Below are 57,671 nucleotides of genomic sequence, written 5' to 3' on the forward strand. Positions count from 1 at the left end.
AAGCTGTTCATCGATGACACTGCCGGTATCAGCCCGTCGGAAATGCGTGCGCGGACCCGGCGTCTGGTGCGTGAACACGGCGACGTCGGCCTGATCATGATCGACTACCTGCAACTGATGCAGATCCCCGGTTCCAGCGGTGACAACCGTACCAACGAAATTTCCGAGATCTCGCGATCCCTGAAAGCGCTGGCCAAGGAATTCAACTGCCCGGTGGTGGCGCTGTCGCAGCTCAACCGCTCCCTGGAACAACGTCCGAACAAGCGTCCAGTGAACTCCGACTTGCGGGAATCCGGAGCGATCGAGCAGGACGCCGACGTGATCATGTTCGTGTATCGCGACGAGGTGTATCACCCCGAAACCGAGCACAAGGGCATCGCCGAAATCATCATCGGCAAGCAGCGTAACGGCCCGATCGGTTTTATCCGCCTGGCGTTTATCGGCAAGTACACCCGCTTCGAAAACCTCGCACCGGGCAGCTACAACTTCGACGACGACGAGTAAAGGCTGGCCGAATCCCGTCGGCCAGCACTCACCTCATTCAGTTACGAACGGGTGCCAGCGGCGTTTTCATCACTGCCGCTGGCCGTGTATTGCGCCAGTTCCTCGCGGCTCAGTTTGTCGATCAGGGCCGCCTCTTCAATCATCCACTCAGCCTGCATCGCTTTCGATTGGGCGTCGTAATCGGCGAACGACAATTCTTTTGCCTCAAATGACGCGTCGAGAGCCGCCTGCCGGTCCTGAAACGGCTGACGCTGAGTTTCGAAGGTTTCCTGATATTTATGGGTCAGGTATTTTTGCCAGAACTCCCTCGACACCAATGCCTGAAACTCCTCGACTGAATTATCCCGCGCAATGACCGTTTGATAAGCGTTTTCCAATTGCGTTTTGGAGACGCCGGCGAGATGCGAGAACCCCATTTTTTCCGGTTGCCCAGGCAACTGCAGGCGGTCTTTCAGGCCGTGGCGATAGAACAGCCTGATTTCGATTTCTTCCGGCACATGTGGCGGTGGCAGGTGCGCGGCCTCATGGGACGTTCTGGCCGCGGCAATTGCTGCTTCGCGTTGCGCGATGTCCGCCGAGGCGACTTTGTCGACCTCGTGCAAGCGGAACAAGGCCCTGGACAGCTTGAACAGTTCAGGCCCCTGAGTCTTGTCGCTGGCTCGGGCTACAGCGTTGTGCATCATTGATATGACTTCGAGGTTGGTAAAGGTAAACGCCGCCCGATCACAGCAGGCCGCTTCGCCTGCGCGATCGAACACGTCGTTGCGCAAGCGTTCGGACTGCGGCGTGTTTTCGGTGATGCTGTCGATCAGTCTCCAGACTCGTCCCTGAAGTTCGTGGTGACCGGTGGAGGTGTCCAGCAGGCGTTCCAGCGTGTTGAACAAACCGTCCGAGCGCGGTTGGTCGCGCAGGGTTTGCCATTGACGCCTGCGATCAGCCACTTGATTGTCGGAGAATCCCGCTGTCCAGCGCTTCATCGGATCATTCCTGATCCAGCGCAAGGGCGCAGGACGTACGATGGCTGTACTGATGATGTTCCTTGCGCCTGTCAGCGGTGTTCCGGCTGCTCTCAGGCGATTTTGGTATTGAAGCAGGCGGGCGTCTGTCGCGTCCGACAGTGGATTGTTCGAAATGTCGGTGATGTTGTTGATGCGCACCGTGTTGGCCAATTGATCATTCGGCGGCGCGATGACAGCGTCGGGAATTTCCGTGATGCGGTTGCTGTTCAGTTCGATGGTATCCAGCCGCGGCTGATGGATGAGGCCAGAGGGAAAGGTGTCGATCCCTGTGTGGGCCAGACTGACAGACCGCAGGTCGACGATCTGGCTCATATCCGGGACGATGCCCAGTTGCCGGTTTCCCTGCAGCTCCAAGGCTCGCAAGGTGGTGCGGCTTGCTAGAACGCGGGCAGTGTCGGCGGTGAGGGTGATGTGATTTCTTTCCAGAGACAGTCGCGTCAGGCCATGCATTTCGCCAATGGCCGGGGGGAGTTCGCGCAGTTGATTTAGTCCCAGATCCAGCCAGCGTATGTGGCGAAAGCGCGTCAGGAAACCCTCCGGAGACGTGCTCAGGTGCATATTGACGAGTTTGAGTGAGCCGACGTGAGTGAAGTCGACGTCTATGTCCGGCAGGCTTGGCAGCCGCAGATTGCTGAGATCGAGTTCCAGGCCGATGGGAGTACCGTCATGGGCGTGAGCTTGCGGCCCCTCTCTTCTCCAGCAACTGATGATCTTGTTGCTGGCCGTGACCCGATCTGCCCGGGTCTGCGCATTGAGCGCCAGCTGGTCGGCGCGAATATACCCGCCCAGATTGCCCCCTCCGGAAAAAACCCAATCGTCGAGCTGGCGTTTCAGTACTTTGAATTCTCGTTCGAGACTGCGCACCTTGATAACTACGGTGTCCGCGTCGAGGCTCCACAGGTATTCCCTGCACTGCTTCATGTTCTTGCCTGGAAACAGCCGTTGGTAACGCTGCGCAACGGAGTTGTCGCTATCGAAGTTGGTGTGAGTCAGCAGCTCGGGAGCGACTGTGCTGACGCGCCGCCAAAAGTCATCGAACTTCTTCCCGTAACCGGCTGCAAAGCGGTTGCCATCGAGTTGGGTCGCGGCGTTGACCCGGGCGATCGCCAACAGTTGCTCCGCGGGTGGATCAAGGAAGGTCGACGGTACTTCCTTCAAGCGATTGTTGCTTAGATCCACAATGATCAGATCGGGCTTGTCCTGCAATCCGCTCGGCCACTGCTCGATGCCTGTGTTATTGAGCAGCACCTGCCTCAGCCTGGACATACCGCTGAAATCCGGCGTCGAACCGAGGGCCGGATTGTTGCCCAGGTTGATCGCCTCGAGCTGGCTCAGGGTACTGAATATCGCCGCGCTGTCCTTCGTCAATTGCAGACGATTATTGACCAGATCCAGGTTGACCAGGTTATGCATGGCAGAGATGGGGGCGGGCAGAGCTTCAAGCCCGCAATGATTGATCACCAAGCGTTCCAGATTGGGGAAAGCGGACAGGAAAATGTCGGCGTCGCCCGACCAGGCAGCGGTGTTGATAAACAGCGATTTGACATGACTGAAGTCGGCATTGAGCGGCGGCAGTGGCGCTTTGTTCAACGACAGCCTCAGCGTGTGCGTTGAATCCAGCCAACAGGCTCTGGTGATATCCGCGACACGGCGCGCCTGGATTCTGGCCGGTGTGTCTGCGCCTGACGAGTCGGCCTTGCTGCCGTTGACGTAGCTGTCAAGCTGAGCCTCCAGCAAGTCCAGCGCTGCGACTCGTCGTGCCAGTTGCGCTTTGCCGTCTTCATCCAGAGCGAGGAGAAACGCGCGCAACTGCTTTGGGTCTTTATTGGGGTAGACCCGCTGCGCGCTGGCTGTCTCGGGCATGTCGCTGGGGAGTCTGAATGCATCGGCGGCGGCGTTGTTGCCCAGCTCCGGTTGATCGGTTGCCACGCGTTGCCAAAACCCTTCAAGTTTTGTCCAGTAGCCGGGCGGGAACGGATTGCTCTCTAACAGTGTGACGATGTTGATTCGGGCGAGCGCTTCGAACTGATCGGCTGGCGGATTGAGGTTCGCCTCTGGGACCGCGGTCAGACGGTTGTTGCGCAAGTCCAGATGCGTCAGCCGGGTCTGGCTGAGCAGACCTGCTGGCCACTGATCCAATTGTGCGTTGCTCAGGTTCAGCGTCTTGAGGTTTGGCATCCCGGAGAAATCAGGTGGTTTACCCAATGGGTTACCTGACAGGTCGAGGTGCTTGAGATTGCCCAGCGAGCTCAGTTCTGCCGCTGCTCGTTCATCAAGGGCGATACGGTTCGTACTCAGGTCCAGGCTGTGCAGGTTGGGCATCTGTGCAATGGCTGTCGGCACGGCACTTAGGGTTGATCCGCTGATATGCAGACCTTCCAGACCGGAGAAGTTGCCGAGCAATGTACTGGCGGAGTCTGACCAGGTGACCGATTGCAATGTCAGGTGGCGAACATGGCTGAAATCCGCTTTCAGCGCCGGCAGTGGGCCGTTCCCGGCTTCGAGCCAGAGAATGTCGCCGCTCTGATGACGCCAGCAGCGCTTGAGATTTTGGGCGATCTGCTGCGCGTGGCTGGGCGAAACACTGGGGGGCGACACGCTGACGGATTGCCGCAGCCAGGCATCCAGTTCGATCTTGAGGGATTTGTAGGCGTTTTCGCGATGGCTCAAACCGCCGGTGACATCATCTCCCAAGGACTCGATAAAGCGGCCGAGTTCTTCATCGGTGTGGTCCGGAAACAGTTTTTTTGCGCGCGATTGCGGACTGCGTAACCGGTTGAGCGCCTTAGACAGCCAGTCCCGTATTCCGGGGCCGGCAGAAGCATCTGTGCTATCGCTGCGCTTCATTCCTCCGGCCCCGGCCACGGTGGTCCCCACCCAGCCTTGTATGGCGTCGAAAACGATCGGTTCCGACCGGCCCGGGCGAGTCGCGACATACACGTTGGCGCTGTCGCTGGCGACGGGGTCGTCGCTGCGTACGATGCGCATCACGTTGGCCAGTGGGGTCGAGGCGTCCGGGTCGTGTAGAACCTGATAGGCATGGTTGTCGATCAACGCATACAGTTTGCCGTCGAGGCGATGGAGCCCATCGCTGTCGGGGTCTAAGTGGTTGAAAGCGAGCGGTGTGCGAAACGGTGCCAGACGGGTATCGCTCAGGGGAAAGGTGATCGGTTCGAAGTCGTCCAGCCTGTGCCACCGCCCACTGTCTGGATCGCGCAGCAGAGCGGGGCCGGAAGGCTTCGATTCGCTGGACAGCCTCGCCCGGAACAGACCGCTGTCGGCATCCTTGGCGACTTGCACGGTCCCGACATCGACCACGTCGACATAGGGGCGTCCTTTGTAGATCCTGAAACCCTCGGCATTCGCCGCCGGCAAGCCAACAGGTGCCATGACCCGGTAGTGCTCCAGCGGCGGATCGACAGGGCGCGCCGTTTCGGCGGGTGACGGGGAAGGGTGAACAGTGACCGTGGGCACCGGCGTAATCGCATCGAGGTCAGCGTCGTCCGTCGGCCGGAAGGTGCGTGGCGGCGGACCGATCTCGCTGAAGGTTTCAAAGCCCGGACGCACTGTCGTATCGGCGCGCGCAGGGGGCACGTCTGGCGAGGGTGTGGGTCGAACGTGTGTGTCGTTGGAGGGGGTGCCTTTGCCAGGCAATTTGATTGGCATTTCGTACTTTCCTTGTAGTCGCCAGCAACTCTCGCAGACCGGAGTTGCTGGCGTATTCGGCGTCATTGCCTGATTGGAGGTGTTAGCGGATCGCCGCTGTCGCGTCGCTGGCCAGAGCAAAAATCTTCCGTGCGGTCTTGCCATCGAAGGTCTGGCGCCAGATCGCGACATGCGGCAGGCCGGCCTGTTCGTCGCGGCGCTGGGACTCGATGCCGCGCCTGCTCTGTTCGAGGGTTTTCAGATGGCTGCCCCTGATGGTGAAATTCAGCGGCTCGCTGTCGTGTTTGTCGTAGTGAAAGTGCGCTTCCCATAACGGCGCATTGTCGGTGTGATCGCGGATCGAATAGACGTCGAGAAACGACTTGTCCCGGCCTTTGCCCAGCTGTTTGCGATCAACCGTTTTGACGGCACTCAGCTCAGCGTGATCGATCAGATAATTCAGCCGCAAAATGTCCAGCACGTCCTTGTTCTTGTACATCCGCACCAGCACGCTTTGGCCGTGTGCGGACAATGTGTCTGCGGCCGTTTGCAGGCGTTCGGCCAAGTTCTGGATCTCGGCATCCCCGGCCGCGCTTTCGAGGTTTTGCAGGCGGCGTGCCTGCTCGTTGAGCGGGTCGATGGCTTTTTCCAGGTCTTCAAGAATTTCCGTCGGATTGTCTTTAGCGGCTTCTCTGGCCCGCGCTTCGGCACTGTGCTTTTCAACATCAACCAATAAACGATTGGCCTCGGCGATCAGTTCCGGTCGCGGAGTGCTGACAATGGGCGGACGAACAGGCAGCCATTCACCGTGCCTTTTCTCGTATCGCTCGGCCGGGCCATTTGGTCTGAGCGGGTTGGAGACCTTGATGATGGTGCTGCCATCCGTGGCGGTTTCCGTCTCGCCGACGAGGATTCTCGAAGTGCCGTGCCGGCGGGTGCTGAACACTTTTCTCGGCGCTGCCGGGCGGGCTGTCGCGCTGTCGCCTGGTTGTTGTGGAAGGAAGTTGATGTCGATGTCTTGATCCCGGCTGGGGAGCTCGGCATTGCGATCAAACGTAGCCAGGAGCTCGTTCAGTCGTGTTTCGATTCTGCTCTCGATGGGGTCCGTCAGAGCGAGGATTTCTCTGGCGTACTCGGCTTTGACATGGTCTGCCGACAACCAGGCTTCAAAGCGGCCTCTGTCTCCTCGCAGGTGATCAAGGGTCAGCATCAACGCCAGCGGTTGCGTGCCTGCCGGTATGTTTTCCAGGTCGCCGGAGAACAGATCGATGGAGGAGAGCGAAGGCATGGTCGCGTTTGGCGAGTGGTCCGGTGTGCCCGCAAACAGGTGTACGTACAGACTCAACTTGTTGAAGTTGACACGCTCGGCCGTGGGCACTTCCTGGCTGAGTTCTTCAAGTCTGGGGGCCGCCCCGGGGGCCGCTTTTCTGATCTGCCCCATCACCGCATCCCGATCCTCCAGAAGCTTCAGTTTCTTGTTCAGGTGAGTGATCATCTTTTTGCAGGTTTCGGCGTTCAGCGTCTCGAACATCGGCGAGACCCGCAAATCCATCAGCGCCATGAGCCGGTTCAGGTAACTCACTCGATCGAGCCGGAAGGTGTGCAGTTCCTCCTTGAATGCGCCGCCGGCCTTTAGATGAACCATCCAGTCCTTGTTGTCGACGAGTGACTGGACGAAGTCCGTCTGCTTTTTGATGTGCTTGAGCAAATGGACTTCAATGGCGATCAAGGCTGCCGTCTGCGCTGAGCTGGCAGTGGGCAAAGCGCGTGCCTGACTGTAGAGGCTGTTATACCGGGCAGCTGACTCGACAAGTTCCTTGTGAACTGCAGCGAAGGGTGCATAGCGCTGCAACAGAATCGCCAGGTTTGCTTGAACCCTGTCCCCACGACGCATGCCCCCCATCAATCCAGTGGCAACAAATGCCCAGCTGTTTTGCGCGTCACGCGTGATGGCTCGTGATTCGCCGCTACGGCTGGCGTGATAGATATTTTCGCTGTCATTTGCCACGGGGTCTTTGGCGTTGACGATGCGCCATACCTTCTGCACTGGCGTAGATGCATCCGTATCGAGCATGACCTGATACGCATGGCCGTGGATAACCGTGTAGCGTTTGCCATCGTGTCGAAACAAGCCGTCGCCGTCGGGTGCGCTCGTGCTGAAATCCAGATCCGAGCGAAAGACATGCAGGTCGGGATCGGTCAGCGGCACGGTAGTAATTTGGCGATCATCGACGGCATGCCAAAGTCCGCTGTCGGCGTGGCGCAGCAGCATTGGACCGGAAGGCAGTCGCTCGCTGGCCAGTCTGGCCCGATACAGGCCCATGTCAGCGTCCACTGCGACCAGCACGATGCCGCCATCGACCATGTCGACATAGCGGCGGCCCTTGTGCGTTCTGAATCCGCTGGCGTCGACAGCAGGCAACGATGCCGACGCAGCCATTCGATAATGTTCGATCGGCTGCTGCACGGATACCTGGTTTTCAGCGTGAGGCGTTGCCGGTTGAATCTTGATGGGCGGGGCCGGGCTGATGGTGTCCGGGTCGTTATCCGAGCCTGTTTTACCCGGCCGCGCCGGCTCTGCGCCCCGGCTTGAGCCGACGCTGATCGTGCTGTCGAGGTGCGGCGTCGGTGTCTCCGGTGTTTGATTCGGACGCGTATGGACGTCGACCGAAACGGTGCCTTTGACGGGCGTTTTTGTAGCCATGGTTATCATCCTTGAATGGTTGTCCCCGGGTGTTGGCCCAGAGACAGGCGTCGTTGGGCTTCCTGCCTTCGGACAAGTTTGCTTGTTCAGTCGCGCTCCTGGTTCAGGTGGCCAGTTCGAAGATTCTCTGAGCGGTTCTGCTGTCGATATCCTCACGCCAGATTTTCACGTGCGTGCGTCCGGCCTGTTCGTCCCTGCGCTGGGACGACGTACCAAGCCTGTTTTGCTGGCGAGTCTTGAGGTGACCGCGCTTTGCCTGAAAGTCCGCTAAAGGGCTGTCCTTCTGTGCGTAGTGGAAGTGCGCGTACCACAGCACCGTGCCGGACTGACTGTCGTTCAGCGTGTAGACGTCGAGAAATTCCTTTTTGTTGCCCTTGCCCAGCGGTATCCGGCTCTGCGTGCGAGTGGCGCTCAGATGCCCGTGGCGGATCAGATACGCCACGCGGTCGTTGCTCAGGTAGTCGGGGTCTTTGTAGAGCCGCACACGAATGTTTTCACCCTCCTGGAGCAGGCGCTGACTGTCGTGGTGCAGGCGTTGCACCAGCGCGGAGATGTCACTGGCGGCGGGATTTGGCGCTTGTTCGATTTGCCGGGCGAGATCGTCCAGTTCGTCGGCCCGGCCAGTCAGAAATTCGACGATACCGCTGGCGTTGCGTTTGGCCTTCTCATCGCGCCATGCGCTATTCAAATGCGCTTCGGATTGTTCCAGGTGCTGCCGCGCCTGAGCAGTCAGCGTCGACAGGTTTCTTTCTTGCCAGGCCATCTGCCGACGCCATTCGCCCTCCCGGCGTTCGTAGGTTTGCAGGACCTCTGTCGGGTCATGCGGGTTCATCACATCGATCAAGTCTTCACCCGCCGCCGTACGACGTGGCCGTCCGACCCGGATCTTGTAGATCCCGTGGTGCTTGCTGCGGAACATTTTTCTCGGTGCCGCCGCTTGCGGGCTCTGGCCCTGTGCCGGGATGAAATCGAAATCGATCGGTTGTTCGTGGGGTGGCAGCGCGGGAGTGGTTTCCTGCTCCTGATGGTAGCGATCCAGATGCTGTTCCAGCGTGTGCTCGAAATGTTCTATGGCTTCGATGATTTCACTGCGTGAGCTGGCGTGTTGCAGGCCGGGGGGCAGTGGCAGATTTTCGTACGAGGCTTTGACGGCCGACGTCTGATCCAGCAAGTCACTGAGCACTGAAATACGCGCATGCTGGGGAATTTCCTTGAGCGCACGAAAGGCAAAGGTCACTTCACCGAAACAGAACGCAAGGTATCTGGCACTGGCATTGCTGATATCGACAGACGCATCCGCATCGACGAACAGGCGGCTTTTGGCGTAGATCCAGAAGGCAACATTTTCGTGCAGATCGATCGGATCGTAGACCGTGCCTTGCAAGTCCTCTGGGGACAGGCGCCACTTGTGCAAGAGTTCATCGGCGATTTCCTGACGCTTTTTGAGGATCTCCAGTTTGTTCGACAAATGGGCTGCCACGGCCGCATGGTCGGCAACCGGGCCGCCGAAAATCGGCCCGTCCAGCAACTTTCGCGAATCGCTGGCGATCATCAGCTGGTTGTAGGTCAGCATGCGCCCCTTTTGCAGCACGATGATCTTTTCCCGGTAAGCGACACGCCCCAGGATCGAGACGATGCGTTCCTTTTCGTCGGTGTGCAGGTCGAGGGTTTTTTCCAGTAGCGCCAGCTCCCGCCGATGATGTTCTTCGAGGCGCTCCAAATGGGCGCGCTCACCTTCTTTGCCCTTCAACGCTTGCCAGTGGTGGTGCAACTGCTCTCCCGTGGTCATGGCCTGATTGAATTGCAGTTCCAGCGTCTGTAACTCGAACGTCAGGTCAGCCGCGCGCAGGGCATCGGCCTGATTCGCTCGTCGACGCATGCCTGCAGTGCCGCCCACCAGCGTCCCCACCCAGCCGCGCTGCTCATCAAAGACAATCGGCTCGGATCTTCCCGCGCGTGTGCCGACGTAAACGTTGGCAGGGTCGGCAGCCACGGGGTCTTCGGGGCGAACGATGCGCATGACCGGCAATGCTGGCGAGGAGGCGTCAAGGTCATGCAGCGCCTGGTAACTCTGATCGCCGATCACTGCGTAGAGTTTGCCGCCGTAACGATACAGTCGGTCCCGGCCGACCTGGACGCCGGTAAAGTCCAGATCGGTCGCAAAATCTTGCAGACGCGTGTCGGACAAGGGGAAGGTGATGCTTTTGCCGTCCTCCAGCGGATGCCAGAGCCCGCTCTCGCGGTCACGCATCAGCAGCGGCCCGGCAGGCGTCAGCTCGCTCGCCAGCCGGGCCCGGTAGAGACCCGATGGCGTATCCGTGACGACCTGCACAATGCCGCCGTTCGGTACATCCACGTAACGACGGCCCTTGAAGGTTCTGACGCCGTGCACATCGGGCGCCGGCAGGGACGCGGGCGCACTGATCCGGTACTGTTCAAGCGAAGGTTCCCGGGCTGACGGACGGATGGACGGAGCCGGGGCCGATGGGGTGATCCTGATCGACGGTGCCGGCCGGATCGCTTCCAGATCGGCGCCTGTCGTGAGGGGGCCCGGCACGCGTACCGTGCCGGCCGACAGGGGAATCGTCGGATGCGGCACTTGGCCGCCCCTCGGGCTGCCGGGGCGTGGATGAACATCAACGGTGGTAGTGCCCCTGATGGGCGATTTCGGTGACATTTCTTCATCCTTGAAGGGTTGTCACATCAGCCGGCACAGGTGCCTGACTGATGAATGTTGGGTTAGAACGATATTTTTCTGCCTGTTACGTGTTGTCGGGCATGCGCGACGCCGGTTGTAAGAGAAACCGACCATTGCCGTCGGAATTGGTCAAAATTTGTGCTATATTCCGCGCCCGCGATTTTTCACTTCAACACCGGTCGTCGACATGCAAGCAGCCAAGCCGTTATTTGACTATCCAAAATATTGGGCCGAATGTTTCGGGCCAGCGCCATTCCTGCCGATGAGCAGGGAGGAGATGGATCAGCTTGGCTGGGATTCGTGCGACATCATCATTGTTACCGGTGATGCCTACGTCGATCACCCGTCGTTCGGCATGGCGATCATCGGCCGGCTGCTGGAGTCGCAAGGCTTCCGCGTCGGGATCATCGCGCAGCCGAACTGGCAGTCCAAAGACGACTTCATGAAGCTCGGCGAGCCGAACCTGTTCTTCGGCGTTGCAGCGGGCAACATGGACTCGATGATCAACCGCTACACCGCGGACAAGAAAATCCGTTCCGACGACGCCTACACGCCGGGCGGCATGGCCGGCAAGCGTCCGGATCGCGCGAGCCTGGTCTACAGCCAGCGCTGCAAGGAAGCGTACAAGCACGTGCCGATCGTCCTTGGCGGCATCGAAGCTTCCCTGCGCCGCATCGCCCACTACGATTACTGGCAGGATCGTGTGCGTAACTCGATCCTGATCGACGCCAGCGCCGACATCCTGCTGTACGGCAACGCCGAACGCGCCATTGTCGAAGTCGCCCAGCGTCTGTCCTACGGTCACAAGATCGAAGACATCACCGACGTGCGCGGCACCGCGTTCATTCGTCGCGATACGCCGAAAGACTGGTACGAAGTCGATTCCACGCGCATCGATCGTCCGGGCAAGGTCGACAAGATCATCAACCCGTACGTGAACACCCAGGACACCCAGGCCTGCGCCATCGAGCAGGAAAAGGGACCGGTTGAAGATCCGCAGGAAGCCAAGGTCGTACAGATCCTGGCCAGCCCGCGCATGACCCGCGACAAGACCGTGATTCGTCTGCCATCGGTTGAAAAGGTCCGTGGCGACGCCGTTCTGTATGCCCACGCCAACCGCGTGCTGCACCTGGAAACCAACCCGGGCAACGCCCGTGCGCTGGTGCAGAAGCATGGCGAAGTCGACGTCTGGTTCAACCCGCCGCCGATTCCGATGACCACTGAAGAAATGGACTACGTGTTCGGCATGCCTTACGCGCGCGTTCCGCATCCGGCGTATGGCAAGGAGAAGATCCCGGCCTACGACATGATCCGTTTCTCGGTGAACATCATGCGTGGCTGCTTCGGTGGCTGCACCTTCTGCTCGATCACCGAGCACGAAGGCCGGATCATCCAGAACCGTTCCGAAGAGTCGATCATTCGCGAAATCGAAGAGATCCGCGACAAGGTGCCGGGCTTCACCGGCGTCATTTCCGACCTCGGCGGCCCGACTGCGAACATGTACCGCATCGCCTGCAAAACACCGGAAATCGAATCGGCGTGCCGCAAGCCGTCCTGCGTGTTCCCGGGCATCTGCCCGAACCTGAATACCGACCATTCGTCGCTGATTCAGCTGTACCGCAGCGCCCGTGCGTTGCCGGGTGTGAAGAAGATTCTGATCGCCTCCGGCCTGCGTTACGACCTCGCGGTCGAATCGCCGGAGTACGTCAAAGAGCTGGTGACCCACCACGTCGGTGGTTACCTGAAGATCGCCCCGGAACATACCGAGGAAGGTCCGCTCAACCAGATGATGAAACCGGGCATTGGCAGCTATGACAAGTTCAAGCGCATGTTCGAGAAGTACACCAAGGAAGCGGGCAAGGAGCAGTACCTGATTCCGTACTTCATCGCCGCCCACCCGGGCACCACCGACGAAGACATGATGAACCTCGCGCTGTGGCTCAAGGGCAACGGCTTCCGCGCTGACCAGGTGCAGGCGTTCTACCCGTCGCCGATGGCCACCGCCACCGCGATGTACCACTCGGGCAAGAACCCGCTGCGCAAGGTCACTTACAAGAGTGATGGCGTTACTATCGTCAAGAGCGAAGAGCAGCGTCGTCTGCACAAGGCGTTCTTGCGTTATCACGACCCGAAGGGCTGGCCGATGCTGCGTGAAGCGCTGATCCGCATGGGCCGTGGTGACCTGATCGGTTCGGGCAAGGATCAGTTGATCCCGACGCACCAGCCGGCTACCGACAGCTACCAGAGCGCCCGTCGCAAGAACTCGACGCCGGCCGGCAGCCATAAAGTGGCGAAGGAAGGCAAAGAGAAGACCACCAAGATCCTCACTCAGCACACTGGTTTGCCGCCACGTGCCAGTGATGGTGGTAATCCTTGGGACAAGCGTGAACAGGCCAAGGCCGCGGCGTTTGCCCGCAACCAGCAGGCGGCGAAAGAGCGCAAGGACGCCGCGAAAGGCAAAGGGCCGAAGCCGACACGCAAGCCGGTGGTACCGCGCTAAACATCGCTTGAGCTGAACAGAACGCCAACCTTCGGGTTGGCGTTTTGCATTGCAGGGGCTGGATATTGGGTTGTCCGCAAGATCCATCCCCCTCACCCCAACCCTCTCCCCCATGGGGGGCGAGGGGGAAGGGAGCAGATCTCCATGCTTCTCAAAATCCGAGTTCGACTCAGGACTTTCACGTCGGCGTATCTCCAAGATCCAACGCGGTCTGTCCCCTCTTTCCCAGCGGATGAGTGGGAAGGGAGCAGATCTCCATGCTTCTCAAAATCCGAGTTCGACTCAGGACTTTCACTTCGGCGTATCTCCAACAGCCACCCCGGTCAGTCCCCTTTTCCCCAGCGGACGAGGGGGAAGGGAGCAGATCTCCATGCTTCTCAAAATCCGAGTTCGACTCAGGACTTTCACGTCGGCGTATCTCCAACATCCAACGCGGTCAGTCCCCTCTCCCTCCGGGAGAGGGCTAGGGTGAGGGGCTCTTCGCAACATTTACGTGCAATGAGCCCAAACCATTTCCCCGCATCGCCCGATTTTGGTGCTGTACTGCCCTAAGCATTCCGGGAAAGCGCCCAAGCCTGTGCATGGCATAAGTCTTGCGCGCTTTCGAATACGCTTAGGCTCGCAGGAGGCACGCCGTGTCGATTCATGTCGCATTGCATCACGTCACGCATTACCGCTACGACCGCGCTGTCGAACTCGGCCCGCAGATCGTTCGCCTGCGCCCGGCCGCCCACAGCCGCACGCGGATTCTGTCGTATGCGCTGAAAGTCTCGCCCGAGCAGCATTTCATCAACTGGCAGCAGGATCCGCAGGGCAACTACCTCGCCCGACTGGTGTTCCCCGAGAAAACCAATGAGTTGCGCATCGAGGTCGATCTGCTCGCCGAAATGGCGGTGTTCAATCCGTTCGACTTCTTCCTCGAACCCTACGCCGAGAAAATCCCCTTCGCCTACGCGGCCGATGAGCGCAAGGAGCTGGCGCCGTACCTCGAAACCCTGCCGCTGACGCCGAAATTCAAAGCCTATCTGGACGCCATCGACCGTACGCCATTACCAGCGGTGGATTTTCTCGTGGCGCTCAACCAGCGTCTGAGCGAAGACATCGGTTACCTGATCCGCATGGAACCGGGCGTACAGACACCGGAACACACCCTCGAACATGCCTCCGGTTCCTGCCGGGATTCGGCATGGTTGCTGGTGCAATTGCTGCGCAACCTCGGCTTGGCCGCACGATTCGTCTCCGGCTACCTGATTCAACTGACCGCCGATGTGAAAAGCCTCGATGGCCCGTCCGGCACCGAAGTGGATTTCACCGACCTGCACGCCTGGTGCGAAGTGTATTTGCCGGGTGCCGGCTGGATCGGTCTGGATGCGACGTCAGGGCTGTTTGCCGGTGAAGGGCATATCCCGCTGGCCTGTAGTCCCGATCCATCTTCAGCGGCGCCGATCAGTGGCTTGGTCGAGCCTTGCGCGTGTGAGTTCAGCCACGAAATGTCGGTCGAACGGATCTGGGAGGCGCCGCGCGTCACCAAGCCCTACACCGATGAGCAATGGCTGGCGATTCAGGCGCTCGGCCGGCAGATCGATGCCGACCTGCTGGCGGATGACGTACGCCTGACCATGGGCGGCGAGCCGACTTTCGTCTCCATCGATGATCCGGACGGCGCCGAGTGGAATACCGCCGCGTTGGGCGCGGATAAACGCCGGCTCTCCGCCGAACTGTTCCAGCGCATGCGCAAGCATTACGCGCCGAAAGGCTTGGTACATTTCGGCCAGGGCAAGTGGTATCCCGGCGAGCAACTGCCGCGCTGGTCGCTCAATTGCTATTGGCGCCGCGACGGCGTGCCGATCTGGCACAACGACGCTTTGATCGCCGATGAGCAGCAGGATTACGGCGCCAATGGCGAATTGGCCGGGCGCTTTCTGGCCAGCGTCGCTGAACGCCTGAAGTTACCTACGCGTTTTGTCTTCCCCGCCTACGAAGACAATTTCTATTACCTCTGGCGCGAGGGCACGTTGCCGAGCAATGTCAGCGCCGAAGATTCGCGTCTGGAAGAGCCGCTTGAGCGCGCACGCCTGCGCAAGGTCTTCAGTCAGGGCCTGAACAAAGTCATTGGCCAGGTGTTGCCGCTGGCGCGCACCGCCAAGGGCGACCAATGGCAGAGCGGGCGCTGGTATCTGCGTGATGATCACTGCCGTTTGGTGCCGGGAGATTCGCCGCTGGGCTATCGCTTGCCGCTGGGTTCGCAGCCTTGGGTGAAAGCCGCCGAGTATCCGTTTATCCATCCACAGGATCCGAATCAGGATTTCCCCGAGCTGCCGGATGCCGCGCAGCTCAACCGTCACAGCGAACCCGCGACGGTTGATGAACGCGTGCCGAAAATCGACGAATCTGCCGATTGGCTGACCCGCACTGCGTTCTGCGCTGAGGCCCGCGAAGGGCGTTTGTACTTGTTCATGCCGCCGCTGGAGCGGGTCGAGGATTATCTGGAACTGGTGGCCGCCATCGAAGCCACCGCCGAAGAGCTGCATTGCCCGGTGTTGCTGGAAGGCTACGAGCCGCCGAGCGATCCACGTCTGAGCAATTTCCGCATCACCCCGGATCCCGGTGTGATCGAGGTGAATGTGCAACCGTCGGCGACCTGGGACGAATTGGTCGAGCGCACCGAGTTTCTGTATGAAGAGGCGCGCCAGACCCGCCTGACCACCGAGAAATTCATGATCGATGGTCGCCACACCGGCACCGGTGGCGGTAACCACTTTGTTCTCGGCGGTGCGACGCCGGCAGATTCACCGTTCCTACGTCGCCCCGATCTGCTGCGCAGCCTGATCAGTTACTGGCACAACCATCCGTCGTTGTCGTATCTGTTTTCCGGATTGTTCATTGGCCCGACGTCGCAGGCGCCGCGTGTCGACGAGGCGCGCAATGACGCGCTGTACGAACTGGAAATCGCTTTCGCGCAGATGCCGGAACCGGGCGAGGAATGTGCGCCGTGGCTGGTCGATCGACTGCTGCGCAATTTGCTGATCGACGTCACCGGCAACACTCACCGTGCCGAGTTCTGCATCGACAAACTCTATTCGCCGGACGGCGCCACCGGACGTCTTGGCTTGCTGGAATTGCGCGCCTTTGAAATGCCCCCCCATGCGCGGATGAGTCTGGCCCAGCAGTTGCTGTTGCGGGCGTTGGTCGCACGGTTCTGGCGCGAACCTTATGCGCCGCCGAAACTGGCGCGCTGGGGCACCGAACTGCATGACCGTTTTCTGCTGCCGCACTTTATCGAGCAGGACTTCGCCGACGTCATCGTCGAACTGAACAACGCCGGTTATCCGCTGCGCGCGGAATGGTTTGCGGCGCATATGGAGTTTCGTTTTCCCAAGGTCGGCGATTATGCGGTCAACGGTATCGAACTGGAGTTGCGGCAGGCGCTGGAGCCGTGGCATGTCCTGGGCGAGGAGGGCGCGGCAGGCGGTACGGTGCGTTACGTCGATTCCTCGCTGGAGCGTTTGCAGGTCAAGCTCAAAGGCCTGCCGCCGCAGCGTTATCTGTTGACCTGTAACGGCATCGCAGTGCCGTTGCACCCTACCGGGCGCGTGGGCGAGTTCGTTGCCGGTGTGCGTTATCGCGCGTGGCAACCTTCCAACTGCCTGCAACCGACCATTCCCGTACACGCACCGCTGGTGTTCGACCTCCTCGACACCTGGATGGGCCGTTCGCTGGGCGGTTGTCAGTATCACGTCGCGCATCCCGGCGGGCGCAATTACGAGACGTTGCCGGTCAACGCCAACGAAGCGGAGAGCCGGCGTATGGCGCGGTTCTTCCGCGTCGGACATACGCCGGGGAAACTTCCTGTACCGAATGTAGAAATCAGTGACGAGCTGCCGATGACAATCGATTTGCGACGTTTCTAAGGCCTACGCGACACGCGGATTTTTCGTATATCCGCGCGTCATGTGCCTGCGTTAGTCTGACCGTTCCTTGCTGTCTGCCGAGCTTTCCATGCCTGACCTGCTAGACCGCTACCCGCTTACGGCGGGCACTTATCACGAACTGCTCGACGGCAGTGGCGCGGTGCGCCCGCATTGGCAGCGGCTGTTCGATCAGTTGCAGCGCAGCACGCCGGCACAACTGGTGCAGCGGCAAGCCTTGTTGGCGCGGCAGATTCAGGAAAACGGCGTCACTTATAACGTCTATGCCGACCCGAAAGGCGCGGATCGGCCATGGGAGCTGGATCTGTTGCCGCATGTGATTGCGGCGGATGAATGGCAGCAATTGTCGGCAGGCATCGCTCAGCGCGCGCGACTGCTCAACGCTGTGCTGGCGGATTTGTACGGGCCGCAGCGGTTGATCAGTGAAGGCTTGCTGCCCGCTGAACTGGTCTTCGGTCACAACAATTTTCTCTGGCCCTGCCAGGGCATCGTTCCCCCGGAAAACGCCTTCCTGCATCTTTTTGCGGTGGATCTGGCGCGCACTCCGGATGGGCGTTGGTGGGTGACTGCCGATCGCACACAAGCGCCATCGGGCGCCGGGTATGCCCTGGAAAACCGCACCATTGTGTCGCGCGCCTTTCCCGAGTTGTACCGGGATCTGAAGGTGCAGCATCTGGCCGGTTTCTTCCGCACATTGCAGGAAACCCTCGCGCGACAGGCGCCGTGTGACGATGACGCACCGCTGGTGGTGTTGCTCACGCCGGGTCGTTTCAACGAAAGCTATTTCGAACATCTGTATCTGGCTCGCCAGCTCGGTTACCCGTTGGTCGAGGGCGGTGACCTGACGGTGCGCGACGCCACGGTCTATCTGAAAACCCTCAGTGGCCTGCGTCGGGTACACGCGATCATGCGCCGTCTGGATGATGATTTCTGCGATCCGCTGGAACTGCGCACGGACTCTGCGCTGGGCGTGCCCGGGCTGCTCGAAGCGGTGCGTCAGGGCCGCGTACTGGTCGCCAACGCGCTGGGCAGTGGCGTGCTGGAGTCACCGGGACTGCTCGGGTTTCTGCCTAAGATCAATCAATACCTGTTCGGCGAAGAACTGCTTCTGCCGTCGATCGCGACGTGGTGGTGCGGCGAGGCGCCGGTATTGGCGCAAGCCCTGGAGAAACTTCCCGAGCTGCTGATCAAACCGGCCTTCCCCTCACAAAGCTTCGCACCTGTGTTCGGCCGTGATCTGAGTGAAAAACAGCGTCAGGCGCTTGCCGAGCGCATGCAGGCGCGCCCTTATGCCTATGTTGCGCAAGAATTGGCGCAGCTGTCGCATGCGCCGATCTGGCAGGCGGAAAACGGTCAACTGCAACCACGAGCAATCGGCATGCGCATGTACGCGGTGGCCAGTGGTGATGGTTATCGCGTGCTGCCCGGTGGCCTGACCCGGGTGGCCGCCGATGCCGATGCCGAAGTGGTGTCGATGCAGCGCGGCGGCGCGAGCAAAGACACCTGGGTGTTGGGCGACCGTCCGCCCAGCGGCGAACAGTGGAAGACTCAACGCAACGTCGGCGTCCACGATCTGGTGCGGCGCGACCCGTATCTGCCCTCACGGGTGGTGGAAAACCTGTTCTGGTTCGGCCGTTACTGCGAACGCTGTGATGACAGTGCGCGACTGCTGCGGATCATGCTCGCTCGGTATGTCGATGGCGATGACCCGCACGCGCTACAGGCGGCGGTCGATCTCGGCGAGCGACTGACGCTGTTACCGGACGAAGGCGAATTGCCGGAGCGCTTGCTCGCAGCACTGCTCGGCGAGGACTGGTCGTTCAGCCTGCGCTCCAATCTGCAACGCTTGCAGTGGGCGGCCTCGCAGGTGCGTGGCAAGCTTTCGCGCGAGAACTGGCAGGCGCTGGTGGAGCTGCAGCGCGAGGCGATGGAACTGGACACCGACGAACCCGACTTCGGCGAGCTGCTGGATTTTCTCAATCGGTTGGTGATGTCGCTGGCAGCGCTGTCCGGTTTTGCCTTGGACGACATGACGCGCGACGAAGGCTGGCGCTTTCTGATGATCGGCCGGCGTATCGAGCGACTGCAGTTTCTCAGCAGCAGCCTCGCGGCGTTTCTGCGTGGCGCCGGTGCTTTCGATCAGGCGGGCCTGGAGTGGTTGCTGGAGTTGGGCAACAGCAGCATCACCTATCGCTCACGTTATCTGGCCGTGGCGCAATTGATTCCGGTGCTCGACCTGTTGCTGCTTGATGAACAAAACCCGCACGCGGTGTTGTTTCAGTTGAAATTGGTGACTCGTACGTTGAAACGTTTGAACGATGATTTCGGTGTGCCACGGGAAACGGGGCTGCCGCAACTGGTCGAGCGTCTGGCACGGTTCGATCTAGGCTGTCTGGAGAATCCATTGTTCGGGGAGTCCAGCGTCCGCGCCGCGCTCACTGGCCTTGCCGATCTGCTACAAGAGATTGCCGAGGCCAGTGGGCAAGTGTCGGATCGTCTGGCCCTGCGCCATTTCGCCCATGTCGATGACGTCAGCCAGCGCACGGTGTCCGTCTGATGAATGCTCGATACCAGATCTTCCACGACACCTGTTACCACTACGACAGCCCGGTGTCCCTGGCGCAGCAACTGGCGCACTTGTGGCCGCGAAAATGCGATTGGCAGCGCTGCACCGAACAGCAATTGCTCATCAGCCCGGACCCGACAGCGCGGCGCGATGAGCTGGATGTATTCGGCAATCCATTGACCCGACTGGCCTTTGAGCGGCCGCATGACGAATTGCAGGTCAATGCACAACTCAGCGTTGAAGTGCTGGCGCGGCCGACGCTGGACTTCAATCAGTCACCCGCCTGGGAGTTGACCCGCGATGCGCTGAGCTACAGCAGCCAGCCGTTGTCCGCTGAGTTGCTCGAAGCCTGTCGCTACCGGTTTCAGTCACCGTACGTGCATCTGAAACGCAGTTTCGTCGAGTTCTCGCAAAGCTGTTTCCCGGCGGGCCGCCCGTTGCTGTTGGGTGTGCAGGACTTGATGCAGAAAATCTTCAGCGAATTCACTTTCGATGCCGAGGCGACTCAGGTGGCGACACCACTGGTGGAGGTGCTGGAGCGGCGACGCGGGGTTTGTCAGGACTTCGCACACTTGATGCTGGCGTGCGTGCGTTCGCGAGGGCTGGCGGCGCGATATATCAGTGGTTACCTGCTGACGCAGCCGCCACCGGGACAACCACGCTTGATCGGCGCCGATGCGTCGCATGCCTGGGTTTCAGTGTTTTGTCCGGTGCTGGGCTGGGTGGACTTTGATCCGACCAACAATGTGCAGCCGGCGCTGGAACACATCACGCTGGCGTGGGGGCGGGATTTTTCCGATGTGTCACCGTTGCGCGGGGTGATCCTCGGCGGCGGCAATCATGATCCGGAAGTGCGGGTCACCGTAATGCCGCTGGATTAACGATGATCAAACTGTAGGAGTGAGCCTGCTCGCGATAGCGGTGTGTCAGCGGCAAATATTTCAACTGACACACCGCTATCGCGAGCAGGCTCACTCCTACAAGGAAATTGGGGTGTTTCTGGGAAGGCTGTGAGGGCCGGCGGTGAAACCGCCAGCCCCGTCACAAATCCGCAGGGTCTGATTCGATGATCAAACCCGGTGGGGTTCAGGCGTCGGGCGCCTGATCTTTCGGTGCTTCAGTTGCATCAACATCATCTTCCGTTACCACTTCACCCTCAGGGTTCAGTGCTGCTTCTTCAGCGGTTTGCTTCTTGCGCTGAAGCTTTTCCTCTTTCTTCTGTTCCTTTGCCAGGTCTCGTTGACGTTTGGCGAAGGAGTAATTGGGTTTGGCCATGGGCGTTCCTCTTGGTCGAAGGTGAGGTTGAGCGGCGCGTATTCTGCCCTGTATCGGTGCCCGGCAGTTAGCCGGGTTTTTGGTCGACCCACTTGGGCGTGACGGTCGGCTTCCAGTTATCCAGGGCATCGAGCAGTGTTTGCGGCGATTCGCTCACTTGCAGCATGTCACGGTGTGGCGCACGAACGAAGCCTTCGCCGACGATATGGTCAAGAAATGCAGTGAGTTTGCTGTAGAAACCGTTCACTTCCAGCAGGCCCAACGGTTTGCCGTGGTAGCCGAGCTGGCCCCAGGTCCAGACTTCGAACAATTCTTCCAGCGTACCGAGGCCGCCGGGCAAGGCGATGAACGCATCGCTCAGTTCAGCCATACGCGCCTTGCGCGCGTGCATGCCGTCGACCACTTCCAGGCGTGTCAGGCTTTTGTGGCCGATTTCCTTGTCCATCAGGCTCTGCGGGATGATGCCGATCACTTCGCCGCCAGCGGCCAGCGCCGCGTCGGCGACAATGCCCATCAAACCCACAGCACCACCGCCGTAGACCAGGGTCAGTTTACGTTCTGCCAAAGCCCGGCCAAGGGCAATGGCGGCTTCGGTGTAAGCCGGATCAGTGCCAGCATTGGCACCACAAAATACACACACGGATTTCAGAGACATGCCTTCCTCCTGGGTCAATCCGTCACAGGGTAATGGCTGGCACGCCTTGATCCAAGGGCTAAACTTCGCGTTCAGGCGATTCAAAGGTGCCGCTGGCGCCACAGGCGTAGGCGGCGAGCAAACTGCACAACAGACCGTTAAAGAACATGACAGGCACTCCGTCTCAGTAGATGCGCCGATCATAGGGCGGGCCGGGGAATCTGGCCGTTAGATTGTCTCGATGAGTGTCATAGCCTGAAAGTTGTATACAATTTTTGACTCAAGTCATAGGAACTTGCGAAGATTTCAGGCAGTCTTTCCACCATTCGTGTTTTTGTTAACCCTGCCTTGGAGATTCACCATGTTTTCCAAAGTTGTTGCGGTATCCCTGCTGGCGCTGGCCAGCAGCCAATTGATGGCTGCCGAGTGCAAAACCACCGTTGACTCCACCGATCAGATGTCCTTCAACACCAAGGAAATCGTGATCGACAAGAGCTGCAAGACTTTCACCGTCGAACTGACCCACTCGGGCAACCTGCCGAAGAACGTCATGGGCCATAACCTGGTGATCAGCAAAGAAGCTGACATGCAGCCAATCGCTACCGCTGGCCTGGCCGCCGGTATCGACAAGAACTACCTGCCGGAAGGTGACGCGCGCATCGTCGCTCACACCAAGATCATCGGCGCCAAGGAAACCGATTCGGTGACCTTTGACGTATCGAAGCTGGATGCCGCTGAAAAATACGGCTTCTTCTGCTCGTTCCCGGGCCACATCTCGATGATGAAAGGCACTGTCACCCTCAAGTAAATCCGGGTTCCGGTATTGCAAGAAACGCCGCTGCGCGATGATCGCCAGCGGCGTTTTTGCGTCCGGCGCAAAGCTACCGTTCGTCCGAATCAGGCGCCTACCTGTTATTTCTGACAGTAGACCACTCCTTCAAACTCGGGCTTACATGAGTCTTCTTTCCAGACGATTGCAAAGAGGATTTCCACATGAATGCCAAGAGCAAAAATTCGACCTTAGCCGACCTGAAAATCACTAGAGTGTTTTCAGGTGGGCAGGACGTTGTCGACGGCGGCACGATTTTTTCCGCAAGAGCCAACTTCACCGTCACCGGGCCTGTCGACGCCCGTCTGCAGCTCCTTATCGATGATGTGCCGAAATACAACGGCCAGACAAACAACGCGGGCGACCTGTCTTTTTTGATAGATGATCTTCCGGATGGGCGGCACGAATATCGGCTGGCCCATGAGGAGGAGCGCACCGATCCATTTATCTTGAATGCGGTTGCGACCAAACCCTTCATCGAAACGTTGAAAGATTCCAATGGGAATGTTGAGAACGGCGGCTCGACCGAAGATACCGATCTCAGCATCAATGGCTTGTGGAAGGAAGGTCAGATATGGATCTTGAACGGTGCTGCCGCTGAACCGATTGCCATGTTTCGCGTGGGCACTGACCGCACTTGGGGCGGCGATCTCAAGCTTGCAACGGGAAAAATCCATACGCTGAAAGCCAGAGCGGATGATCGATCGGTGTCCGACCTCTATACCGTGACCGTCGGCGAGGTCTCCGAAGGCGAGGTGAAGATCACTTCGCTGAAGGATTCGGAGGAGGGCGAGATCGAAGACGGTGATACTACCGCAGACACCACACTGACGATCACCGGCTCGGCGAAGGACGGCGAGGTCAAATTGCTGGATGGAGATAGCCCGACTCCGATTAAAACGTTTACGGCAGCGGATGGCACTTGGGGTGGCGAAATCGAGCTCACGGCGGGTAAAACCTATGTGCTGAAAGCCGAGGACGTAGACGGCAAACAATCCGAGACCCACACCGTGATTGTCAGCGAGGCGTCCGAAGGCGAGGTGAAGATCACTTCGCTGAAGGATTCGGAGGGGGGCGAGATCGAAGACGGTGAGACTACCGCAGACACCACACTGGCGATCACCGGCTCGGCGAAGGACGGCGAGGTCAAATTGCTGGATGGAGATAACCCGACTCCGATTAAAACGTTTACGGCAGCGGATGGCACTTGGGGTGGCGATATCGAGCTCACGGCGGGTAAAACCTATGTGCTGAAAGCCGAGGACGTAGACGGCAAACAATCCGAGACCCACACCGTGATTGTCAGCGAAGTGCCCGAAGTCGATTTAAGGATTACTTCGCTGACGGATTCGGAAAGGGAAGTAGAAAACGGTGGGAATACCGACGACACCACTCTGACAATCGGCGGCACGGCAAAAGACGGCGAGATCGAGTTGCTTGAGGGTGCTAACACGACGCCGATTGAAACGTTTACTGCGGCGAATGGCATCTGGGGTGGCGAGTTCGTCCTCGCAGCTGACGCAACCTATGTGCTGAAAGCCAAGGATGCAACTACAGAGTCTGAGACCTACACCGTGACTGTCAACGCGGCGCCCCCTGAAACTCGCGTGAAGCACTGATTGCGAGTCTGCGGATACCGCGGCGAAGCTGACGCAGGCAGCGATCTTTCGATTGTCATCCTCGAAACCGGGATCGCTGTCTGCGGCAGTTTTTGCCGTTTTTTACCCGCTCAGGGTGCGAACGGCATCACGCGTTTGTGATGAGTCTTGTTGTAGGTCGCGACGATGATGTCGAACGCTTCCCGGCGCACTGGCTCACCGTGCAGGAAAGCGTCGATCTCGGCGTACGTCACACCATGGGACGCTTCGTCCGGTTTGCCCGGCGACAGGTCTTCCAGATCCGCCGTCGGGACTTTCTCGACCAACGACTCCGGCGCGCCAAAGCTGCGCGCAATTGCGCGTACCTGATTCTTTACCAGGCCGCTGAGCGGTGCCAGATCACAAGCGCCGTCGCCGAACTTGGTGAAGAAGCCCATCACCGCTTCCGCCGCATGATCAGTGCCGATCACCAGACCATGCGCCGCGCCGGCGATGGTGTATTGGGCGACCATACGCATGCGTGCCTTGGTATTGCCGAGTACAAAGTCCACCGACACCGCGTGCTTGCCTTCAAACGCCGCCACTTCACTGGCCAGCGATTTCACCGCTGGGCCGATGTTGACCGTGTGGCGTTCGTCCGGGGCGATGAAATCCACCGAGGCCTGGGCGTCGTGCTCGTCGAACTGGGTTTCGTACGGCAGGCGCACCGCGATGAATTTGTAGCTGTTGTCGCCGGTCTGGTCGCGCAGTTCACGCATCGCGCGCTGGGCCAAGAGGCCTGCGGTCAGCGAATCGACGCCGCCGCTGATGCCCAGCACCAGTGTCTTGAGCCCCGAATTGACCAGGCAATCCTGAATAAAGGTAATCCGCCGGGCGACTTCGGCCTGCAGGGCCTTGTAGTCGGCGAATGGCGGTTGCACCTTGAGCTGCTCAGCAATCTCACGCTGTACGGCTTGCATGAATTCACTCCTTGCTAGATAGACTGGAATCGGCAGGAACCTGGAAAACGTGTCGCAAATAGGCAACAAAATTGGGGTCTTTGCAGTGGGACTTGCCTGGCTCGTCGGAGATCTTCGCCACCGGTTGGCCGTTGCAGGCAGTCATTTTAAGCACGATGCTCATCGGTTCGACACCCGGAATGTCACAGGTGAGGTTGGTGCCGATGCCGAAGCTGACGTTGATCCGACCGTGCAGCGCGCGGAAGATCTCCAGCGACTTGGGCAGGGTCAGGCTGTCGGAGAACACCAGGGTCTTGCTCATCGGGTCGATGCCGAGCCTGTGATAATGCGCGATGCATTTTTCGCCCCACACCACAGGATCACCGGAGTCGTGGCGCAGGCCGTCGAACAGCTTGGCGAAGAACAGGTCGAAATCGCCGAGGAAGGCATCGGTGGTGATGCAATCAGTCAGGGCGATCCCCAGCAAGCCGCGGTATTCGCGAACCCAGCAATCGAGCGCGGCGATCTGGCTGTCGATCAGCCGTGGACCGAGTTGTTGATGGGCCATGATCCATTCATGGGCCATGGTGCCCAGCGGTTTCATGTCCAGTTCACGGGACAGGTGCACGTTGCTGGTGCCGACAAAGCGTCCGGGGAAGTCGTGTTTGAGGACATTCACCACTTCAGCCTGCACACCGTACGAGAACCGCCGACGGGTGCCGAAATCGGCGACTTGCAGTTGCGACAACTCATCGGCCGAGGCGTTGGCGGTCAGCCAGTCGAATTTGCGATAAAGCTGCTCGCGCGCCTGTTCCAGCACGGTTTCACGATAGCGATAGCGGTTGCGTACTTCGCTGACGATCGCCAGCAACGGCACTTCGTAGAGGATTACGTGCAGCCATGGTCCACGCAGGCGGATGAACAACTCGCCGTTTTCGATACCGGTGTGCACATAGCGCAGGTTGAAGCGGAACAGCCCGAGGAAACGCAGGAAGTCCGGTTTGAGGAAGCTGATCCGCTCGAGAAAACTCAGTTGATCGGCGCTCAGGCTCAGCTCGGCCAGACGCTCGATCTGAAAACGGATCTCGGCCAGATACGGGCGCAGATCCTCGCTGTTGCGGCAACGGAACTCCCATTCGACTTCGACGTTGGGGTAGTTGTGCAGCACCGCCTGCATCATCGTCAGTTTGTAGAAGTCGGTGTCGAGCAGGTTCTGCACGATGCGATCGGCAAACACGCTCTCGCTCATAACGGGGTCTCCAGGTGCGCCGCGCCTGTGCGCGGTCTCATTCAATGGCGCTAGTGGCGCATATCAGGGACGAAGATTGCCAGCAGTTTTTTAAATCACCGCAGAACCCTTGTGGGAGCGAGCCTGCTCGCGAAGGCGTCATTTCAGTCAACATTGATACTGAATGTGCCGGCCTCTTCGCGAGCAGGCTCGCTCCCACATTTTTCAATCGAGTCAAATTTCCGGGCTGTCGATCTGTTCGAGCATCCACTTCACAAAATCACGCACCTTCGGCACTTCCGCCGCATGCTCCGGGTACGCCAGGTAATAGGCATCAGTGCTGGGCATGGCATGCTCAAAGGGAATGACCAGTTTGCCGTCGGCCAATTCCTCTTCCACCAGAAATCGCGGCAACAACGCCACGCCACAGCCGACCTGCGCAGCACGTATGCACATATAAAAGGTTTCGAAGCGCGGCCCGTGGTAGCTGTGCTCGGTCTGGTAACCCTGGCTGTCGAACCAGTCGTGCCACGCCTGCGGGCGCGAGGCATTTTGCAGCAGCACCAGATCGGTCAATTGCGTCGGATCAGTAAACGGTGTGTCCGGCAGGCTGCCCGGCGCGCACACCGGCACCAGTTCTTCGCCGAACAGTTTCAGGCATTCAGTCCCTGGCCGTGAGCCCTGGCCGAAGTAGAACGCCAGATCGCTGCGCCCTTGCAGCAGGTCATCCGCTTCCTGCTCGTTACACAAATCCAGATGGATCGACGGATGGCGCAGGCGCCAGCCTTTCAGGCGCGGCACCAGCCAGCGCGCGCCGAAGGTTGATGGCGTAGAGACGCGCAGGACTTCAGTCTCACCGCCGTAGGAGCGCAGGTAATGCGTCGACATTTCCACTTGGGTGAGGATTTTTCTTACTTCAACCAAGTACAAATCCCCAGCCGGGGTCATCTGCAAGCGCCGCCGCACCCGGCGGAACAACAAGTGCTGCAACAACTCCTCAAGCTGCGCGACCTGTTTGCTCACCGCACTTTGGGTCAGGTTCAGCTCCTCAGCGGCGCGAGTGAAGCTCAAGTGCCGGGTCACGGCCTCAAAACACTGCAGAGCGGTGATCGAGGGCAAGTGGCGTTTGTTGAGCATGGCCGATCCTTTTCTTGTCTTTCTGTGCGCAGCATGAATAAACGGAATGATATCTCGCGTAAAGGTCGTTTGTTGCCTTGCCATTGTGACGCTACAACTAAAGGCCTGCCCGGTCGCGAAAAAGCGTCCGCACACATTCAGTTTTTTGCTTGAGGAGTGACCCATGGTTGCCGCATTGCTTGATCGTCTAGGTGTGAACTCGGCCCTTTATCAGAACGGCAAAGTGCCGGTGCATTCGCCGATCGACGGCAGCCGCATCGCCGCCGTCAACTGGGAAGGCCCGGCCGAAGTCGAGCAGCACATCAGTCGCGCAGATCATGCGTTCGAGCAATGGCGCAAGGTGCCGGCCCCGCGTCGCGGCGAACTGGTGCGTCAGTTCGGTGAAGTGCTGCGCGAATACAAGGCTGATCTTGGCGAGCTGGTTTCCTGGGAGGCCGGCAAGATCACTCAGGAAGGTCTGGGTGAAGTGCAGGAGATGATCGACATCTGCGATTTCGCCGTCGGCCTGTCTCGCCAGCTGTACGGTTTGACCATCGCCTCCGAGCGTCCGGGCCACCACATGCGTGAAACCTGGCATCCGCTGGGCGTGGTCGGGGTGATTAGCGCGTTCAACTTCCCGGTCGCGGTGTGGGCGTGGAACACCACGCTGGCGCTGGTCTGCGGCAACCCGGTGGTGTGGAAACCGTCGGAGAAAACCCCGCTGACCGCACTGGCCTGCCAGGCGCTGTTTGATCGTGTAGTGAAGAACTTCACCGACGCCCCAGCGAATCTTTGCCAGGTGATTATTGGTGGTCGCGACGCTGGCGAAGCCTTGGTCGATGACCCGCGTGTTGCGTTGATCAGCGCCACTGGCAGCACACGCATGGGCCGCGAAGTGGCGCCGAAAGTCGCCGCCCGTTTCGCTCGCAGCATTCTGGAACTGGGCGGAAACAACGCGATGATCCTCGGCCCGAGCGCCGACCTCGACATGGCCGTGCGTGCGATTCTGTTCAGCGCCGTCGGTACTGCCGGGCAGCGCTGCACCACCTTGCGCCGACTGATTGCCCATGAGTCGGTGAAAGAAGAAATTGTCACGCGTCTCAAGGCTGCCTACTCGAAAGTGCGCATCGGCAACCCGCTGGAAGGCAATCTGGTCGGTCCGCTGATCGACAAGCACAGCTTCGAAAACATGCAGGATGCGCTGGAACAGGCATTGAGCGAAGGCGGTCGGGTGTTTGGCGGCAAGCGTCAGCTCGAAGACCAATTCCCCAACGCCTATTACGTCTCGCCGGCCATCGTTGAAATGCCGGAGCAGAGCGACGTGGTCTGCAGCGAAACCTTCGCGCCGATTCTGTACGTGGTCGGTTACAGCGATTTCCAGGAAGCGCTGCGCCTGAATAACGCGGTGCCACAAGGCCTGTCGTCGTGCATCTTCACCACTGATGTACGCGAGGCCGAGCAGTTCATGTCGGCGATCGGCAGCGACTGCGGCATCGCCAACGTCAACATCGGCCCGAGCGGTGCCGAAATTGGCGGCGCGTTTGGTGGCGAGAAAGAAACCGGTGGTGGCCGTGAGTCGGGCTCCGATGCGTGGCGCGCGTACATGCGCCGTCAGACCAACACGGTGAACTACTCGCTGGAGCTGCCGCTGGCGCAGGGCATTACCTTCGACTGACAAGTGGATATCCCCCTTGTGGGAGCGAGCCTGCTCGCGAATACCGTGGGTCAGTCGACATAGATGTTGGCTGATATACCGCTTTCGTCGGAACGCCGCCCGGAGCAGGCTCGCTCCCACAGGGTATGCAGTGTTTGTTAGGTTTCTGTTGGAGTCTGGCAATGCCGTTACGCGAAGAATGTCTGTGGGAAAAGCTCACGCCACAAAGGCCGGATAACACCGCGCTCAAAGGCGAAGTCAAAGTCGATGTCTGCGTGATCGGCGCCGGGTTCACCGGGTTGTCGGCGGCGCTGCATCTGTTGGAAAAAGGCAAAAGCGTCTGCGTGTTGGAGGCTCATCGCGCGGGGCACGGCGGTTCCGGGCGTAACGTCGGGTTGGTCAACGCCGGCATGTGGATCCCGCCGGACGAGATCGAAGCCGGTTTCGGCGAAGCGGTGGGAAGTCAGCTCAATCGCATGCTCGGGGCCGCGCCGGCACTGGTGTTCAGCCTTGTGGACAAATACAACATCGATTGCCAGTTACGCCGCGAAGGCACGTTGCACATGGCGCACAACGCCAAGGGCGAGGCGGATCTGCGCAGTCGTGAACAGCAATGGAAACGCCGTGGTGCGCCGGTCGAATTGCTCACCGGCAAGGCCTGCGAGCAAGCCACCGGCACGCAAAAAATCGCTGCTGCGTTGCTCGACCGTCGCGCCGGCACGCTCAACCCGATGGCGTATGTCACCGGGCTGGCCAACGCGGTAAGCGGTCTCGGCGGGCAAATGTTCGATCATTCGCCGGTCACTCGCCTCGAGCGTCAGGGGGCGAAGTGGTCGGTGCAGACTGAGCACGGTTCGGTGCTGGCCGAGCAAGTGGTTATCGCCTCCAACGCCTACACCGAAGGCGACTGGACCGAACTCAAACGCAACTTCTTCCCCGGTTACTACTATCAGGTCGCTTCGGTGCCGCTGACCGAGGACGCCGCGCAGGAAATCCTACCGGGCGGGCAGGGCTCGTGGGATACGCGGCAGGTGCTGAGCAGCATTCGTCGCGACAAAGAAGGGCGCTTGCTGCTCGGCAGCCTTGGCAACGGCAATCAGAAACCGACCTGGTTTCTCAAGGCCTGGGCTGACCGCGTGCAGCAGCATTACTTCCCCAATCTGCAACCCGTCGAGTGGGAATGCACCTGGACCGGACGCATTGCGTTTACACCCGATCACCTTATGCGCCTGTTCGAACCTGCACCGGGACTGGTGGCCGTCACTGGTTACAACGGTCGTGGCGTCACCACTGGCACCGTGGTCGGCAAAGCCTTCGCCGACTATTTGTGCAACGGTGATCCGCAAGCCCTGCCGATTCCCTTCGCACCGATGCAGCCCCTGGCCGGTGTGGGCTTGCGCAGTTGCCTGTACGAGGCCGGGTTCTCGCTGTATCACGCGGGCCAGTGCCTGCGCATTGTGATTTGAGTGTTGAAATATGTTGCCGGAAGCGGCGCTTTTCGATGCAGCGACTAGCCTGTAATGGTGCGGGTTGTAGCAGTCCCGCACCAGCAGTGTGCAGTTCGGTGACGCGGGCTGTTACAGGCTGGTTGCACGTCGTTTGGCGCCGCGGTTGCAATGATGGCGCGTGCGGGTTGCGCCTGAAAAAATAAATGGTTTCACCTTCCGCGGTTTAGACGGTTGCACGCCCAATGAAAATGGGAACGAAACAGTCGAAATAACAAGAAAGCAGCGACTTTTTGAAGAATAAAAAACCGATGGCACGGCCCTTGCTCTGAGCATTCAGTGAAGTGAAGTCGCAGTGCCAACTAAAAAAAACCTTGGAGCACCACCTCATGTCCCAGACGTTTTACAAGAAAGGCTTTCTGGCCCTCGCAGTGGCTACTGCGTTGGGTGTTTCTGCGTTTGCTCAAGCTGATGTGAAAATCGGTGTAGCGGGTCCAATGACTGGCGCCAACGCAGCATTTGGCGAGCAGTACATGAAGGGTGCACAGGCGGCGGCTGACGCGGTGAACGCGGCTGGCGGCGTCAACGGGGAAAAAATCGTACTGGTCAAGGGCGATGACGCCTGCGAGCCGAAACAGGCCGTGACGGTCGCCAAGGACCTCACCAACCAGAAAGTCGCCGGCGTGGTCGGTCACTTCTGCTCCTCTTCGACCATTCCAGCGTCGGAAATCTACGACGAAGCCGGGATCATCGCGATCACTCCGGGTTCGACTAACCCGCAAGTCACCGAGCGCGGTCTCAGCGCCATGTTCCGTATGTGCGGGCGTGACGACCAGCAAGGCATTGTGGCCGGTGACTACATCGTCGACGTACTCAAGGGCAAGAAAGTCGTCGTGCTGCACGACAAAGATACCTACGGCCAAGGCCTGGCGGATGCCACCAAGGCACAACTGGTCAAGCGCGGCGTGACGCCTGTGTTGTACGAAGGCCTGACCCGTGGCGAAAAAGACTTCAGCACCATCGTCACCAAGATCCGTGGCGCCGGCGCCGACGTCGTCTACTTCGGCGGTCTGCACCCGGAGGCCGGCCCGCTGGTTCGCCAACTGCGTGAACAAGGCCTGAAAGACGTCAAGTTCATGTCCGATGACGGCATCGTGACTGACGAACTGGTGACCACCGCCGGTGGCCCGCAATTCACCGATGGCGTGCTGATGACCTTCGGCGCCGACCCGCGTCTGTTGCCAGAGAGCAAGACCGTAGTGGACGCATTCCGCAAGGCCGGTACCGAGCCTGAGGGCTACACCCTGTATGCCTACGCTTCGGTGCAGACCCTGGCTGCCGCGTTCAACGGCGCGAAGTCCAACAAGGGCGAAGAGGCTGCGGCCTGGCTGAAGAAAAATCCGGTGAAAACCGTCATGGGCGAAAAAACCTGGGACTCCAAGGGCGACCTGAAAGTCTCCGACTACGTGGTTTACCAGTGGGACAAGGACGGCAAATATCACCAGCTGGAAAAACAGAAGTAAGGGCTGACGCGATCGGCTGATCCCACGGTTCCTTTGTAGGAGTGAGCCTGCTCGCGATGACGGAGTTACAGGCAACACATGTGTTGAATGTTAATCCGCTATCGCGAGCAGGCTCACTCCTACAGGGGGCGGTGGTGACGGGTGGATCGTGGCTGACATTGCTCCGACGTAAATCTGTATTTTTCCTAGAAGAGCCGCACATCAAAGGTGTGCAGGTTCTCACTGCGTGAGATTGCGTTATGGATGGTATTTTCCTGCAGCAACTGGTCAATGGCCTGACCCTCGGGTCGGTCTATGGCCTGATCGCCATCGGCTACACAATGGTCTACGGCATCATCGGCATGATCAACTTCGCCCACGGCGAGGTTTACATGATTTCTGCTTACCTGGCGGCAATCAGTCTGGCTCTGCTGGCGTACTTCGGTATTGAATCCTTCCCGCTGCTGATGCTCGGCACACTGATCTTCACCATCGTGATCACGGCGGTGTATGGCTGGGTCATCGAGCGAGTCGCTTACAAACCCCTGCGCAACTCCACCCGACTGGCCCCGCTGATCAGCGCCATCGGTATCTCCCTGATCCTGCAAAACTACGCACAGATCGCTCAAGGCGCCAAGCAACAGGGCGTGCCAACCCTGTTGAGCGGGGCATGGCGTGTCGAAGTCGGTACTGGCTTCGTGCAACTGACCTACACCAAAGTCTTCATTCTGGTGGCCGCGTTCGTCGGTATGGGCCTGCTGACCTACGTCATCAAGTACACCAAGCTCGGACGCATGTGCCGTGCGACCCAGCAAGACCGCAAGATGGCTTCGATCCTCGGCATCAATACCGACCGGGTCATTTCCTATGTGTTCATCATCGGTGCAGCCATGGCGGCGCTGGCCGGTGTATTGATCACCATGAACTACGGCACTTTCGACTTCTATGCCGGCTTCATTATCGGCATCAAGGCGTTCACCGCGGCGGTGCTTGGCGGGATCGGTTCACTGCCTGGGGCAATGCTCGGCGGGATCATCCTCGGCATTTCCGAGTCGCTGTTCTCCGGTCTGGTCAACTCCGACTACAAAGACGTGTTCAGCTTCTCGCTGCTCGTACTTGTTCTGGTCTTCCGGCCGCAGGGCCTGTTGGGCCGTCCTCTTGTGTCGAAGGTGTAAGCGATGTCTTCAACCACTCAAAAATCCATCGATATCAAAAAAAGCCTGGTTGAGGCGATTCTTGCCGGCCTGATTGCCCTGATCGTTTTCGGCCCGATTGTCGGCGTTGTGCTCGAGGGTTACAGCTTCAACCTCGAACCGACCCGCGTGGCCTGGATCATTGGCATTGTCATGATTGGCCGCTTTGCTCTCAGCCTGTTCCTGCAAACGCCCAAGGGCCTGAAAATTCTCGACGGATTCGAGAGCACCGGCTCCGGTGTGCACGTGCTGCCTGCCGATCACAAATCCTCGCTGCGCTGGATCATCCCGCTGCTGATTGTGCTGGCCGTCATCGTGCCGTTTGTCTCCAACTCCTATCTGCTCGGCGTGGTCATCCTCGGGTTGATCTACGTGCTGCTGGGGCTGGGGCTGAACATCGTAGTCGGTCTGGCCGGTCTGCTCGATCTGGGTTACGTCGCGTTCTACGCCATCGGCGCTTACGGTCTGGCGCTGGGTTATCAATACCTCGGTCTGGGTTTCTGGACGGTGCTGCCACTGGCGGCGATCACTGCCGGGCTGGCCGGGTGCATCCTCGGTTTCCCGGTGTTGCGTCTGCACGGCGACTACCTGGCGATCGTGACCCTGGGCTTCGGTGAAATCATTCGCCTGGTCCTCAACAACTGGTTGTCGCTGACCGGCGGCCCGAACGGTATGCCGGCGCCACTGCCGACGTTCTTCGGTCTGGAGTTCGGCAAACGGGCGAAGGATGGCGGGGTGCCGTTTCATGAGTTCTTCGGTATCGCCTACAACCCGGACGTAAAGTACTACTTCATCTACGCGGTGTTGTTCCTCGTGGTGCTGGCCGTGCTGTACATCAAGCACCGTCTGGTGAAGATGCCGGTCGGCCGCGCCTGGGAAGCCTTGCGTGAAGATGAGATCGCCTGCCGCTCGATGGGCCTCAACCACGTGCTGGTCAAGCTTTCGGCGTTCACCATCGGTGCGTCGACCGCAGGTCTGGCCGGGGTGTTTTTCGCCACCTACCAAGGCTTCGTCAACCCGACCTCGTTCACCTTCTTCGAGTCGGCACTGATCCTCGCCATCGTCGTGCTCGGCGGTATGGGCTCGACCATCGGCGTGGTGATTGCGGCATTCGTACTCACCGTCGCCCCGGAATTGCTGCGCGGCTTCGCTGAATATCGCGTGCTGCTGTTCGGCATCCTGATGGTGTTGATGATGATCTGGCGACCACGCGGGCTGATTCGCATCAGCCGTACCGGGGTCACTCCACGCAAAGGTGCCATTCACTATGAGAGGACTGCGCCATGAGTGAAGTCGTACTCTCTGTTGAAAAACTGATGATGCATTTCGGTGGCATCAAGGCGTTGAGCGATGTCAGCCTGAAGGTCAAACGCAACTCGATCTTCGCCTTGATCGGCCCCAACGGCGCCGGCAAGACCACGGTGTTCAACTGCCTGACCGGGTTCTACAAAGCCTCGGGCGGCAAGATCGAACTCAATGTGCGCGGCCAGCAGACCAACGTCATCCAGTTGCTGGGCGAGTCGTTCAAACCGACGGATTTTGTCTCACCGAAATCTTTCCTCAGCCGCATGTACTACAAGATGTTCGGCGGTACGCACCTGGTAAACCGTGCAGGCCTGGCGCGAACCTTCCAGAACATTCGTTTGTTCAAGGAAATGTCGGTGCTGGAAAACCTGCTGGTGGCCCAACACATGTGGGTCAATCGCAACATGCTCGCCGGCATTCTCAACACCAAGGGCTACCGCAAGGCTGAAAGCGACGCGCTGGACGTTGCCTTCTACTGGCTGGAAGTGGTCGACCTGGTCGACTGCGCCAACCGTCTCGCCGGTGAGCTCTCGTACGGTCAGCAACGCCGTCTGGAGATCGCCCGTGCCATGTGCACGCGGCCGCAGATCATCTGCCTCGACGAACCGGCCGCCGGCCTCAACCCTCAGGAAACCGAAGCGCTGAGCGCGATGATCCGGCTGCTGCGCGACGAGCACGATCTGACCGTGGTGCTGATCGAACACGACATGGGCATGGTTATGAGTATTTCCGATCACATCGTGGTGCTGGACCACGGCATCGTCATCGCCGAAGGCGGGCCTGAAGCGATCCGTAACGATCCGAAAGTGATCGCCGCCTACCTCGGCGCCGATGAAGAGGAGCTGGTATGACGCAACCGATCCTCGAACTCAAAGACCTCGACGTGTTCTACGGCCCGATCCAAGCGCTCAAAGGTGTTTCGCTGCAGATCAATGAAGGGGAAACCGTCAGCCTGATCGGCTCCAACGGCGCCGGCAAATCGACGTTGCTGATGTCGATCTTCGGTCAGCCACGGGCGGCAAGCGGGCAGATTCTTTATCAGGGCGTAGACATTACCCACAAGTCCTCGCACTACATCGCTTCCAACGGCATTGCGCAGTCGCCGGAAGGGCGGCGAGTGTTCCCTGACATGACCGTCGAGGAAAACCTGCTGATGGGCACCATCCCGATTGGTGACAAGTACGCCAAAGAGGACATGCAGCGGATGTTCGCGCTGTTCCCTCGGCTTGAAGAGCGGCGCACGCAGCGGGCAATGACCATGTCCGGTGGCGAGCAGCAAATGCTCGCCATTGCCCGGGCGTTGATGAGTCGGCCGAAGCTGTTGCTGCTCGATGAGCCTAGCCTTGGGTTGGCGCCGATTGTGGTGAAGCAGATCTTCGCGACCCTGCGGGAACTGGCGAAAACCGGCATGACCATTTTCCTCGTCGAGCAGAACGCCAACCATGCGCTGAAGCTGTCGGACCGGGCGTATGTGATGGTCAACGGCGAGATACGCCTGACGGGTACGGGTAAAGAGTTGCTGGTGAACGAGGAGGTGCGTAACGCCTATCTGGGCGGGCACTGATTCTTCCAGCGTTATGCACAGCCCCGGCGACGCGAGTCCCGGGGCTTTTTTATATCCCAAATTCACCGTAAACCCCTGTAGGAGTGAGCCTGCTCGCGATCGCGGTTTCCCATTCGCCATCATCGGTGGCTGGTGCACCGGTATCGCGAGCAGGCTCACTCCTACAGTTGATCTGCGCCAGAATCCAGAATTGTGGAAAACAAATTCCCCAAGCTGCCAAAGCGCGACATATAGACGCTGCAAATGGCTGTTTTTGCACAGTTTTGACTTGTCCCCGGTTACTGTGGAGCTGGCTGTGAATAACGTGGGTGTATCTAGCTGCAGGCCTTGTAATCCGTGGCTTGCAAGTGTGTGGTTGTTTTTTGATCAGGTGTTTTTGCTGAGGCTGAAGGCGTCGTTGTCAACCTTTTTCTAGGCATCGCCTCTTGGGCAATTCGACGTGAACAGGCCTGTGGATAAGTCTGTGATTAAACTCTGGAAAGACTGCGCTGAGGGCCGTAATTGCTGGCCTCGCGCAATCACTGTGCTGACTGACCAGTCGTGCAAAATGCCATGTCCCGCACATCCGCCACTTCAGGGTCAAGCAAAAAACTTTCTATTTCGCCCGCAAAGCCTTGTGTGGCGCGGCTTTGCGCGATTGTACTTGCCCCCGGAAACTGTGGAAGGGGCTGTGGATAACATGCGTGCACATGGCTACAGGCCACGGCGGCTATGGCGCCGGCGGGGTTGGTTATTTTTTGTACACCTTGTAGCAGTTGCCCGTGAGTGCCGGGCCGGGCATGCTGCCTGCTGATTTTCTATTCCAAGGGCTGCTCCGGCGGCCGAAGCAAGGAGAACACGATGTCCAACACCCTGTTTATCACCGGCGCGACGTCCGGATTTGGTGAAGCCTGTGCCCGCCGTTTTGCCGAGGCTGGCTGGAAACTGGTGCTGACCGGTCGTCGTGAAGAACGCCTCAATGCGCTGTGCGCCGAGCTGTCGAAGCAGACCGAAGTGCATGGTCTGGTGCTCGATGTGCGTGATCGCAAGGCGATGGAGGAGGCGATTGCCAACTTGCCGCCATCGTTCGCCAAGCTGCGTGGCCTGATCAACAACGCAGGTTTAGCGCTGGGCGTGGACCCGGCGCCGAAGTGCGATCTGGACGATTGGGACACCATGGTCGACACCAACGTCAAAGGCCTGATGTACGCAACCCGCCTGCTGCTGCCGCGCCTGATCGCCCACGGCCGTGGCGCCGGCATCGTCAACCTTGGCTCCATCGCCGGCAACTATCCGTATCCGGGCAGCCATGTGTATGGCGCGACCAAGGCGTTCGTTAAACAGTTCTCGCTGAACCTGCGTTGCGACTTGCAGGGCACCGGCGTGCGGGTCAGCAACATTGAGCCTGGGCTGTGTGAAAGCGAGTTCTCGCTGGTGCGTTTTGCTGGCGATCAGGAGCGTTACAACGCGACCTACGCGGGTGCTGAGCCGATCCAGCCGCAGGACATCGCCGAGACGATTTTCTGGGTGATGAATGCGCCGGCGCACATCAACATCAACAGCCTCGAGTTGATGCCGGTGAGCCAGACCTGGGCCGGTTTTGCCATCGAGCGGAACAAGGCTTAAGACCGCGCTGAAGCCCTTCGCGAGCAGGCTCGCTCCACATTGGAATGCATTTCAAAGTGGCAGCGAGCCTGCTCGCGAAGGGGGCAAATCGGCCAAAACAGGGCGATAAGGTAAACTCCCCTCGCAACAACCTAACCGCACCCCGCGGTTTTCAAGGTTTTTCGAGGAGTCAAAGTGAGTAACCGAGGTGAGCAGGCACTGCTCAAACAATCGACCATCCTGATGTTCGCCGTGGCGATTGCCGGGATCGTCACCGGTTTTGTTTCAGGTTCGCAATCCATCCTGTTCGATGGTTTTTTCTCGCTGATCGCAACGTTCATCAAAGTTCTGATGCTGATCACTGCCAAGCTGATCGCCAAGGAAAGCAATCACCGTTTCCAGTTCGGTTTCTGGCATCTGGAGCCGATGGTGCTGCTGATCGAAGGCAGCTTCCTGATGTTGATCGCGATCTACGCGTTCCTGAACGGCGTGTTCGGCATCATCAACGGTGGCCGCGAGATCGAGTTGGGCCTGGTGATCATTTATGCGGCGGTGTTTACCGTTGTCGAGTTCGCCTACTTCTTCTACGTCCGGCAGCGTAACCGCAAGCTCAAATCCAGCCTGATCCAGTTCGACAACATCAGTTGGCTGGTGGACGCGATGCTGTCCGTGGGCTTGTTGATCAGTTTCCTCGCGGCGCTGCTGCTCAAGTCCCAGGGTTATGGTCTGTGGGCGGTGTATGTCGACCCGTTGATCCTGATCGTACTGGCGCTGACCATGTTGCCGCCGGCGTTCAAGATCCTTGGGCCGGCGCTGCGCGATGTCTTGGGGATCGCCCCGGACACGCTGGATGATCAGGTGCGCCAGGTGATGGAGGCGGCGAAAACCGAGCATGGTTTCGACGATTACGTGTCGTACGTGCAGAAGCACGGGCGGGCACGGTTTATCGAAATTCATGTGGTGTTGCCGGCGGATTATGCGTTGAGCAATGTCGGACAGCTGGATGCGTTACGCGAAGAGATTTCGGCGAAGCTGGGCAAACCGGATGCGGCGCGCTGGTTGACCATCAGCTTTACCGGGGACAAGAAATGGATCGCTTAGAGACCGCATAACGGCCATTCGCGAGCAGGCTCGCTCCCACATTGAATTGCGCTGAACACACTATTTGTGAGCCGCACAATCAACTGTGGGAGCGAGCCTGCTCGCGAAAGCGATCTATAAATCAGCGAAGATATTCAGCCAGACCGTGGTAACAAGTCGCCAAGTGATAAGGCGTAGTCGAAGGCATGTCCTTACGGCTCACCTCTCCCAATTCATCCCGACACTCATGCCAGCCACCGGCATGCAGAAACCGCTGCTGCAACGCCTGCAACTGGCGCAGCACCACCGCTTCACTGCCCTGACGCAAGGTCAGCGCGCGCAGATATTCCGCCTGAGCCCAGATCCGCTGAGTCGAGTCTCGCGGGCGTCCGTCCATTTCCAGATCGAGCATCGCCCGCACCGCGCCGGATGGCTGCACCACACCGTATTGCTCGGTGAAGGCAAACGCCCGGTCGAGCGCCGCGTGCAGTTTCGAACCCCGCAGCAACGCTGACGATTCCAGCAGGAAATACCATTCGAATTGATGCCCAGGCTCATACCAGTTATCCACAGCCCCGAGCGGTTTTTCCATCAACACGCCATATTGCGGATCGACGAACTGCTTGTGCATGGCTGTGCATAACTCCAGCAATGCCTGCTGCGTCTGTACATCTTCACGAACGGCGAGGGTGGCGAGAAACGCTTCGGCCAGATGCATCAGCGGATTTTGCAGCGGACCGGTCTGCAGGGTGATCCAGTCGCGCTCCAGGCACGCTTCGTACAAACCATCGCCGGTCGCAAAGCGCCGGCCAATGATTTCCAGCGCCGCGTTGAGCGTCGACTCGGCCAACGGATCGCCGGACTTTTCCCAGTAATGCGCGCAGGCAAACAGGATGAAGGCGTGGGTGTAGAGGTCTTTGCGCTGATCCAGCGGCTTGCCTTGTGCGTCGATGCTGTAGAACCAGCCGCCGTGTTCGGCATCATGGAAGTGCCGTTGCAGCGAGCGGAACAGCGCCGCGGCGCGGACTTCAGCGTTATCCACAACCCCGATCAGACTGGAAAACAGATACAGCTGCCGCGCGCAGGCCATCGCCCGGTAGCGCTGCGGTGGCAGCGGTTGGTGCGCGGCGTCCAGCGCCTCAAAGGGCAGCGCCATGTCGGCATTCCAGCCCGGGCCTTGCCAGAGGGGCACGATCACATTGACGAAGTGCTGTTGCACATCATCGAACAGGGCGGTCAATTCGGGCAGGGCGGTGGAGCGGGAGGCGTGGGGCATGGGCGGACGTCGTCACGGCTGGGGCGATTGCGCGACATGGTAGCAGAGAGACCGGCCTGAGCGATGTGGTGTCTGTCAGTCCGCCTTCGCGAGCAGGCTCGCTCCCACAGTGGATTTGCAGCGTACACAAAACCTGTGGGAGCGAGCCTGCTCGCGAAAGGGGCAGTTCAGGCGATAGAGATCAGCCGGCCAGCAACCAGGCCCCAGTCGCCGCCGAAGCCGCTCCGGCCAACCGCACCAACGGTGCCGCCGCCTGAGGCAGGAACCGCACCACACCATAACCCGCCGCATGCAGCGCTGCTGTCGCGGCCACGAAACCCGCCGCATACGCCCAAGGATTGCTCATGTCCGGCAACTCCAGCCCATGCGCCACACCGTGGAACAACGCAAACACCGCCGTCGCCACCACCGCCATGACCAACGGCGGACGCACTGCCAGCGCCACGGCCAGACCCAACGCCAGCACCGACGCCGCAATCCCGCTTTCCAGCGCCGGCAATTGCAGCCCTTCAAAACCGAGCATGCCGCCCATCAGCATGGTGCCGACGAACGTGCACGGCAGCGCCCAACGCGCCGCGCCTTGCTGCTGCGCCGCCCACAAACCGACTGCCACCATCGCCAGCAAATGGTCGAGGCCGCCGATCGGGTGGCTGATGCCGGCGATCAAGCCACTGTCGCCATGCCCCGGATGCGCGAAGGCCAGCGCCGGGGTCAGCAGCAGCGCCACGGCGCCAAGAATACGTTTGAGTGTCATGGATGAGCTTCCTTGTTGATCAGTGAATCAGGCTGCGGTCAGCAGGCCCTGGCGTTCGATGAAGGCGATGATTTGCTCAAGGCCTTGACCGGTTTTCTGATTGCTGAAGACGAACGGCTTGCCGTTGCGCATGCGTTTGGTGTCGCTGTCCATCATCTCCAGCGAGGCACCCACCAGCGGCGCCAGGTCGATCTTGTTGATCACCAACAGGTCGGATTTGCAGATGCCCGGCCCGCCCTTGCGCGGCAGCTTGTCGCCGGCCGAGACGTCGATCACGTAGATGGTCAGGTCGGACAGCTCCGGGCTGAACGTCGCCGAGAGGTTGTCGCCGCCGGATTCCACCAGAATCAGATCCAGCCCTGGAAAACGCCGGTTCAGTTGATCGACCGCTTCCAGGTTGATCGAGGCGTCTTCACGGATCGCCGTGTGCGGGCAGCCACCGGTTTCCACGCCGATGATCCGCTCGGGCGCGAGGGCTTCATTGCGCACGAGAAAATCGGCGTCTTCGCGGGTGTAGATGTCGTTGGTGACCACGGCGAGGTTGTAGCGCTCGCGCAAGGCCAGGCACAAGGCCAGGGTCAATGCGGTTTTGCCGGAACCGACCGGGCCGCCGATGCCGACGCGCAGAGGTTGTGTGTTCATTAATGTTTCTCCTAGGAGCGAAAGAGGCGGCTGTACTGGCGCTCGTGGGCCATGCACGCCAGGGACAGGCCGAACGCGGCGCTGCCCATGTGTTCGGGGTTGATTCGGCTCGCATCCTGCTGCGCTTGCTGCAGCAGCGGCAGCAGTTCGCTGGTCAGGCGTTGTGCGGCTTGCTGACCCAGCGGCAGGGTTTTCATCAATACGGCGAGCTGGTTTTCCAGCCAGCTCCACAGCCATGCGGCGAGGGCGTCCTGTGGGTTGATGCCCCAGGCGCGCGCGGCCAGCGCCCAGCACAGAGCCAGGTGCGGTTCTGAACATTGATCGAGAAAGTCGCGGGCGGGCGTGTCGAGTTCAGGCAAACCATTGAGCAATTGCTGCAACGAATAGCCCATCTGCCGGCTCTCCAGATGCAACTCGCGAGTCTCGCGGCTGGCGCGGTGGCTTTCGCAGAGGCTGCGCAACTCGGTCCATTGTTCATCGGCGGCTGCCTGGCAATGCGCAAGCAACAGCGGCGCTTCGAAGCGCGACAGATTCAGCAGCAACTGATCGCTGATCCAGCGCCGAGCACTGTCAGGATTGTTCACGCGGCCGTTATCCACAGCCATTTCCAGGCCTTGCGAATAGCTGTAGCCGCCAATCGGCAGTTGCGGACTGGCCAGGCGCAGCAGCGCCCAGGCCGGATTCACAGGCGTACGCCGAACTGATGGAGTTTCGGCGCGTAATTGAAGTCTTCGTCGCCGTGTCGGGAATGGTGATGGCCGCCGCCGTAGGCACCGTGTTCCGGCTGGAACGGTGCTTCAATGGCTTTGACCTGGGCGCCAAGCTGTTCGAGCATCGCTTTGAGGACGTAATCGTCGAGCAGACGCAACCAGCCATCGCCAACTTGCAGGGCGACGTGGCGATTACCCAGGTGATAAGCCGCGCGGGTCAGTTCGAAGGCGTTGGCGCAGGTGACGTGCAGCAATTGCTCGGGGCGGGCGCAGACGCGGACGATGCGGCCGTCTTCGGCTTGCAGGCACTCGCCATCAAACAGTGGCGGCTGACCGCGCTCCAAAAACAACCCGACGTCTTCGCCCTCGGCACTGAAACAGCGCAAACGGCTTTTGCTCCGCGCTTCGAAGGTCAGGTGCAATTCGGCGGCCCAGACGGGTTGGGGGTCGATTCTGCGGTGAATCACCAGCATCGGAAAACTTCCAGCTATGGACAATGATTGGTCTAGAGCAAGGGCCTTGCCAATCGGACGAGATGTAGGAAATCCCTGTCGGAGCGTAGTGGATGTTTCAAGATGTTGCGGGAATATGGAAGGTTTTGGTGCGTGAAGATTTTTTAATGCACCAAATGGAGGCTTTGACGCCGAACCAAATGTGGGAGCGAGCTTGCTCGCGAAAGCGGGGGGTCAGTGGTTTAGAAGTTGGCTGACATGACGCCTTCGCGAGCAAGCTCGCTCCCACAGGGGATTTGGTCTGGGCTGAAATAAAGGAAGGTTATTCGGTACTGCCCAGGCCTTGCCAGTGCTTGAGGCCAATAAAGATAAAGCGCAGTTGCTGGGTGATCTTCGCCTGCGGCGTCAGATGCTCCGGCAGGGCTTCGGCGGGCGGGTCGATGATGTCGGGGAGGGTGGCAAACACCGATTTGACGATCAGGTCTGCCATCACGCTCAGGCCCTCGGCGTCCAGATGCTGAAGCTTGGGCATCATCGTCAGATCGGCAGCGAGGTCCGAGCTGATGTTCTCGCGCAAGCGCCCGATCGCTTGGCGCACGGGCAGCGAGCCGCCGTACTGCTCACGGGCGAGAAACAGGAATTGCGAGCGATTGGCGCTGACCACGTCAAGAAAGATCCGCACCGAGGCATCAATAATGCCGCCCATGACGAATTCGTTGTGCCGTACCAGGCGAATGGTTTCGCGGAAGGTCTGGCCGACTTCGCTGACCAGCACCAGGCCCAGCTCATCCATATCGGCGAAATGCCGGTAGAAACCGGTGGGCACGATCCCGGCGGTTTTGGTTACTTCGCGCAGGCTCAGGCTGCCGAATCCTCGGCCGCTTTCCATCAAGTGGCGGGCAGCGTCCATCAGGGCGTTGCGGGTCTGTTGTTTCTGTTCGGCGCGGGGCAGCATCGCAGGGTGTGTTCTATGGCAGGACAAGCGCCGCACTCTAGCAAATCGGCTTTGTCGGCGTCGAACGGGAGGAGGTGGGGCGAAAGGTTTTACCGGGTCAGAAAAGTCAAAAGCCCAATCCGTTGATTGGGCTTTTTTTCCAGGCCGCCATGGGCTTAGCTCAATTTGCTGTTGCGTTCGATCACACGGTCACCACCACCTTCGGCGAGGGTTTGACCTTGTGGAGTGCGGTCGCCGCCATCAGAAGCCAGGGTTTGGCCTTGTGGAGTGCGGTCGCTACCATCGGACGCCAAGGTTTGACCCTGTGGAGTGCGGTCGCCACCGTCAGAAGCCAAGGTCTGGCCTTGTGGAGTGCGGTCGCTACCGTCGGACGCCAGGGTCTGACCTTGTGGAGTCTTGTCGTAGCCGTCCTGAACCAGACCTTTCTCTTCCAGGCGATCACGGCCACCTTCAGCCAGAGTCTGACCTTGTGGGGTACGGTCCGAACCATCAGCTGCTACGGTTTGGCTGAATACCGAGTGGCTGGATTTCACTTGCGGAGTAGCCTGATCGGCAGCGGGCAGGGCGAAAGCAGTGCTGGCTAGCATCGACAGGGTAAGGCTGAGCAGTAATTGGCGTTTCATGATGGGTTGCTCCTTGGGAGGGCGATAAAGTGGGTACGAGGGCAATGCTACTCTCGATAAGTCGATATAAAAGTTCATAAACGCAATGGTAATAATCAACAGAATTGATTGTTCTGCCGGGAGGCTCTAGATCGCGGCTTTGCGGGCGACGGTTTTGCACCGGGGTGGGTATTTCCGACTCACTCGCGCCTCGTAAAAGTGCGGGTCGCGGTAACACTGTTCGACTGATCGGTCAGATTTCACGCGGCTTTTTGCGCGGTAATCGACCTTTCGATTAAACCTGCGGCTGGTTTGCCAGTCGTAGATTTCATGAGGGCCGCTTTGGCCCGCCGTTTCAGCCGTGCGCCGCAGTCTTTGCGTGCGGTCGTGATCAGGAGCTTTGTGCATGACGCGCACTGGAAAAATCTTCAGCTGGACCTTCGCCATCCTCGTGCTGCTACTGGCCGTGCTGGTATTGATCATCGTGTTCTTCGACTGGAACCGGATCAAACCGCCGCTCAACGCCAAAGTCTCGGAAGAACTGCACCGACCGTTTGCCATCAATGGCAACCTCGCGGTGATCTGGCAGCGTGAGCCGGACGAGGGCGGCTGGCGTGCGTGGGTGCCGTGGCCGCACGTGGTCGCTGAAGATCTGAGCCTGGGCAACCCGGACTGGTCGAAGAAACCGCAGATGGTCACGCTCAAGCGCGTTGAGCTGCGTATTTCGCCATTGGCACTGTTGGCGCAACGGGTGGTGATTCCGCGCATCGACCTGACCGAACCGAATGCCGAGTTGCAGCGTCTGGCCGATGGCCGCGCCAACTGGACATTCAAGTTCGACCCGAAAGATCCGAATGCCGAGCCGTCGAACTGGGTGGTTGATATTGGCGCCATCGGGTTCGACAAGGGCCACGTCACTCTCGACGACCAGACGCTCAAAACCAATCTTGATGTGCTGATCGATCCGCTGGGCAAGCCGATTCCCTACAGCGACATCGTCGGTGCCAAAGCGGCGAAAACCGCGCAGGACAAGGGCGGCTCACCGCAGGATTATGCGTTTGCTCTGAAGGTCAAAGGCCAATACCACGGCCAGAACCTCACAGGCCAAGGCAAGATCGGCGGTCTGCTCGCCTTGCAGGACGCGAGCAAGCCATTCCCGCTGCAGGCTCAGGCGAAGATTGGCGACACCCGCATCGAACTGGCCGGCACGCTGACCGATCCACTGAACCTAGGCGCCCTCGATTTGCGCCTGAAACTGGCCGGTGCCAGCCTCGGCAATCTTTATCCGTTGACCGGTGTGACCCTGCCGGACACGCCGCCGTATGCCACCGACGGCCATTTGATCGCCAAGCTGCATGACGCGGCCGGGGCGAAATTCACCTATGAGCAGTTCAACGGCAAGATCGGCAGCAGTGATATCCATGGCGACCTGACCTACGTCGCCAGCCAGCCACGGCCAAAACTCAGCGGCGCGTTGCTCTCCAATCAATTGCTGTTCGCCGATCTCGCACCACTGATCGGCGCCGACTCCAATGACAAACAAAAGGCTCGCGGCGGCGAAAGCAAACAGCCGGCCGATAAAGTGCTGCCGGTGGAGGAGTTCAAGACCGATCGCTGGCGCGCGATGGACGCTGATGTCGAGTTCACCGGCAAGCGCATCGTCCACAGCGAGAAACTGCCGTTCAACGACCTCTATACCCACCTGAAACTCAACGATGGCGAACTGAGCCTGGAGCCGCTGCGCTTCGGCGTCGCGGGCGGCAATCTCGATGCACAGATTCGCCTCAACGGCCGCACCGAGCCGCTGGAAGGTCGCGCCAAACTGACCGCGCGCCGCTTCAAACTCAAAGAGTTGTTCCCGACCTTTGAACCGATGAAGACCAGTTTCGGTGAGCTCAATGGCGACGCCGATATCACTGGGCGCGGCAACTCGGTGGCCAAGCTGCTGGGTGGGGCCAATGGCAAATTGAAGATGCTGATCAACGATGGCGCGATCAGCCGTGAGCTGATGGAACTGGCCGGGCTCAACGTCGGCAACTATGTGGTCGGCAAGATCTTTGGCGACAAGGAAGTGAAGATCAACTGCGCAGCGGCGGACTTCGACATCAAGAGCGGTCTGGCCACCACGCAGTTGTTTGTCTTCGATACCGAGAACGCGATCATTTACATCGACGGCACGGCGAACATGGCCACCGAGCAACTGGATCTGACCGTGACGCCGGAATCCAAGGGCTGGCGGTTGATTTCCCTGCGCTCGCCGCTGTACGTGCGTGGCAAGTTCATCAAGCCGGATGCGGGTGTGAAGGCTGTGCCGCTGATGTTGCGCGGGGCGGGGATGGTGGCGCTGGGCGTGATCGCAGCGCCAGCGGCGGGGCTGTTGGCGCTGGTAGCGCCGAGTGGTGGCGAGCCGAATCAGTGTGCGCCGTTGCTGGAGCAGATGAAGGCGGGCAAGGCGCCGGTTACCGTCAAACCCACTAAATAGTCGGTGCCCGTAAGGGCCCCTTCGCGAGCAGGCTCGCTCCCACATTTGAAATGCATTCCAATGTGGGAGCGAGCCTGCTCGCGAAGGCGGTTTTGAAGGGTTACAGGTCTTTCAGGATGTCAGCCATGTCATCGGCATGCTCTTCTTCCTGCGCCAGAATATCTTCGAAGATCCGTCGGGTTGTCGGGTCTTTCTCGCCGATGTACTGGATGATTTCGCGGTAGCTGTCGATGGCGATGCGCTCGGCCACCAGGTCCTCGTAAACCATTTCTTTCAGGGTTTCCCCGGCCACGTATTGCGCGTGGGACATTTTCGACAGCATGTCGGGGTTGAACTCCGGCTCGCCGCCCAATTGCACGATGCGCTCGGCCAGGCGATCGGCGTGCTGGGCTTCCTGAGTGGCGTGTTCGAGAAACTCTTCGGCGGCCACGCTGGCATTCACACCGGTGGCCATGAAGTAGTGGCGCTTGTAGCGCAACACGCAGACCAGTTCGGTGGCCAGCGATTCATTGAGCAAGCGCAGCACCTCTTCACGGTCGGCGCTGTAGCCCTCGGTGACGGCGCCGTTTTCGACGTGTTGGCGCGCACGGTCGCGCAGTGTTTGGACATCTGACAGATGCAGGTCGTCGCTCATTTCGATCTCCTGGAGGCTAATCCGATGGGCGCCACGTTCTGCGGACGCGGTCGCTTCCTAAGCTGTGAGTCATGAGCGTTGCAAAAAGTTTTATCGGTTTACGCAACCCCTGTAGGCGCTGCCGAAGGCTGTGATCTTGGCGCCAGCCCGGACAAAACTGCCTCCCCCCGCAACCAGGCAAAAAACGCCCGCACCGGTGGATGCCGTTCGCGCCCCGGCACACACAACGCGCTGTACCCGGCGCCATCGACTTGAACCTGACCCATGAACGGCACCAGCAAGCCACTGGCAACACTCTCCGAGACCAGAATATTGCTCGCCAGCACCAGCCCTTGACCGGCAATCGCCGCTTGCAGGGCGTAATGCTCTTCATCGTATTCGCGGATCGCCGGCTGCGGGTTCAACCAGTTTTCGCCGGCCTTCGCACACCACGCTTCCCAGCCATGGGCGTAAAGCTTGGAGTTGTGCCAGCGCACGCTGATCAACGTCGGTGTGCGCCGCGCGGCCAGCGCCACTTGCTCGGGCGAGCCGTAAACACCGAATGATTCATCGAACAGGCACAGGCCATAAAGGTTCGGGTAGTCGTCGAGGCTGTAGCGCAACACCAGATCGACGCTGGCGTCCTGATGCAGATCGATGACTTCACAGTGAGTATCGAGGCGCACGTTGATGTTCGGATGCTGGGCATAAAAGCGCCCGAGGCGCGGCACCAGCCACAGTGCTGCGAAGGCGGCGGTGGTCGATAGCGTCAGCGTGCTGGCGTTGCGCTGCGGGCGCAGGGTGTCGACGCTTTGCGCCACTTCCAGCAGCGCGCCATGCAAGCTGCGAAACAGGCGCTCGCCGCCCTCGGTCAGACGAACCTGGCGCGGCAGACGCTCGAACAACGCGACGCCAAGCCAGTCTTCCAGCGAACGAATCTGGTGCGAAATCGCCGTGGGCGTGACCGACAGTTCTTCGGCGGCAGCCTTGAAACTGAGCAGCCGTGATGCCGATTCAAAAGCGCGCAGGGCGGTGAGTGGCAGCGAGGCGAACATGAAAAGCTCCATGGATGAAATGAATTCATCCCGACTGATTTTTGCTCATTTGAGGCAACGGTGTGCTGCCTGCAATCTGCAGCGACACAGCCATCAAAGTCTAGCCTCAAGGAGTTTCAGATGAGCAAAATTCTTGCGATCCATGCCAGCCCCCGGGGTGACCGTTCTCACTCGCGGCACCTGGCGGAACATTTTCTCAGTGCCTGGCAGGTGCGTCATCCGCAGGCGCAGGTGACTCGCCGCGAGGTCGGGCGGGCACTGATTCCGGCGGTCAACGAAGCCTTTGTCGCCGCCGCGTTTTATCCACAGCCTGAAGCGCGTCCATTGTCGATGCAGGCGGATCTGGCCCTGAGCGATCAACTGGTCGGCGAGTTGTTCGATCACGACCTGTTGCTGATTTCCACGCCGATGTACAACTTCAGCGTGCCCAGCGGCCTCAAGGCCTGGGTCGATCAGATCGTGCGCCTGGGCCTGACCTTCGATCACACGCTGGACAACGGCGTTGCCCAATACACGCCGCTGTTGCAGGGCAAGAAGGCGCTGATCGTCACCAGTCGCGGCGGCTTTGGTTTCGGCCCGGGTGGCGAGCTGGAAGCCTTGAACCACGCCGACCCATGGCTGCGCACGGCGCTGGGTTTCATCGGCATCAACGACGTCACCGTGGTCGCGGCCGAGGGCGAAGAATCTGCCGAACGCACCTTCGCGGTGTCGGTGGCCGAGGCCGAGCAGCGCTTGCTCGACCTCGCCCGGGTGTTCTAGGTGGCCTGGCTGTTCTTGCTGATCGCCGCCGGGTTTGAAGTGATCTTCGCCATGGGCATGAAGTACGCCGAAGGGTTTACTCGGCTCTGGCCCTCGCTGATCACCGTGGTCGCGGCGGTCGGCGGGATTTATTTCCTGACCCTGGCAATGCGCGAGTTGCCGGTGAGCATTGCCTACCCGATCTGGACGGCGATTGGCTCACTGGGCACGGTGTTCCTCGGTTTTGCCCTGCTCGGCGAGAGCCTGACGCTGGTCAAACTGGTTTCGGTCGGGCTGATTGTGGCGGGGGTGGCAGGCCTGAAGTAGGCTGGTCGTTGAGTTGTCATCATCACGGAGGATGCTTGGCGGGCGTTTTGCACGTCTTGCATCCACTCACCGACCACAAGGATGTTTGCCCATGTCGACGCGTTATCCACTGGTGCTGGTGCCGGGCATGCTCGGGTTTATCCGGCTGGTTCTCTATCCATACTGGTACGGCATCATCAAGGCACTGCGCCGTGGTGGTGCGACGGTGATTGCCGTGCAGGTATCGCCGCTCAACTCGACTGAGGTGCGCGGCGAACAGTTGCTCGCGCGCATCGATGAGATATTGCGCGAGACCGGGGCGCAAAAGGTCAACCTGTTCGGCCACAGTCAGGGCTCACTGACGGCGCGCTATGCGGCGGCGAAACGGCCGGATCTGGTGGCGTCCGTCACGTCGGTGGCCGGGCCCAATCATGGCTCCGAGCTGGCCGATTATCTGGAAAAAAATTATCCGGCCGACAGCGCCAAGGGGCGGCTGCTTGAGGCGTTGCTACGGTTGGTCGGGTGGTTGATGGCTGTTTTGGAGACCGGTTATCGCGGGCCGAAATTGCCGGTGGATATCCACGCCTCGCACCAATCGCTGACCACTGAGGGCGTGGCGCTGTTCAATCAGCGTTATCCACAGGGCTTGCCTGAGTCGTGGGGCGGGCACGGGCCGGAAGAGGTCAATGGCGTACGTTATTACTCATGGTCGGGAACGTTGCAGCCCGGCAAGACTGATCGCGGCGGGAATTTGTTTGACGGGACCAATCGAAGTTGCCGCTTGTTTGCGAAAACCTTCGTGCGTGAGCCGGGGCAGTGCGATGGGATGGTCGGGCGGTATAGCTCGCATCTTGGGACGGTGATTGGCGATGACTATCCGCTGGACCACTTCGATATCGTCAATCAGTCGCTGGGGCTGGTCGGCAAGGGTGCGGATCCGGTGCGGCTGTTTGTCGAGCATGCGGCGCGGCTTGAGGCTGCCGGGGTTTAGCCCTGAGACCGCGTCATCGTTCTTCGCGAGCAGGCTCGCTCCCACATTCGAATGCATTCCAACAGAAGGAATGCGGACACCTGTGGGAGCGAGCCTGCTCGCGAAGAGGGCCTATCAGGCAACGCTTAATTTGCGGCCCAACACGGTGGTCCAGCGCTCGGAAAGAATCACCCCGCCCAACGTCAACAGCCCACCCACCAGGTGATACATCGCCAACTGTTCCTTCAACACCACCGCTGCAATCAGCGCGGTAATCAACGGCAGCAGGTTAAAGAACAACGTCGTGCGGCTCGGCCCCAGACGCTGCACAGCCTGCATCCACGCCAGCGGCGCGAGCATCGACGCCAACAGACACGCATACAACACCAGCGGAATGTTCTGCAGGGTCAAACCGGTCTTCGGCGAAGCGGCATACAGTGGAAACAGCACGACAATTGCCACCAGCACTTGCAAATACAGCAACACCAGCGGCGGCAGGCGCAGCTGCCATTTTTTCAGCAGCGTGCTGTAGATCGCATAGGCCAGGGTCGCGATCAGCATCATCGCATCACCCATGTTCACGCCGTGTTGCAGCAGTGCGCCGAGGCTGCCCGACGACACCACCACCAGCACGCCAGCAAATGACAATACTGCACCGACCAGTGCTCCCGCCGTCAGGCGCTGCCCAAGGCTGATGATCGCCATGGCCAGCGACATCAATGGCATCAGCGACAGGATGATGCCCATGTTGGTCGCGGTAGTCAGAGTCGCAGCGAAATAGGCGAGGCTTTGATACACCGCCATGCCAAGTACGCCGAGGACGAAAATCTTGCCCAGGTTCGGACGGATCTGCGGCCAGTGCGCGATCACCGCTTTGAGCATGAACGGGGTGAACAGCAAGCCGGCCAGCAGCCAGCGGTAGAAACCGATCTCGGCGGGGAAAATCGCCCCGACCGCCAGTTTGTTGATCACGGTATTGCCGGCCCAGATAAAAATCGCCAGCAGCGGAAACGCGTATTGCATGAGTTGAAACCAGTACGTTGATGAAAGGCAATTATCCGTTGTCTGGATGCAAGCCTATACTTCGAACCGGACAACCTGCCTCTGAAACCGGACAGCATGAACAGTAAACACATCGATCTGCTGGATTTCAGCGAACTGCCGTCGGCGGTGTACTTCCGCTACGCCGATTTCAACGCCCATGAATACGCCGCGCCGCACCGCCATCCGTGGGGCACGCTGGAGTATGCCGCACACGGCGTGTTGCACATGGACGTCGATGGCAGTCGCTTCATGTCGCCGCCGCAATACGCGGTGTGGGTGCCGCCGCAGATCGAGCACAGTTTCTACAGCCATCAACCGGTCAACTATCGTGCGGTGTGCCTCGACCCGAAGGTCTGCGCCGAACTGCCGACACGCGCCTGTACTCTGGCGATCAGCGACATCCTCAAAGCGATTCTCAAGGACTTCGCCGCCCGCGACGTGAAGATTCCTGCGCTCGATGCCGATCAACGACTGGCGCAGGTTCTGGTCGATCAACTGCAACAGGCGCCGGTGCATGAGTGTTATCTGCCGTACGCGAGCAGTCCGGGGTTGCTGGCGATCCTCGAAACCTTGCAGGCCGAACCGGGCAACAATCAGCCGTTGGCGCATTGGGCGCTGCAGGTGCACGTCAGCGAACGTACGCTGGCCCGGCAATTCGTTCGGGAGCTGGGGATGAGTTTTGGCGAGTGGCGTCAGCGCTTGCGCTATCTCGCCGCGATCGAGGCGCTGGAAACATCGTGCAGCGTGCAGGAAATCGCCTTCGATCTCGGTTACAGCAGCGGCTCCGCATTCATCGCCATGTTCGCGCGGCAGGCGGGGTGTACGCCGGAGCAGTATCGCCGTAGCCATCTCGAAGGCAGGAAGGTGTAACAAGATTTGGCTACACTCCAGCAGAGGCCGCCCCCATCGGTGCGGCGACAAGGAGAAAACTCCATGAAGATGTTGCGTGTGCCGTTGTTGATGATTGGTTTGCTCCTGTGTTCCCAGGGTTTCGCCGCCACGGCGCAACAGAACAAAATGACCACTTGCAATGCCGATGCGACCGCCAAGAGTCTGAAAGGCGATGAGCGCAAAACCTTCATGAGCACCTGCCTCAAGGCAGCGCCAGCGGCCAACGATGCCAAGGCCCTGACCCCGCAGCAGCAGAAAATGAAGACCTGCAACGCCGATGCCGCCACCAAAGCCCTGACCGGCGATGCGCGCAAGACCTTCATGAGTGATTGCCTGAAGAAAAAATAACTGGATTCGGTGGGGTACCTGGTCGACGCGTCCGCTTGAGATTTGCCCTCACCCTAACCCTCTCCCAGAGGGAGAGGGAACTGACCGCGGTGTTTCAAGACATTCGTCGACCTGAAAAAACCGGGCGATTATGGATTCCATGGCGCTGTCTCAGGTCACTGGATATCCAGAGCATCCCCCAATCGGTTCCCTCTCCCTGAGGGAGAGGGGACTGACCGCGGCGTTTCAAGACATTCGTCGACCTGAAAAAACGGTCGATCATGGATTCCATGGCGCTGTCTCAGGTCACTGGATATCCAGAGCATCCCCCAATCGGTTCCCTCTCCCTTTGGGAGAGGGCTAGGGTGAGGGGGGCTGTAGCTCCGCATATTTCTAGTGCTTACCCCGGAACGCTGGCAGACTGCCAATCCTTTTACGCCGTTCGTTTTGAGGCTGTATGCCAACGTTTTCTGAGCGTCATGTAGTGTTCTGGGTCAGTTGCATCATCATTTTCGGCGGTTTGCTGCTGGTGCTGCCGCTGCGCTTGCTGCCCAGTCTGTTGGCCGGTTTGTTGGTCTATGAGCTGGTCAACATGCTCACTCCGCAACTGCAACGGCTGATCGAAGGCCGACGCGCGCGGTGGCTGGCGGTGGCTTTGCTCGGCACCCTGGTGGTGAGTGTGCTGGCGCTGATCTTCGCCGGCGCGATCAGTTTTCTCCTGCACGAAGCAGAAAACCCCGGCGCTTCCCTGGACAAATTCATGGGCGTGGTTGATCGCGCGCGTGGGCAATTGCCACCGTTCATCGACGCCTACCTGCCGGCCAGTGCTGCGGAGTTTCGCGTGGCGATCGGCGAGTGGATGAGCAAGCACCTGTCTGACCTGCAACTGGTCGGCAAGGATGCGGCGCACATGTTCGTGACGCTGCTGATCGGCATGGTGCTCGGCGCGATCATCGCCTTGCAGCGCATCCCCGACGTGACCAAACGCAAACCGCTGGCCGCCGCGCTGTTCGACCGTTTGCACCTGCTGGTGCAGGCGTTCCGCAACATCGTCTTCGCGCAGATCAAGATTTCCCTGCTCAACACCTTCTTCACCGGGATCTTCCTCGCGGTAATCCTGCCGATGTTCGGCATCAAGCTGCCGCTGACCAAAACCCTGATCGTGCTGACCTTCCTGCTCGGCCTGTTGCCGGTGATCGGCAATCTGATGTCGAACACGCTGATCACCATCGTCGGCCTGTCGCTGTCGATCTGGGTGGCGATTGCCGCGCTGGGTTATCTGATCTTTATCCACAAGCTCGAGTACTTCCTCAACGCGCGCATCGTTGGCGGGCAGATCAGTGCCAAGTCGTGGGAGTTGCTGCTGGCGATGCTGGTGTTCGAGGCCGCGTTCGGCTTGCCGGGGGTGGTGGCGGGGCCGATTTATTACGCGTACCTGAAGAGTGAGTTGAAGCTGGGCGGGATGGTTTGATTCAGAATTTGTAGTGTTTGAGCTGGCCTCTTCGCGAGCAGGCTCGCTCCCACATTTTGAGCGCATTCCTTCAGTTGAAATGCAATCTGGTGTGGGAGCGAGCCTGCTCGCGAAAGGCGCGACGCCGATTTCAGGTCAGTTCATGGCGCCATAGCGTTTCATGGCTTCAATCGCCAATCCGCTGCCAATGCTGCCAAAGATATTCCCTTCAACATGCCGCGCATTCGGCAGCATCGCCGAGACGCTGTTGCGCAGCGCCGGAATCCCGCTCGAACCGCCGGTGAAGAACACGGTATCCACCTGTTCAACCGCCACACCGGCATCGTTCAACAGTTGTGTGACGCTGCCGCGCACCCGCTCCAGCAACGCATCAATCGCCGATTCAAACAGCGCACGGGTCAGTTCCACGCTCAAACCGGCTTCGATGCGGTCCAGCGGCACATGGCGGCTGTCGGTATGGGTCAGCTGGATCTTGGTCTCTTCGACTTCCATCGCCAGCCAGTGCCCGGCGCGTTGTTCGATCAGCTTGAACAGGCGATCAATGCCGCCAGTGTCTTCGATGTCGTAGCGCATGCTGCCCAGCGCCAGGCTGGATTTCTGCGAGTACACCGAGTTGATGGTGTGCCAGGTCGCCAGGTTCATGTGGTGGCTGGTCGGCATGTAGGCGCCGCTCTTCATGCGGCTGCCGTAGCCGAACAGCGGCATCAGACCTTGCAGGCTCAGCTGTTTGTCGAAGTCGGTCCCGCCGATGTGCACACCGCCGGTGGCGAGGATGTCGTCGTGACGGTTATCCAGACCCCGACGTTCGGGCGACAGGCGCACCAGCGAGAAGTCGGAGGTACCACCGCCGATGTCGACGATCAGCACCAGTTCTTCTTTCTCGATGGTCGACTCGTAGTCGAAGGCTGCCGCAATCGGCTCGTACTGGAAAGAGACTTCCTTGAAACCGATCTTCTTGGCTACGTCGACCAAGGTGTCTTCGGCTTCCTGGTCAGCCAGCGGATCGTCGTCGACGAAGAACACTGGGCGACCGAGCACAACCTGCTCGAATTCCCGACCGGCGGCGGTCTCGGCGCGGCTTTTCAGTTGACCGATGAACAGGCCGAGCAAGTCCTTGAACGGCATTGCCGTGCCGAGCACGCTGGTGTCGTGCTTGATCAGCTTGGAACCGAGCAGGCTTTTCAGCGAGCGCATCAGGCGGCCTTCGTAGCCTTCCAGATACTCGTGCAGGGCCAGACGACCGTACACCGGGCGGCGCTCCTCGATGTTGAAGAAGACCACCGACGGCAGGGTGATCTTGTCGTCTTCCAGCGCGATCATCGTTTCCATGCCGGGGCGCAGCCAGCCGACGGTGGAGTTGGACGTGCCGAAGTCGATGCCGCAGGCACGGGCTGGAGAGGCGTCTTTCATGTCTTTCGGTTCCGGTCAAAAAAACGGCCGCGCAGTGTATGTCAGTGCGCGTCAGATTCGAAGGCCGGTCATCTGCTATTTCGCGACTAAACTGCTTGAAACTCGCAGCTTCGCCCCAAACTTGCTGGCATGGGCCGGCAGAACCACCGGCGGTCGCAAGAACCGCCGTCCACTGCCGATAAACTTCTGCTGCGCCACCCGGTCACAACCTTGAGATCGGTCAACCCGGCACGCGCGAATCGGCGCATGCTGGCATCGGCGCGAAATCGATAACGGATGGTGATTCCTTCGATGGACTTCAAAGACTATTACAAGATACTCGGCGTGGAGCCGACAGCAGACGACAAGGCAATCAAGGCTGCCTATCGCAAGCTGGCGCGCAAATACCACCCCGATGTCAGCAAGGAAAAGGACGCCGAGGCGAAATTCAAAGATGCCTCGGAAGCCTATGAAGCGCTGAAGAGCGCCGACAAACGCGCCGAATACGACGAGCTGCGCCGCTATGGCCAGCACGGTCAGCCGTTCCAAGGGCCACCGGGCTGGCAGAGCCGAGGCGGCTTTGGCGGTGGCGGTGGCGACACCGGTGACTTCTCGGACTTCTTCAGTTCGATCTTCGGCAATCGCGGCCCCGGTTTCGGTGGCGGCGAAGGTCGGCAACAACGCAGTGCAGGGCGCCGAGGGCAAGACGTGGAAATGGAACTGCCGATCTTCCTCGAGGAGACGCTGGCGAACGAGTCGAAGAAAGTCACCTTTCAGGTGCCGCAATACAACGCCAACGGCCAGCACGTCAGCAACACCAGCAAAAGCCTTAACGTGAAGATCCCGGCGGGCGTGACCGACGGCGAGCGCATCCGCCTCAAAGGCCAGGGCGCACCGGGCGTCGGTGGCGGGGCGAATGGCGATCTGTACCTGACCATTCGTTTTGCGCCGCACCCGAAATTCGATGTCGAAGGCGAAAACCTGATCATCACCCTGCCACTGGCTCCGTGGGAGCTGGCGCTGGGTGCCGAAGTGGCGGTGCCGACCCTGACCGGCAAGATCAATCTCAAGGTCCCGGCCGGCAGTCAGAACGGTCAGCGCATGCGCGCCAAAGGTCATGGCCTGAAAAACAAGGCCGGTGAGCGCGGTTATCTGTTTGTGCAACTCAAAGCGGTGATGCCGAAAGCGGCCGACGACGAGGTCAAGGCGCTGTGGCAGGAACTGGCGAAGAAAGCCGCCTTCAATCCGCGAGAGAACTTCTGAATTCGACGACGGAGTAGCCCATCATGAGCAGCCCCCTGATCGTTCAACTGGACCTGGCAGAATTCTGTGAGGCGGCCGATTTGTCGGACGTCTACGTGATCGAAATCGTCGAACACGGCATCCTCGAACCTCAGGGCGCGCAGCCCCGGGAATGGCGCTTCACCGATTACGAATTGGCCTTGGCCAAACGGGCGGTGAAGTTGCGTCGTGATCTGGAGCTGGAGTGGGAAGGCGTCGCCCTGGCGCTGGATCTGCTGGAAGAGGTGCGTTTATTGCGCGCTGAAAACCGCATGTTGCGCCAGCGCCTTGGGCGTTTGGTGGTCGAGTAGTTTTGCGCTGGGTTTGCATGGCCGGATCGACCTTGTTCGCGAAGCGTAGCCGCTTGTGCAAGGTTATTGTTTGCAGGTGTTTCTCCGGTTTTAACCGGCGAATCTCTCTGATAGTTTCGAGTAAGGATCGGCAATGGACGCCGGTCGCCGCAGCGCCAGCCATGCCGGCGGGCGCTGCGTAACGCTTACAAGGAAACGTAAAAATGCCAGTCAAACCCAAACCGCCAACGCCGGCAACGGGCCGGGTCGATGCGCCCGCGAGCCCGCGTACATCCGCTGATGCGGACTCTTCAGGAACCGGGACACCGCATGTCGCCCCAGACCCCTTTCTTCGCAAAACGCCCGGTACTACGCCTGAAACGGCTGATGGCACGCCTGAGTCCTCGGTGGCTGCGGCGACGTCGAGAGTGCATGTGCACGAGTCGACGTCCGTTTCCGCCGGGGTCAGTACTTCCGATGCCCCTGGGCTGCAGCAATACCTGATCCCCGCGTCGAGCGCGTTACCCGGCGCCGATGCCGAGGGTTTTCGCACTTTCAAGGGCCGGCAGTACGCCGATATTCAGGGTGGCGGCACGGTGTTGCTTGCCGTCGATCCGCAAACCGGTCTGCACAGGGCCCGTCTGGCGAGCGAACTGCAGCCGTCAGGGCCGGCGCTTGCATTTGATCTCGCGAGCAATCACTGGTTTGAATTGCAGGACTTCTCCGTTTCCACGCCGCAGGCTGTCATGCCGCGCAAGAGTCGTCGCTCTCCGCACAAAAGTGACGATGAGTTCGAGTTGGCCCTGGAAGAGTTGCCGCGCAATGACGCCGGTGCGTCGGAGCAGTTTTATCTGGCCTCCGAATCCATGCCGATCAAACCGTACACGACTCAAGAGCTGATGATGATGCGCAG

45 protein-coding genes (2 of these 45 cut by a window edge) are annotated in these 57,671 nt (G+C 59.8%); 26 read left to right on the forward strand and 19 right to left on the reverse strand.

From position 1 onward, the window contains the following. Positions 1-504: the final stretch of a replicative DNA helicase gene (dnaB, locus tag PspS49_RS02785; protein ID WP_007915846.1), read on the forward strand. It extends 894 nt beyond the left edge of the window; the window shows 504 of its 1,398 coding nt (coding positions 895-1,398); the start codon falls outside the window, past its left edge; it ends in the stop codon at positions 502-504. 41 nt (positions 505-545) lie between these two features. On the opposite strand, the gene PspS49_RS02790 is transcribed toward dnaB, so the two are convergent. From PspS49_RS02790 to PspS49_RS02800, 3 genes are all read right to left on the reverse strand, one after another. Continuing rightward, positions 546-5,189, reverse strand: a complete 4,644-nt coding sequence (locus PspS49_RS02790) for an NEL-type E3 ubiquitin ligase domain-containing protein (RefSeq protein ID WP_238786322.1) — start codon at positions 5,187-5,189, stop codon at positions 546-548. Positions 5,190-5,271: 82 nt separating this feature from the next. Beyond that, entirely contained in the window at positions 5,272-7,872 is a 2,601-nt protein-coding gene (locus PspS49_RS02795) for a DUF6543 domain-containing protein (RefSeq protein ID WP_174245040.1), read from the reverse strand. A gap of 103 nt (positions 7,873-7,975) precedes the next feature. Next, positions 7,976-10,549, reverse strand: a complete 2,574-nt coding sequence (locus PspS49_RS02800) for a hypothetical protein (protein ID WP_160038020.1) — start codon at positions 10,547-10,549, stop codon at positions 7,976-7,978. A 208-nt stretch (positions 10,550-10,757) separates the two neighbouring features. Here PspS49_RS02800 and PspS49_RS02805 point away from each other — a divergent pair, with 208 nt between their 5' ends. The 4 genes from PspS49_RS02805 (at position 10,758) to PspS49_RS02820 (ending at position 20,446) form a co-directional block, all read left to right on the forward strand. Beyond that, positions 10,758-13,070: a YgiQ family radical SAM protein gene (locus tag PspS49_RS02805; RefSeq protein ID WP_007915855.1), complete on the forward strand. Its 2,313-nt coding sequence runs from the start codon at positions 10,758-10,760 to the stop codon at positions 13,068-13,070. 635 nt (positions 13,071-13,705) lie between these two features. Then, positions 13,706-16,981 carry a transglutaminase family protein gene (locus tag PspS49_RS02810; RefSeq protein WP_160038022.1) on the forward strand — a complete coding sequence of 1,092 codons (3,276 nt, stop codon included), beginning with the start codon at positions 13,706-13,708 and terminating at the stop codon, positions 16,979-16,981. An 88-nt stretch (positions 16,982-17,069) separates the two neighbouring features. Continuing rightward, on the forward strand, positions 17,070-19,556 hold the full coding sequence (locus PspS49_RS02815) for a circularly permuted type 2 ATP-grasp protein (RefSeq protein ID WP_160038024.1): 2,487 nt from the start codon (positions 17,070-17,072) through the stop codon (positions 19,554-19,556). Beyond that, the gene (locus PspS49_RS02820; RefSeq protein WP_160038026.1) at positions 19,556-20,446 is read left to right on the forward strand and encodes a transglutaminase family protein; all 891 of its coding nucleotides are present in this window, start codon (positions 19,556-19,558) and stop codon (positions 20,444-20,446) included. Before PspS49_RS02815 ends, PspS49_RS02820 begins: the two co-directional genes overlap by 1 nt. A 205-nt stretch (positions 20,447-20,651) precedes the next feature. Here PspS49_RS02820 and PspS49_RS02825 read toward each other — a convergent pair whose 3' ends face one another. Both PspS49_RS02825 and PspS49_RS02830 read right to left on the reverse strand, forming a co-directional pair. Beyond that, positions 20,652-20,840 (reverse strand): hypothetical protein, encoded by a 189-nt coding sequence (locus PspS49_RS02825; protein WP_127925624.1) that lies wholly within the window; start codon positions 20,838-20,840, stop codon positions 20,652-20,654. Between the two features lie 67 nt (positions 20,841-20,907). Beyond that, positions 20,908-21,495: a TIGR00730 family Rossman fold protein gene (locus PspS49_RS02830; protein WP_064117208.1), complete on the reverse strand. Its 588-nt coding sequence runs from the start codon at positions 21,493-21,495 to the stop codon at positions 20,908-20,910. 340 nt (positions 21,496-21,835) lie between these two features. Between PspS49_RS02830 and azu the strand changes: the two genes are divergently transcribed. Both azu and PspS49_RS02840 read left to right on the forward strand, forming a co-directional pair. Beyond that, positions 21,836-22,282 carry an azurin gene (gene azu / locus PspS49_RS02835; protein ID WP_127925626.1) on the forward strand — a complete coding sequence of 149 codons (447 nt, stop codon included), beginning with the start codon at positions 21,836-21,838 and terminating at the stop codon, positions 22,280-22,282. 185 nt (positions 22,283-22,467) lie between these two features. After that, positions 22,468-23,922, forward strand: coding sequence for a hypothetical protein (locus PspS49_RS02840; protein ID WP_127925627.1), 1,455 nt, complete (start codon positions 22,468-22,470; stop codon positions 23,920-23,922). Between the two features lie 110 nt (positions 23,923-24,032). Here PspS49_RS02840 and nadE read toward each other — a convergent pair whose 3' ends face one another. The 3 genes from nadE to PspS49_RS02855 all read right to left on the reverse strand — a co-directional run bounded on the left by nadE (position 24,033) and on the right by PspS49_RS02855 (position 27,204). After that, positions 24,033-24,860, reverse strand: coding sequence for an ammonia-dependent NAD(+) synthetase (nadE, locus tag PspS49_RS02845; RefSeq protein ID WP_127925628.1), 828 nt, complete (start codon positions 24,858-24,860; stop codon positions 24,033-24,035). Positions 24,861-24,864: 4 nt separating this feature from the next. After that, positions 24,865-26,088 carry a nicotinate phosphoribosyltransferase gene (gene pncB, locus PspS49_RS02850; protein ID WP_123593058.1) on the reverse strand — a complete coding sequence of 408 codons (1,224 nt, stop codon included), beginning with the start codon at positions 26,086-26,088 and terminating at the stop codon, positions 24,865-24,867. 213 nt (positions 26,089-26,301) lie between these two features. Further along, positions 26,302-27,204 (reverse strand): LysR family transcriptional regulator, encoded by a 903-nt coding sequence (locus PspS49_RS02855; RefSeq protein ID WP_127925629.1) that lies wholly within the window; start codon positions 27,202-27,204, stop codon positions 26,302-26,304. A gap of 163 nt (positions 27,205-27,367) precedes the next feature. Between PspS49_RS02855 and PspS49_RS02860 the strand changes: the two genes are divergently transcribed. From PspS49_RS02860 to PspS49_RS02900, 9 genes are all read left to right on the forward strand, one after another. Next, positions 27,368-28,858 (forward strand): aldehyde dehydrogenase family protein, encoded by a 1,491-nt coding sequence (locus PspS49_RS02860; RefSeq protein WP_160038028.1) that lies wholly within the window; start codon positions 27,368-27,370, stop codon positions 28,856-28,858. Positions 28,859-29,019: 161 nt separating this feature from the next. Next, positions 29,020-30,303: an FAD-binding oxidoreductase gene (locus tag PspS49_RS02865; RefSeq protein ID WP_160038030.1), complete on the forward strand. Its 1,284-nt coding sequence runs from the start codon at positions 29,020-29,022 to the stop codon at positions 30,301-30,303. 368 nt (positions 30,304-30,671) lie between these two features. Then, positions 30,672-31,805, forward strand: coding sequence for an ABC transporter substrate-binding protein (locus PspS49_RS02870; RefSeq protein WP_038360427.1), 1,134 nt, complete (start codon positions 30,672-30,674; stop codon positions 31,803-31,805). A 239-nt stretch (positions 31,806-32,044) separates the two neighbouring features. Further along, entirely contained in the window at positions 32,045-32,959 is a 915-nt protein-coding gene (locus PspS49_RS02875; RefSeq protein ID WP_034151619.1) for a branched-chain amino acid ABC transporter permease, read from the forward strand. A gap of 3 nt (positions 32,960-32,962) precedes the next feature. After that, positions 32,963-34,264 carry a high-affinity branched-chain amino acid ABC transporter permease LivM gene (gene livM / locus PspS49_RS02880; RefSeq protein WP_095047315.1) on the forward strand — a complete coding sequence of 434 codons (1,302 nt, stop codon included), beginning with the start codon at positions 32,963-32,965 and terminating at the stop codon, positions 34,262-34,264. Continuing rightward, on the forward strand, positions 34,261-35,133 hold the full coding sequence (locus PspS49_RS02885) for an ATP-binding cassette domain-containing protein (RefSeq protein ID WP_077570679.1): 873 nt from the start codon (positions 34,261-34,263) through the stop codon (positions 35,131-35,133). The genes livM and PspS49_RS02885 overlap by 4 nt, the downstream gene beginning before the upstream one ends. Continuing rightward, entirely contained in the window at positions 35,130-35,846 is a 717-nt protein-coding gene (locus tag PspS49_RS02890) for an ABC transporter ATP-binding protein (protein WP_160038032.1), read from the forward strand. Before PspS49_RS02885 ends, PspS49_RS02890 begins: the two co-directional genes overlap by 4 nt. 840 nt (positions 35,847-36,686) lie before the next feature. Next, positions 36,687-37,451, forward strand: a complete 765-nt coding sequence (locus PspS49_RS02895) for an SDR family oxidoreductase (RefSeq protein ID WP_007915905.1) — start codon at positions 36,687-36,689, stop codon at positions 37,449-37,451. Between the two features lie 174 nt (positions 37,452-37,625). Then, positions 37,626-38,531, forward strand: coding sequence for a cation diffusion facilitator family transporter (locus PspS49_RS02900; protein ID WP_160038034.1), 906 nt, complete (start codon positions 37,626-37,628; stop codon positions 38,529-38,531). Between the two features lie 121 nt (positions 38,532-38,652). Here PspS49_RS02900 and PspS49_RS02905 read toward each other — a convergent pair whose 3' ends face one another. The 7 genes from PspS49_RS02905 to PspS49_RS02935 all read right to left on the reverse strand — a co-directional run bounded on the left by PspS49_RS02905 (position 38,653) and on the right by PspS49_RS02935 (position 43,922). Beyond that, complete coding sequence (locus PspS49_RS02905; RefSeq protein WP_150750067.1) at positions 38,653-39,786, reverse strand: AGE family epimerase/isomerase; 1,134 nt, start codon at positions 39,784-39,786, stop codon at positions 38,653-38,655. 181 nt (positions 39,787-39,967) lie between these two features. Next, on the reverse strand, positions 39,968-40,540 hold the full coding sequence (locus tag PspS49_RS02910; protein WP_160038036.1) for a HupE/UreJ family protein: 573 nt from the start codon (positions 40,538-40,540) through the stop codon (positions 39,968-39,970). A 27-nt stretch (positions 40,541-40,567) separates the two neighbouring features. Next, complete coding sequence (gene ureG / locus PspS49_RS02915) at positions 40,568-41,182, reverse strand: urease accessory protein UreG (RefSeq protein WP_007915910.1); 615 nt, start codon at positions 41,180-41,182, stop codon at positions 40,568-40,570. A gap of 11 nt (positions 41,183-41,193) precedes the next feature. Next, a complete protein-coding gene (locus PspS49_RS02920) occupies positions 41,194-41,868 on the reverse strand; it encodes an urease accessory protein UreF (RefSeq protein ID WP_150750065.1) in 675 nt (224 codons plus the stop codon). Then, the gene (ureE, locus tag PspS49_RS02925) at positions 41,865-42,365 is read right to left on the reverse strand and encodes an urease accessory protein UreE (RefSeq protein ID WP_127925638.1); all 501 of its coding nucleotides are present in this window, start codon (positions 42,363-42,365) and stop codon (positions 41,865-41,867) included. The genes PspS49_RS02920 and ureE overlap by 4 nt, the downstream gene beginning before the upstream one ends. Before the next feature lie 301 nt (positions 42,366-42,666). Further along, positions 42,667-43,299 (reverse strand): TetR family transcriptional regulator, encoded by a 633-nt coding sequence (locus PspS49_RS02930; protein ID WP_077570695.1) that lies wholly within the window; start codon positions 43,297-43,299, stop codon positions 42,667-42,669. A gap of 155 nt (positions 43,300-43,454) precedes the next feature. Beyond that, the gene (locus PspS49_RS02935) at positions 43,455-43,922 is read right to left on the reverse strand and encodes a hypothetical protein (RefSeq protein WP_150750064.1); all 468 of its coding nucleotides are present in this window, start codon (positions 43,920-43,922) and stop codon (positions 43,455-43,457) included. Between the two features lie 385 nt (positions 43,923-44,307). On the opposite strand from PspS49_RS02935, the gene PspS49_RS02940 reads away from it, so the two are divergent. Further along, positions 44,308-46,383 (forward strand): AsmA family protein, encoded by a 2,076-nt coding sequence (locus tag PspS49_RS02940; protein ID WP_160038038.1) that lies wholly within the window; start codon positions 44,308-44,310, stop codon positions 46,381-46,383. Positions 46,384-46,483: 100 nt separating this feature from the next. On the opposite strand, the gene PspS49_RS02945 is transcribed toward PspS49_RS02940, so the two are convergent. Both PspS49_RS02945 and PspS49_RS02950 read right to left on the reverse strand, forming a co-directional pair. After that, complete coding sequence (locus PspS49_RS02945) at positions 46,484-47,017, reverse strand: ferritin-like domain-containing protein (protein WP_127925641.1); 534 nt, start codon at positions 47,015-47,017, stop codon at positions 46,484-46,486. A 98-nt stretch (positions 47,018-47,115) separates the two neighbouring features. Continuing rightward, positions 47,116-48,063, reverse strand: a complete 948-nt coding sequence (locus PspS49_RS02950; protein WP_174245041.1) for a LysR substrate-binding domain-containing protein — start codon at positions 48,061-48,063, stop codon at positions 47,116-47,118. Positions 48,064-48,171: 108 nt separating this feature from the next. Between PspS49_RS02950 and PspS49_RS02955 the strand changes: the two genes are divergently transcribed. The 3 genes from PspS49_RS02955 to PspS49_RS02965 all read left to right on the forward strand — a co-directional run bounded on the left by PspS49_RS02955 (position 48,172) and on the right by PspS49_RS02965 (position 50,086). Beyond that, entirely contained in the window at positions 48,172-48,810 is a 639-nt protein-coding gene (locus tag PspS49_RS02955) for an NAD(P)H-dependent oxidoreductase (protein ID WP_127925643.1), read from the forward strand. Next, on the forward strand, positions 48,811-49,116 hold the full coding sequence (locus PspS49_RS02960; RefSeq protein WP_127925644.1) for a multidrug efflux SMR transporter: 306 nt from the start codon (positions 48,811-48,813) through the stop codon (positions 49,114-49,116). It begins immediately after the preceding gene. Between the two features lie 91 nt (positions 49,117-49,207). After that, positions 49,208-50,086 carry a triacylglycerol lipase gene (locus PspS49_RS02965; RefSeq protein ID WP_150750062.1) on the forward strand — a complete coding sequence of 293 codons (879 nt, stop codon included), beginning with the start codon at positions 49,208-49,210 and terminating at the stop codon, positions 50,084-50,086. A 114-nt stretch (positions 50,087-50,200) separates the two neighbouring features. On the opposite strand, the gene PspS49_RS02970 is transcribed toward PspS49_RS02965, so the two are convergent. Next, positions 50,201-51,088, reverse strand: coding sequence for a DMT family transporter (locus PspS49_RS02970; protein ID WP_127925646.1), 888 nt, complete (start codon positions 51,086-51,088; stop codon positions 50,201-50,203). Positions 51,089-51,184: 96 nt separating this feature from the next. On the opposite strand from PspS49_RS02970, the gene PspS49_RS02975 reads away from it, so the two are divergent. The 3 genes from PspS49_RS02975 to PspS49_RS02985 all read left to right on the forward strand — a co-directional run bounded on the left by PspS49_RS02975 (position 51,185) and on the right by PspS49_RS02985 (position 53,798). Continuing rightward, the gene (locus PspS49_RS02975; protein WP_160038042.1) at positions 51,185-51,979 is read left to right on the forward strand and encodes a helix-turn-helix transcriptional regulator; all 795 of its coding nucleotides are present in this window, start codon (positions 51,185-51,187) and stop codon (positions 51,977-51,979) included. Between the two features lie 63 nt (positions 51,980-52,042). Beyond that, positions 52,043-52,348 (forward strand): PsiF family protein, encoded by a 306-nt coding sequence (locus tag PspS49_RS02980; protein ID WP_077570711.1) that lies wholly within the window; start codon positions 52,043-52,045, stop codon positions 52,346-52,348. Between the two features lie 436 nt (positions 52,349-52,784). Next, positions 52,785-53,798 (forward strand): hypothetical protein, encoded by a 1,014-nt coding sequence (locus PspS49_RS02985; protein ID WP_064388695.1) that lies wholly within the window; start codon positions 52,785-52,787, stop codon positions 53,796-53,798. A gap of 135 nt (positions 53,799-53,933) precedes the next feature. Here the strand turns inward: PspS49_RS02985 and PspS49_RS02990 are convergent, their stop codons facing one another. Then, on the reverse strand, positions 53,934-55,208 hold the full coding sequence (locus PspS49_RS02990) for an Hsp70 family protein (RefSeq protein WP_122599275.1): 1,275 nt from the start codon (positions 55,206-55,208) through the stop codon (positions 53,934-53,936). A 291-nt stretch (positions 55,209-55,499) separates the two neighbouring features. Between PspS49_RS02990 and PspS49_RS02995 the strand changes: the two genes are divergently transcribed. The 3 genes from PspS49_RS02995 to PspS49_RS03005 all read left to right on the forward strand — a co-directional run. Continuing rightward, positions 55,500-56,450, forward strand: coding sequence for a DnaJ C-terminal domain-containing protein (locus PspS49_RS02995; RefSeq protein ID WP_116031808.1), 951 nt, complete (start codon positions 55,500-55,502; stop codon positions 56,448-56,450). A gap of 23 nt (positions 56,451-56,473) precedes the next feature. Continuing rightward, positions 56,474-56,779, forward strand: coding sequence for a chaperone modulator CbpM (locus PspS49_RS03000; RefSeq protein ID WP_127925649.1), 306 nt, complete (start codon positions 56,474-56,476; stop codon positions 56,777-56,779). Between the two features lie 203 nt (positions 56,780-56,982). Next, positions 56,983-57,671: the 5' portion of a hypothetical protein gene (locus PspS49_RS03005; protein WP_160038044.1), read on the forward strand. The gene runs 718 nt beyond the window's last position; the window shows 689 of its 1,407 coding nt (coding positions 1-689); its start codon is at positions 56,983-56,985; its stop codon lies beyond the right edge, outside the window.

It is taken from the genome of Pseudomonas sp. S49, from assembly GCF_009866785.1.
Taxonomy (GTDB): Bacteria; Pseudomonadota; Gammaproteobacteria; order Pseudomonadales; family Pseudomonadaceae; genus Aquipseudomonas.

What these genes read in the sequence shown, in the direction of transcription:
- PspS49_RS02825 (WP_127925624.1), bottom strand. Translation starts at nt 20,840, where the DNA reads ATGGCCAAACCCAATTACTCCTTCGCCAAACGTCAACGAGACCTGGCA.
- PspS49_RS02935 (WP_150750064.1), bottom strand. Translation starts at nt 43,922, where the DNA reads ATGAAACGCCAATTACTGCTCAGCCTTACCCTGTCGATGCTAGCCAGC.
- PspS49_RS02865 (WP_160038030.1), top strand. Translation starts at nt 29,020, where the DNA reads ATGCCGTTACGCGAAGAATGTCTGTGGGAAAAGCTCACGCCACAAAGG.
- PspS49_RS02860 (WP_160038028.1), top strand. Translation starts at nt 27,368, where the DNA reads ATGGTTGCCGCATTGCTTGATCGTCTAGGTGTGAACTCGGCCCTTTAT.
- PspS49_RS02985 (WP_064388695.1), top strand. Translation starts at nt 52,785, where the DNA reads ATGCCAACGTTTTCTGAGCGTCATGTAGTGTTCTGGGTCAGTTGCATC.
- PspS49_RS02950 (WP_174245041.1), bottom strand. Translation starts at nt 48,063, where the DNA reads ATGGAGCTTTTCATGTTCGCCTCGCTGCCACTCACCGCCCTGCGCGCT.
- ureG (WP_007915910.1), bottom strand. Translation starts at nt 41,182, where the DNA reads ATGAACACACAACCTCTGCGCGTCGGCATCGGCGGCCCGGTCGGTTCC.
- PspS49_RS02995 (WP_116031808.1), top strand. Translation starts at nt 55,500, where the DNA reads ATGGACTTCAAAGACTATTACAAGATACTCGGCGTGGAGCCGACAGCA.
- ureE (WP_127925638.1), bottom strand. Translation starts at nt 42,365, where the DNA reads ATGCTGGTGATTCACCGCAGAATCGACCCCCAACCCGTCTGGGCCGCC.
- PspS49_RS02840 (WP_127925627.1), top strand. Translation starts at nt 22,468, where the DNA reads ATGAATGCCAAGAGCAAAAATTCGACCTTAGCCGACCTGAAAATCACT.
- PspS49_RS02875 (WP_034151619.1), top strand. Translation starts at nt 32,045, where the DNA reads ATGGATGGTATTTTCCTGCAGCAACTGGTCAATGGCCTGACCCTCGGG.
- PspS49_RS02930 (WP_077570695.1), bottom strand. Translation starts at nt 43,299, where the DNA reads ATGCTGCCCCGCGCCGAACAGAAACAACAGACCCGCAACGCCCTGATG.
- PspS49_RS02805 (WP_007915855.1), top strand. Translation starts at nt 10,758, where the DNA reads ATGCAAGCAGCCAAGCCGTTATTTGACTATCCAAAATATTGGGCCGAA.
- PspS49_RS02895 (WP_007915905.1), top strand. Translation starts at nt 36,687, where the DNA reads ATGTCCAACACCCTGTTTATCACCGGCGCGACGTCCGGATTTGGTGAA.
- PspS49_RS02795 (WP_174245040.1), bottom strand. Translation starts at nt 7,872, where the DNA reads ATGGCTACAAAAACGCCCGTCAAAGGCACCGTTTCGGTCGACGTCCAT.
- PspS49_RS02820 (WP_160038026.1), top strand. Translation starts at nt 19,556, where the DNA reads ATGAATGCTCGATACCAGATCTTCCACGACACCTGTTACCACTACGAC.
- azu (WP_127925626.1), top strand. Translation starts at nt 21,836, where the DNA reads ATGTTTTCCAAAGTTGTTGCGGTATCCCTGCTGGCGCTGGCCAGCAGC.
- PspS49_RS02975 (WP_160038042.1), top strand. Translation starts at nt 51,185, where the DNA reads ATGAACAGTAAACACATCGATCTGCTGGATTTCAGCGAACTGCCGTCG.
- PspS49_RS02830 (WP_064117208.1), bottom strand. Translation starts at nt 21,495, where the DNA reads ATGTCTCTGAAATCCGTGTGTGTATTTTGTGGTGCCAATGCTGGCACT.
- PspS49_RS02970 (WP_127925646.1), bottom strand. Translation starts at nt 51,088, where the DNA reads ATGCAATACGCGTTTCCGCTGCTGGCGATTTTTATCTGGGCCGGCAAT.
- PspS49_RS02800 (WP_160038020.1), bottom strand. Translation starts at nt 10,549, where the DNA reads ATGTCACCGAAATCGCCCATCAGGGGCACTACCACCGTTGATGTTCAT.
- PspS49_RS02790 (WP_238786322.1), bottom strand. Translation starts at nt 5,189, where the DNA reads ATGCCAATCAAATTGCCTGGCAAAGGCACCCCCTCCAACGACACACAC.
- PspS49_RS02955 (WP_127925643.1), top strand. Translation starts at nt 48,172, where the DNA reads ATGAGCAAAATTCTTGCGATCCATGCCAGCCCCCGGGGTGACCGTTCT.
- PspS49_RS02945 (WP_127925641.1), bottom strand. Translation starts at nt 47,017, where the DNA reads ATGAGCGACGACCTGCATCTGTCAGATGTCCAAACACTGCGCGACCGT.
- PspS49_RS03000 (WP_127925649.1), top strand. Translation starts at nt 56,474, where the DNA reads ATGAGCAGCCCCCTGATCGTTCAACTGGACCTGGCAGAATTCTGTGAG.
- PspS49_RS02980 (WP_077570711.1), top strand. Translation starts at nt 52,043, where the DNA reads ATGAAGATGTTGCGTGTGCCGTTGTTGATGATTGGTTTGCTCCTGTGT.
- PspS49_RS02855 (WP_127925629.1), bottom strand. Translation starts at nt 27,204, where the DNA reads ATGCTCAACAAACGCCACTTGCCCTCGATCACCGCTCTGCAGTGTTTT.
- PspS49_RS02940 (WP_160038038.1), top strand. Translation starts at nt 44,308, where the DNA reads ATGACGCGCACTGGAAAAATCTTCAGCTGGACCTTCGCCATCCTCGTG.
- livM (WP_095047315.1), top strand. Translation starts at nt 32,963, where the DNA reads ATGTCTTCAACCACTCAAAAATCCATCGATATCAAAAAAAGCCTGGTT.
- PspS49_RS02990 (WP_122599275.1), bottom strand. Translation starts at nt 55,208, where the DNA reads ATGAAAGACGCCTCTCCAGCCCGTGCCTGCGGCATCGACTTCGGCACG.
- PspS49_RS02870 (WP_038360427.1), top strand. Translation starts at nt 30,672, where the DNA reads ATGTCCCAGACGTTTTACAAGAAAGGCTTTCTGGCCCTCGCAGTGGCT.
- nadE (WP_127925628.1), bottom strand. Translation starts at nt 24,860, where the DNA reads ATGCAAGCCGTACAGCGTGAGATTGCTGAGCAGCTCAAGGTGCAACCG.
- PspS49_RS02910 (WP_160038036.1), bottom strand. Translation starts at nt 40,540, where the DNA reads ATGACACTCAAACGTATTCTTGGCGCCGTGGCGCTGCTGCTGACCCCG.
- PspS49_RS02965 (WP_150750062.1), top strand. Translation starts at nt 49,208, where the DNA reads ATGTCGACGCGTTATCCACTGGTGCTGGTGCCGGGCATGCTCGGGTTT.
- PspS49_RS02890 (WP_160038032.1), top strand. Translation starts at nt 35,130, where the DNA reads ATGACGCAACCGATCCTCGAACTCAAAGACCTCGACGTGTTCTACGGC.
- PspS49_RS02905 (WP_150750067.1), bottom strand. Translation starts at nt 39,786, where the DNA reads ATGCCCCACGCCTCCCGCTCCACCGCCCTGCCCGAATTGACCGCCCTG.
- PspS49_RS02885 (WP_077570679.1), top strand. Translation starts at nt 34,261, where the DNA reads ATGAGTGAAGTCGTACTCTCTGTTGAAAAACTGATGATGCATTTCGGT.
- PspS49_RS02815 (WP_160038024.1), top strand. Translation starts at nt 17,070, where the DNA reads ATGCCTGACCTGCTAGACCGCTACCCGCTTACGGCGGGCACTTATCAC.
- pncB (WP_123593058.1), bottom strand. Translation starts at nt 26,088, where the DNA reads ATGAGCGAGAGCGTGTTTGCCGATCGCATCGTGCAGAACCTGCTCGAC.